This is a genomic window from Kocuria sediminis (genome assembly GCF_009735315.1).
Classification (GTDB): Bacteria; Actinomycetota; Actinomycetes; order Actinomycetales; family Micrococcaceae; genus Kocuria; species Kocuria turfanensis.
The window spans coordinates 91,776-146,966 of sequence record NZ_WOGU01000012.1; the positions used below are offsets into that span (position 1 = coordinate 91,776).

Annotated in this window: 52 protein-coding genes (2 of these 52 running past the window's edge); 33 read left to right on the top strand and 19 right to left on the bottom strand. The window is 75.1% G+C overall.

Annotation, left to right across the window (positions count from 1 at the left end):
- Positions 1–677 carry the 5' portion of a FecCD family ABC transporter permease gene (locus GMA12_RS14235; protein ID WP_162459889.1) on the bottom strand. The gene continues 406 nt to the left of window position 1, outside the view, so only the first 677 of its 1,083 coding nucleotides appear in the window; the start codon lies at positions 675–677; its stop codon lies beyond the left edge, outside the window.
- A 13-nt stretch (positions 678–690) separates the two neighbouring features.
- On the bottom strand, positions 691–1,782 hold the full coding sequence (locus tag GMA12_RS14240) for an iron-siderophore ABC transporter substrate-binding protein (protein ID WP_370831644.1): 1,092 nt from the start codon (positions 1,780–1,782) through the stop codon (positions 691–693).
- Positions 1,783–1,993: 211 nt separating this feature from the next.
- Here GMA12_RS14240 and GMA12_RS14245 point away from each other — a divergent pair, with 211 nt between their 5' ends.
- The 3 genes from GMA12_RS14245 to GMA12_RS14255 are packed head-to-tail and all read left to right on the top strand — an operon-like array spanning position 1,994 to position 7,148.
- The gene (locus tag GMA12_RS14245; protein ID WP_156270132.1) at positions 1,994–3,454 is read left to right on the top strand and encodes a pyridoxal phosphate-dependent decarboxylase family protein; all 1,461 of its coding nucleotides are present in this window, start codon (positions 1,994–1,996) and stop codon (positions 3,452–3,454) included.
- Positions 3,454–4,758: a lysine N(6)-hydroxylase/L-ornithine N(5)-oxygenase family protein gene (locus tag GMA12_RS14250; protein WP_156270133.1), complete on the top strand. Its 1,305-nt coding sequence runs from the start codon at positions 3,454–3,456 to the stop codon at positions 4,756–4,758. Before GMA12_RS14245 ends, GMA12_RS14250 begins: the two co-directional genes overlap by 1 nt.
- Positions 4,755–7,148, top strand: a complete 2,394-nt coding sequence (locus tag GMA12_RS14255) for a GNAT family N-acetyltransferase (RefSeq protein WP_156270134.1) — start codon at positions 4,755–4,757, stop codon at positions 7,146–7,148. Before GMA12_RS14250 ends, GMA12_RS14255 begins: the two co-directional genes overlap by 4 nt.
- A 52-nt stretch (positions 7,149–7,200) precedes the next feature.
- Here GMA12_RS14255 and GMA12_RS14260 read toward each other — a convergent pair whose 3' ends face one another.
- On the bottom strand, positions 7,201–7,464 hold the full coding sequence (locus GMA12_RS14260; RefSeq protein WP_156270135.1) for a hypothetical protein: 264 nt from the start codon (positions 7,462–7,464) through the stop codon (positions 7,201–7,203).
- Positions 7,465–8,558: 1,094 nt separating this feature from the next.
- On the opposite strand from GMA12_RS14260, the gene GMA12_RS14265 reads away from it, so the two are divergent.
- Entirely contained in the window at positions 8,559–8,909 is a 351-nt protein-coding gene (locus GMA12_RS14265; protein WP_156270136.1) for a hypothetical protein, read from the top strand.
- A gap of 157 nt (positions 8,910–9,066) precedes the next feature.
- Positions 9,067–10,170 carry a hypothetical protein gene (locus tag GMA12_RS14270; RefSeq protein ID WP_162459890.1) on the top strand — a complete coding sequence of 368 codons (1,104 nt, stop codon included), beginning with the start codon at positions 9,067–9,069 and terminating at the stop codon, positions 10,168–10,170.
- A gap of 12 nt (positions 10,171–10,182) precedes the next feature.
- Here the strand turns inward: GMA12_RS14270 and GMA12_RS14275 are convergent, their stop codons facing one another.
- Positions 10,183–10,719 carry a flavodoxin domain-containing protein gene (locus GMA12_RS14275; protein ID WP_156270137.1) on the bottom strand — a complete coding sequence of 179 codons (537 nt, stop codon included), beginning with the start codon at positions 10,717–10,719 and terminating at the stop codon, positions 10,183–10,185.
- A gap of 157 nt (positions 10,720–10,876) precedes the next feature.
- Here GMA12_RS14275 and GMA12_RS14280 point away from each other — a divergent pair, with 157 nt between their 5' ends.
- Positions 10,877–11,893: a DNA topoisomerase IB gene (locus tag GMA12_RS14280; protein ID WP_156270138.1), complete on the top strand. Its 1,017-nt coding sequence runs from the start codon at positions 10,877–10,879 to the stop codon at positions 11,891–11,893.
- 217 nt (positions 11,894–12,110) lie between these two features.
- On the opposite strand, the gene GMA12_RS14285 is transcribed toward GMA12_RS14280, so the two are convergent.
- Positions 12,111–12,473, bottom strand: a complete 363-nt coding sequence (locus tag GMA12_RS14285; RefSeq protein WP_156270139.1) for a hypothetical protein — start codon at positions 12,471–12,473, stop codon at positions 12,111–12,113.
- A gap of 324 nt (positions 12,474–12,797) precedes the next feature.
- On the opposite strand from GMA12_RS14285, the gene GMA12_RS14290 reads away from it, so the two are divergent.
- Positions 12,798–13,559: a DUF6544 family protein gene (locus GMA12_RS14290; RefSeq protein ID WP_156270140.1), complete on the top strand. Its 762-nt coding sequence runs from the start codon at positions 12,798–12,800 to the stop codon at positions 13,557–13,559.
- A 106-nt stretch (positions 13,560–13,665) separates the two neighbouring features.
- Here the strand turns inward: GMA12_RS14290 and GMA12_RS14295 are convergent, their stop codons facing one another.
- Together GMA12_RS14295 and GMA12_RS14300 are read right to left on the bottom strand one after the other, a co-directional pair.
- Positions 13,666–15,228: a DUF4389 domain-containing protein gene (locus tag GMA12_RS14295; protein ID WP_162459891.1), complete on the bottom strand. Its 1,563-nt coding sequence runs from the start codon at positions 15,226–15,228 to the stop codon at positions 13,666–13,668.
- 193 nt (positions 15,229–15,421) lie between these two features.
- Positions 15,422–16,420 (bottom strand): zinc-dependent alcohol dehydrogenase family protein, encoded by a 999-nt coding sequence (locus GMA12_RS14300; protein WP_156270141.1) that lies wholly within the window; start codon positions 16,418–16,420, stop codon positions 15,422–15,424.
- 255 nt (positions 16,421–16,675) lie between these two features.
- On the opposite strand from GMA12_RS14300, the gene GMA12_RS14305 reads away from it, so the two are divergent.
- A complete protein-coding gene (locus tag GMA12_RS14305; protein WP_156270142.1) occupies positions 16,676–17,512 on the top strand; it encodes a VOC family protein in 837 nt (278 codons plus the stop codon).
- 136 nt (positions 17,513–17,648) lie between these two features.
- On the opposite strand, the gene GMA12_RS14310 is transcribed toward GMA12_RS14305, so the two are convergent.
- Positions 17,649–17,906, bottom strand: a complete 258-nt coding sequence (locus tag GMA12_RS14310) for a DUF6480 family protein (RefSeq protein WP_162459892.1) — start codon at positions 17,904–17,906, stop codon at positions 17,649–17,651.
- Between the two features lie 273 nt (positions 17,907–18,179).
- Here GMA12_RS14310 and GMA12_RS14315 point away from each other — a divergent pair, with 273 nt between their 5' ends.
- The 4 genes from GMA12_RS14315 to GMA12_RS14330 all read left to right on the top strand — a co-directional run bounded on the left by GMA12_RS14315 (position 18,180) and on the right by GMA12_RS14330 (position 23,713).
- A complete protein-coding gene (locus GMA12_RS14315; protein ID WP_156270143.1) occupies positions 18,180–19,868 on the top strand; it encodes an ABC transporter substrate-binding protein in 1,689 nt (562 codons plus the stop codon).
- A gap of 92 nt (positions 19,869–19,960) precedes the next feature.
- Positions 19,961–20,965, top strand: coding sequence for an ABC transporter permease (locus tag GMA12_RS14320; protein ID WP_156270144.1), 1,005 nt, complete (start codon positions 19,961–19,963; stop codon positions 20,963–20,965).
- The gene (locus GMA12_RS14325) at positions 20,962–21,924 is read left to right on the top strand and encodes an ABC transporter permease (RefSeq protein WP_156270145.1); all 963 of its coding nucleotides are present in this window, start codon (positions 20,962–20,964) and stop codon (positions 21,922–21,924) included. Before GMA12_RS14320 ends, GMA12_RS14325 begins: the two co-directional genes overlap by 4 nt.
- 13 nt (positions 21,925–21,937) lie before the next feature.
- Positions 21,938–23,713, top strand: a complete 1,776-nt coding sequence (locus GMA12_RS14330) for a dipeptide ABC transporter ATP-binding protein (RefSeq protein ID WP_156270146.1) — start codon at positions 21,938–21,940, stop codon at positions 23,711–23,713.
- Positions 23,714–23,833: 120 nt separating this feature from the next.
- Here the strand turns inward: GMA12_RS14330 and GMA12_RS14335 are convergent, their stop codons facing one another.
- On the bottom strand, positions 23,834–24,205 hold the full coding sequence (locus GMA12_RS14335) for a fluoride efflux transporter FluC (RefSeq protein WP_162459893.1): 372 nt from the start codon (positions 24,203–24,205) through the stop codon (positions 23,834–23,836).
- A complete protein-coding gene (locus tag GMA12_RS14340; RefSeq protein ID WP_156270147.1) occupies positions 24,202–24,612 on the bottom strand; it encodes a fluoride efflux transporter FluC in 411 nt (136 codons plus the stop codon). Before GMA12_RS14340 ends, GMA12_RS14335 begins: the two co-directional genes overlap by 4 nt.
- Before the next feature lie 95 nt (positions 24,613–24,707).
- Between GMA12_RS14340 and GMA12_RS14345 the strand changes: the two genes are divergently transcribed.
- Together GMA12_RS14345 and GMA12_RS14350 are read left to right on the top strand one after the other, a co-directional pair.
- The gene (locus GMA12_RS14345) at positions 24,708–25,775 is read left to right on the top strand and encodes an FUSC family protein (protein WP_162459894.1); all 1,068 of its coding nucleotides are present in this window, start codon (positions 24,708–24,710) and stop codon (positions 25,773–25,775) included.
- Positions 25,776–25,849: 74 nt separating this feature from the next.
- Positions 25,850–26,263 carry a cupin domain-containing protein gene (locus GMA12_RS14350; RefSeq protein ID WP_156270149.1) on the top strand — a complete coding sequence of 138 codons (414 nt, stop codon included), beginning with the start codon at positions 25,850–25,852 and terminating at the stop codon, positions 26,261–26,263.
- Positions 26,264–26,342: 79 nt separating this feature from the next.
- Here the strand turns inward: GMA12_RS14350 and GMA12_RS14355 are convergent, their stop codons facing one another.
- The 4 genes from GMA12_RS14355 to GMA12_RS14370 form a co-directional block, all read right to left on the bottom strand.
- Positions 26,343–27,149 carry a hypothetical protein gene (locus GMA12_RS14355; RefSeq protein ID WP_156270150.1) on the bottom strand — a complete coding sequence of 269 codons (807 nt, stop codon included), beginning with the start codon at positions 27,147–27,149 and terminating at the stop codon, positions 26,343–26,345.
- Positions 27,150–27,444: 295 nt separating this feature from the next.
- Positions 27,445–28,647: a glycosyltransferase family 4 protein gene (locus tag GMA12_RS14360; protein ID WP_156270151.1), complete on the bottom strand. Its 1,203-nt coding sequence runs from the start codon at positions 28,645–28,647 to the stop codon at positions 27,445–27,447.
- A gap of 8 nt (positions 28,648–28,655) precedes the next feature.
- Positions 28,656–29,870, bottom strand: coding sequence for an NAD-dependent epimerase/dehydratase family protein (locus GMA12_RS14365; protein ID WP_162459895.1), 1,215 nt, complete (start codon positions 29,868–29,870; stop codon positions 28,656–28,658).
- Positions 29,871–29,919: 49 nt separating this feature from the next.
- Positions 29,920–30,687, bottom strand: coding sequence for a methyltransferase domain-containing protein (locus GMA12_RS14370; protein ID WP_156270152.1), 768 nt, complete (start codon positions 30,685–30,687; stop codon positions 29,920–29,922).
- A gap of 126 nt (positions 30,688–30,813) precedes the next feature.
- On the opposite strand from GMA12_RS14370, the gene GMA12_RS14375 reads away from it, so the two are divergent.
- From GMA12_RS14375 to GMA12_RS14405, 7 genes are all read left to right on the top strand, one after another.
- Positions 30,814–31,200 carry a hypothetical protein gene (locus tag GMA12_RS14375; protein WP_370831655.1) on the top strand — a complete coding sequence of 129 codons (387 nt, stop codon included), beginning with the start codon at positions 30,814–30,816 and terminating at the stop codon, positions 31,198–31,200.
- Positions 31,201–31,225: 25 nt separating this feature from the next.
- The gene (locus GMA12_RS14380; protein ID WP_156270153.1) at positions 31,226–32,017 is read left to right on the top strand and encodes a nitroreductase family protein; all 792 of its coding nucleotides are present in this window, start codon (positions 31,226–31,228) and stop codon (positions 32,015–32,017) included.
- Between the two features lie 82 nt (positions 32,018–32,099).
- The gene (locus GMA12_RS19600) at positions 32,100–33,071 is read left to right on the top strand and encodes a GNAT family N-acetyltransferase (RefSeq protein ID WP_156270154.1); all 972 of its coding nucleotides are present in this window, start codon (positions 32,100–32,102) and stop codon (positions 33,069–33,071) included.
- 67 nt (positions 33,072–33,138) lie between these two features.
- The gene (locus tag GMA12_RS14390) at positions 33,139–33,504 is read left to right on the top strand and encodes a PadR family transcriptional regulator (protein ID WP_156270155.1); all 366 of its coding nucleotides are present in this window, start codon (positions 33,139–33,141) and stop codon (positions 33,502–33,504) included.
- Positions 33,501–34,529, top strand: a complete 1,029-nt coding sequence (locus GMA12_RS14395; RefSeq protein ID WP_156270156.1) for a permease prefix domain 1-containing protein — start codon at positions 33,501–33,503, stop codon at positions 34,527–34,529. The genes GMA12_RS14390 and GMA12_RS14395 overlap by 4 nt, the downstream gene beginning before the upstream one ends.
- 262 nt (positions 34,530–34,791) lie before the next feature.
- Positions 34,792–35,277 (top strand): Lrp/AsnC family transcriptional regulator, encoded by a 486-nt coding sequence (locus tag GMA12_RS14400; RefSeq protein WP_156270157.1) that lies wholly within the window; start codon positions 34,792–34,794, stop codon positions 35,275–35,277.
- A 99-nt stretch (positions 35,278–35,376) separates the two neighbouring features.
- A complete protein-coding gene (locus GMA12_RS14405; protein ID WP_156270158.1) occupies positions 35,377–36,210 on the top strand; it encodes an SRPBCC family protein in 834 nt (277 codons plus the stop codon).
- 88 nt (positions 36,211–36,298) lie between these two features.
- Here GMA12_RS14405 and ilvD read toward each other — a convergent pair whose 3' ends face one another.
- Complete coding sequence (gene ilvD, locus GMA12_RS14410; protein ID WP_156270159.1) at positions 36,299–37,990, bottom strand: dihydroxy-acid dehydratase; 1,692 nt, start codon at positions 37,988–37,990, stop codon at positions 36,299–36,301.
- Between the two features lie 201 nt (positions 37,991–38,191).
- Here ilvD and GMA12_RS14415 point away from each other — a divergent pair, with 201 nt between their 5' ends.
- Positions 38,192–39,094, top strand: coding sequence for an SDR family oxidoreductase (locus GMA12_RS14415; RefSeq protein WP_156270160.1), 903 nt, complete (start codon positions 38,192–38,194; stop codon positions 39,092–39,094).
- 37 nt (positions 39,095–39,131) lie between these two features.
- Positions 39,132–39,554 (top strand): ChaB family protein, encoded by a 423-nt coding sequence (locus GMA12_RS14420; protein WP_162459896.1) that lies wholly within the window; start codon positions 39,132–39,134, stop codon positions 39,552–39,554.
- Between the two features lie 16 nt (positions 39,555–39,570).
- Here GMA12_RS14420 and GMA12_RS14425 read toward each other — a convergent pair whose 3' ends face one another.
- Positions 39,571–40,323 (bottom strand): TSUP family transporter, encoded by a 753-nt coding sequence (locus tag GMA12_RS14425; protein ID WP_156270161.1) that lies wholly within the window; start codon positions 40,321–40,323, stop codon positions 39,571–39,573.
- Between the two features lie 125 nt (positions 40,324–40,448).
- On the opposite strand from GMA12_RS14425, the gene GMA12_RS14430 reads away from it, so the two are divergent.
- Genes GMA12_RS14430 through GMA12_RS14445 form a run of 4 tightly spaced genes read left to right on the top strand, consistent with a single transcriptional unit; the run spans position 40,449 to position 45,499 of the window.
- A complete protein-coding gene (locus GMA12_RS14430; protein WP_156270162.1) occupies positions 40,449–41,912 on the top strand; it encodes an aldehyde dehydrogenase family protein in 1,464 nt (487 codons plus the stop codon).
- A 38-nt stretch (positions 41,913–41,950) separates the two neighbouring features.
- Positions 41,951–43,603, top strand: coding sequence for a RecQ family ATP-dependent DNA helicase (locus tag GMA12_RS14435; protein ID WP_156270163.1), 1,653 nt, complete (start codon positions 41,951–41,953; stop codon positions 43,601–43,603).
- Positions 43,604–43,613: 10 nt separating this feature from the next.
- Entirely contained in the window at positions 43,614–44,870 is a 1,257-nt protein-coding gene (locus GMA12_RS14440; RefSeq protein ID WP_156270164.1) for an FAD-dependent oxidoreductase, read from the top strand.
- A gap of 41 nt (positions 44,871–44,911) precedes the next feature.
- Positions 44,912–45,499, top strand: coding sequence for a uracil-DNA glycosylase (locus tag GMA12_RS14445; RefSeq protein WP_162459897.1), 588 nt, complete (start codon positions 44,912–44,914; stop codon positions 45,497–45,499).
- Here GMA12_RS14445 and GMA12_RS14450 read toward each other — a convergent pair.
- Positions 45,483–46,028 carry a TetR/AcrR family transcriptional regulator gene (locus tag GMA12_RS14450; RefSeq protein ID WP_156270166.1) on the bottom strand — a complete coding sequence of 182 codons (546 nt, stop codon included), beginning with the start codon at positions 46,026–46,028 and terminating at the stop codon, positions 45,483–45,485. The two genes, GMA12_RS14445 and GMA12_RS14450, sit on opposite strands and share 17 nt — an antisense overlap.
- Positions 46,029–46,148: 120 nt before the next feature.
- Between GMA12_RS14450 and GMA12_RS14455 the strand changes: the two genes are divergently transcribed.
- A complete protein-coding gene (locus tag GMA12_RS14455) occupies positions 46,149–47,666 on the top strand; it encodes an MFS transporter (protein ID WP_156270167.1) in 1,518 nt (505 codons plus the stop codon).
- Here the strand turns inward: GMA12_RS14455 and GMA12_RS14460 are convergent.
- Positions 47,629–49,203 carry an FAD-dependent monooxygenase gene (locus tag GMA12_RS14460; protein ID WP_156270168.1) on the bottom strand — a complete coding sequence of 525 codons (1,575 nt, stop codon included), beginning with the start codon at positions 49,201–49,203 and terminating at the stop codon, positions 47,629–47,631. The two genes, GMA12_RS14455 and GMA12_RS14460, sit on opposite strands and share 38 nt — an antisense overlap.
- Positions 49,200–49,796 carry a hypothetical protein gene (locus tag GMA12_RS14465; RefSeq protein ID WP_156270169.1) on the bottom strand — a complete coding sequence of 199 codons (597 nt, stop codon included), beginning with the start codon at positions 49,794–49,796 and terminating at the stop codon, positions 49,200–49,202. Before GMA12_RS14465 ends, GMA12_RS14460 begins: the two co-directional genes overlap by 4 nt.
- 193 nt (positions 49,797–49,989) lie before the next feature.
- Here GMA12_RS14465 and GMA12_RS14470 point away from each other — a divergent pair, with 193 nt between their 5' ends.
- The 5 genes from GMA12_RS14470 to fmdA all read left to right on the top strand — a co-directional run.
- Positions 49,990–50,514: a mycothiol transferase gene (locus tag GMA12_RS14470; protein ID WP_156270170.1), complete on the top strand. Its 525-nt coding sequence runs from the start codon at positions 49,990–49,992 to the stop codon at positions 50,512–50,514.
- A gap of 213 nt (positions 50,515–50,727) precedes the next feature.
- Complete coding sequence (locus GMA12_RS14475) at positions 50,728–52,533, top strand: M23 family metallopeptidase (RefSeq protein ID WP_156270171.1); 1,806 nt, start codon at positions 50,728–50,730, stop codon at positions 52,531–52,533.
- Positions 52,534–52,668: 135 nt separating this feature from the next.
- Positions 52,669–54,096, top strand: coding sequence for an FAD-binding oxidoreductase (locus GMA12_RS14480; protein ID WP_156270172.1), 1,428 nt, complete (start codon positions 52,669–52,671; stop codon positions 54,094–54,096).
- Positions 54,097–54,220: 124 nt separating this feature from the next.
- Positions 54,221–54,505: an FmdB family zinc ribbon protein gene (locus GMA12_RS14485; RefSeq protein WP_156270173.1), complete on the top strand. Its 285-nt coding sequence runs from the start codon at positions 54,221–54,223 to the stop codon at positions 54,503–54,505.
- A 42-nt stretch (positions 54,506–54,547) separates the two neighbouring features.
- A protein-coding gene (gene fmdA, locus GMA12_RS14490; RefSeq protein WP_156270174.1) for a formamidase crosses the window boundary here: on the top strand, positions 54,548–55,191 show its 5' portion. It continues 610 nt past the right edge of the window; 644 of the gene's 1,254 nt are visible here — the first part of the coding sequence; its start codon is at positions 54,548–54,550; the stop codon falls past the right edge of the window.

Sequence of the window (55,191 nt, forward strand, 5' to 3'; positions counted from 1 at the left end):
GGGGCCACGGCGGTGAGGTCGGTGCTCTCGGCGCGGGCGACCGAGCCGATGCTCCAGAACCGGAAGCGGTCCAGGACGGCCGGCTGGCTGAGCACCACGGAGCTGGTCAGCGCGGTGAAGCCGGCGCTGACCGCGGCGCCGGAGAGGACCAGGCCCGCCGGGGTGGGGGCGCCGCCGCCCAGCCGGGAGGAGCCGAAGACGAGCACGGCGGCCACGGCCGAGCCGGTGAGGGCGAGCGCGGTCAGCTGCCACGTGGCCACCAGGCCGAGCCAGCCGAGCCCGAGCACCACGGCGCAGGAGGCGCCGGCGGTCAGGCCCAGCAGCCCCGGGTCGCCCAGGGGGTTGCGGCTGACGCCCTGCATGCCGGCGCCGGCCACGGCGAGCGCCGCCCCGACGAGCACGGCGGTGAGGGTCCGCGGGACCCGGCTCTGCACCACGGCCGCGTCGATGCCCAGCCCCGCGGCGAGCTGGGACCCGCCGTCCAGGAGGGCGGCGGGCAGCCCGGCGAGCACCTGGACCACCGTGGCGGGATCCACCGAGCGGGCGCCCCAGAACAGGGACGCCGCCGCGGAGACCGCCAGGAGCAGGAGGGCGGCGAGCAGGGCGAGGCCCCGGCGCCGCTGGGCGGCGCCGGGGACCCGGGGGGCGGCGGGGGAGACCGTGCTGGTGCTGCTCACCGGGACCGGGGGCTCACCGACCGCCGGCCGAGGCCGCGGCCTCGGCGATGTCCGGCAGCACGTTCTCGAGCGCCCACGGGATGCTCAGCGGGGACGCGGCCGAGACCGAGAGCACCTCCTGCTGGTCGCTCTGGAGCACCAGGGCGCCGTCGGCCACCGCGGGGACGCGGCTGAGCAGGGGGTCGTTCTCGATGGACTCGCGCACGCCCTCGTCCTCGGCCCAGCTCACGAAGACGTCGGAGGTCAGCTCGTCGGCCCGCTCCGGGGACCAGGTGATGTAGAACTCGTCCTCCTTGCCCCGGGCGGCCTCCGTGACCGCCTCGGACTGGACCATGCCGAGGGACTCGAGGAACTTGGGGCGGTTGTCCACCGCGGTGTAGGCGAAGATCTGGTCGGCCGCGGAGGGGTCGAGCGTGCCGTAGACGAAGGAGGTGCCCTCCAGCTCCGGGTACTCGGCGGCCGCGTCCGCGATCTGCTGCTCGACGTCCGCCACGACCTCGGCGGCCTTCTCCTCCCGGCCCAGGGCCTGGCCGATGAGCTCCGTGGAGTCCTGCCAGGACGTCCCGTAGGCCACGGCGTCCTCGGGGTAGGCGACGACGGGGGCGATCTCCGAGAGCTTGTCGTAGTCCTCCTGCGTCAGCCCGGAGTAGGCGCCGAGGATGACGTCCGGCTCCAGGGCGGCGATCGCCTCGAAGTTGATGCCGTCCGTCTCGGAGTACGTCTCCGGGGCCTCGGCGCCGGACTCCTCGAGCGCGGCGTCGAACCAGTCCGTGGACCCGTTCTCGTTGGCGCCGAAGTCCAGGGAGGGCACCCCGACCGGGACCACGCCGAGGGCGGTCGCCACGTCGTGGTTGACCCAGGACACCGTGGCCACGCGCTCGGGGGCCTCCTCGATCGTGGTCTCGCCGAACTCGTGCTGCACGGTCCGGGGGAACTCGCCGGTGGCGCCGGCCGCGGCGGTGGACCCGCCCTCGGACTCCCCGCCCGCCGTTCCGGTCGAGCACCCGGTGAGCAGCAGGGCCCCGGTGGCCAGCAGGGCGACCGGCGCGAGAGCGCGGCGGGCGGAGGACAGCGGGCGCGGAGCGCGGGGAAGGAGAGGGGCCACGGCCACCCTTTCGACGGACGACGGCGGCGCCGTCGGTGCAGATGCGGTTAGGGAAGGATTGCCTAACCGCCGGACAGGGATCACCCTAGGGTGGAGGGCGGCGAATACGCAACACGGGCATGATGTAATCGCTCCGCCGATGTGGTTAGGTAAGCCTTGCCTCAGTCCGAGGCGAGCCCCCGGCCCCATCGATCCCCCTTGCGAGGAGCCCATGAACGACTTCCTGTTCACCCGCCGGACCCCGGCCCAGTACGCCAGTGCCCTGCACGGCACCGTCGACGCGGTGGCCGTCCACCTGGCCGGCACGGAGCGCCCCCGCTCCGCCGCCACGCCCGCCGAGCTCGAGGACCTCGTCGCGCAGGTCGACCTCGACCGCCCCCTCGGGGACGTCGCCGCCGTGCTCGAGGAGACGCGCCGGCTCTACCTCGACCACGCGGTGCACTTCCACGACCCCGGCTACATGGCCCACCTCAACTGCCCGGTGGCCATTCCCGCCGTGGCCGCCGAGGCCCTCACCGCGGCCGTGAACACCGCGGTCGAGACCTGGGACCAGTCCACCACCGCGACCCTGGTGGAGCAGCGGCTCGTGGACTGGACCACGGCCCGGATCGGCTTCCCGGCGGCGGGGGAGCCGGACGGGGTGTTCACCACCGGGGGCACCCAGTCCAACCTGCAGGCCCTCTTCACCGCCCGCGAGCACCGGCTGTCCCGCCCGAACCCGGCCCCGCGGCAGGAGCGCCTCGGGCGGCTGCGGATCGTGGCGGGCGAGCACGCGCACTTCAGCGTGGACCGGGCCGCCCACCTGCTCGGGCTGCCCGCGGACGCGGTCGTCCCCGTGCCTGCCGGCCGGGACGGGGCGCTGGACCCGGTGGCCCTCGAACGGGTCCTGCACGAGGTCGCGGCGTCCGGTGACGAGGTCGCCGCGGTCGTGGCCACCGCCGGGAGCACCGACCTCGGCGTGATCGACCCGCTGCCGGCGGTCGCGGAGCTGTGCCGGGCGCACGATGTGTGGCTGCACGTGGATGCCGCCTACGGCGGGGGCCTGCTCGTCTCGCCCACCCGGCGGCACCTGCTGGACGGGATCGAGCGGGCCGACTCCGTGACCGTGGACTTCCACAAGTCCTGGTTCCAGCCGGTGGCCGCCTCCGCGCTGCTGCTGGCCCGGGGACGGGACCTGCGCTTCTCGACCTGGAGCGCCGAGTACCTCAACCCCCGCCACGCGGTGCGGCCCAACCTGGTGGACAAGTCCCTGCAGACCACCCGGCGGTTCGACGCGCTCAAGCTGTGGATGACCCTGCGCACCGTCGGGGCCCCGGAGCTCGGCCGGGCCCTGGACCGGGTCCTGGACCTCGCGCAGGAGGCCGGCCGGATCGTGGCGGACGCCCCCGACATGGAGCTCGTGGCCCGGCCGGTGCTCTCCACCGTCCTGTTCCGGCACCGGCCCCCGGGCACCGACGACGACGCGGCCGACCGTCTCGTCGAGTCGGTCCGGGCCGCGCTGTTCGACTCGGGCCGCGCGGTCGTGGCCTCGACCGTCGTCGGCGGGCGCCGATGCCTGAAGTTCACGTTCCTCAACCCGGTGACCACCGCCGCGGACGTCGAGCGGGTGCTCGACCTGGTCCGCTCCGCCGCGCGGGACGCCGCACCGCTGGCCGCCGCGGGGGCGCGCTGATGGCCGCCGCGACCGAGCACGTGCACGACCTGCTGGGCATCGGGATCGGCCCCTTCAACCTCGGCCTGGCCTGCCTCGCCGCACCGCTGGAGGACCTCGACGCGGTGTTCCTCGACGCCCGCGAGGGCTTCGACTGGCACCCCGGGCTGATGCTCGAGGACGCCACCATCCAGGTCCCGTTCCTCGCCGACCTGGTCACGCTGGCCGACCCGACCTCCCCCTGGTCCTTCCTGCACTACCTCAAGCGGACCGGACGGCTCTACCCCTTCTACATCCGCGAGGACTTCAACCCGCTGCGCGCCGAGTACAGCGCCTACTGCCGGTGGGCGAGCGAGCAGCTGGAGAGCCTCCACTGGGGCCGCGAGGTCGTCGCCGTCGAGCGCGACGCCGCCGCGGACGCGTACACGGTCACCGCCCGCACCCGGGCCGGGACGGAGCAGTGGCGGGCCCGGCGCCTGGTCCTCGGCGTGGGCACCGTGCCGTGGGTGCCCGCCGGCGTGGAGCCCGGGACCGGTCCCGTCCTGCACACCAGCGACTACCTGCCCCGGCGCGAGGAGCTGCTGGGGCGGGAGAGCGTGACCGTGCTCGGCAGCGGCCAGTCCGCCGCGGAGGTCTACCGGGACCTGCTCGAGCGCGCCGGGGCGGACGGGCCCCGGGTCGACTGGATCACCCGCTCCCCGCGGTTCTTCCCCATGGAGTACACCAAGCTCACCCTCGAGATGACCTCCCCCGAGTACGTCGACCACTTCCACGGCCTCGACCGGCACCGGCGGGACCGGCTCAACCGCGAGCACACGACGCTCTACAAGGGCATCAGCGCGGAGCTGGTGAACGAGATCCACGACCTGCTCTACCGCCGCTCGGTGCACGGGCACCCGGCGGGGCTGCTCACCACCAACACGTCCCTGACCGGCGCCCGGTGGGACGCCGCGGCCGGCACGGTGGAGCTGGCGCTGCGCGACGACGAGCTCGAGCGCTGCTGGCGGCACACCACCGGCGCCCTGGTGCTCGCCACCGGCTACCGCGCCGAGGTCCCGGCCTTCCTGGACCCGGTGCGCGAGGAGATCGCCTGGGACGCCGCCGGGCGCTACGACGTCTCCCGCGACTACGCGATCGACCGGGAGCGCCGCCGGATCTGGGTGCAGAACGCCGAGGTGCACACCCACGGCCTGACCGCCCCCGACCTCGGCATGGGCGCCTACCGCAACAGCGTGATCCTCCGGGCCGTGACGGGCCGGGAGGTCTACCCGGTCGAGCCCGCCATCGCCTTCCAGACCTTCGGCATTCCCCAGGAGACCGCATGAGTACCCCGCACCCCGCCCCCGCCGAGCGCTTCGCCACCCCCGGCGGCGTCCTCACCCTCGAGCCGCTGCCGCTGGACGGGCCCACCGTGGAGCTGCTCCACGCGTGGCTGACCCACCCCCGGTCCCGCTTCTGGGGCTTGCTCGACGCCGACCCCGCCACCGTCCGCCGCGCCTTCGAGGCCGTCGCGGCCCACCCCCGCTGCGAGGCCTGGCTGGCCCGGCTGGACGGGGTCCCGCTGGGCCTCGTGGAGACCTACGACCCCGCCGAGGTGCTGCTCGCCCGCCGCTACGCCCACCGCGCCGGCGACGTGGGGATGCACCTGCTCCTCGCCCCGGCCCGCACCCCGGTGCCCGGCACGAGCGCCGCCCTGATGGCCGCCACGCTGCGCGGGCTGTTCGACCGGCCCGCCACCCGGCGCGTCGTGGTCGAGCCCGACGTCCGCAACGAGGCCGTGCACCGGCTCAACGCCCGGGCGGGCTTCGAGGTCCACGGACCCCTGCCGCTGCCGGGAAAGACCGCGCTGCTCAGCACCTGCACCCGGGAGCAGTTCGCGGCCTCGGAGCTGGCGGGGGCCGCCCGCCCGGTCCCGGCCGCCGCGGTCCACGCCGTTCCCGCCGGGCCGGCCGCGGCCGGCCACCTGGGCCTGCACCCGATGCGCGTCGCCCACCGCCACCTGTGCTGCAAGGCCCTGGCCGAGTTCGCCCACGAGCGGCTGGTGCACCCCGAACCGGTGGGCGAGGACCTCTTCGAGGTGCAGGCCGGGACCGCCCGCTACCGGTTCCGGGCCCGGCGCACCGCGCTGGAGCACTGGGTGCTCGACGAGGGCTCGCTGCGCCGCACGGTGGCCGGCGCCGACGCCGAGCCCGACGCCCAGGCCCTGGTCACCGAGCTCGCCCCGCAGCTGGGCATCCCCGCGCACCTGCTGGCCACCTACCTGGAGGAGATCGCGAGCACCCTCGCCTCCGCGGCCTACAAGCTGGTGCACCGCACCCGCCCGGCATCGGCGCTGGCGGACGCCGGCTTCCAGGAGGTCGAGGCCGCCATGACCGAGGGGCACCCCGGCTTCGTGGCCAACAACGGTCGGATCGGCCTGGGCGTCACCGAGCACGACCGGTACGCCCCCGAGGCGGCCCGGCCCGTGCGCCTCGTGTGGGTGGCCGCACGCCGCTCGCTCAGCCGCGTCGACACCGGGCGCGGCCTCGACGAGGACGCCCTGTACGCCGCGGAGCTGGACCCCGGGACCCGCGCGCGCTTCCGGGCCCGGCTCACCGGGCTGGGCCTGGACCCGCAGGACTACCGCTTCCTGCCGGTGCACCCCCACCAGTGGGAGCACCGCGTCACCGTGACCTTCGCCCCGGACCTCGCCCGCCGGGACCTCGTGCTGCTGGGGGAGAGCGGGGACGAGCACCGCGCCCAGCAGTCCGTGCGCACCTTCTTCAACACGACCCGCCCGGAGCGGCACTACGTGAAGACGGCCCTGGCCGTGCAGAACATGGGCTTCCTGCGCGGGCTCTCCCCCCGGTACATGCGCGACACCCCCGCGATCAACGACTGGGTGGCCGACCTCGTGGCCGCCGACCCGGTGCTGGCCGGGGCCGGGTTCTCGGTCCTGCGGGAGGTCGCGGCGATCGGCTACACCGGGGACGCCTACCACCGAGCGGCCGCCTCGGGCCACGGCGAGGAGGGCCCGCACACCAAGATGCTCGCGGCGCTGTGGCGGGAGAGTCCGGTGGGGCGCACCGGGCCGGGGGAGCGGCTGGCGACCCTCGCGTCCCTGCTGCACGTGGACGCCCTGGGCACCCCGCTGGTCTCCGTGCACGTGCGGGCCTCCGGGCTGACCGCCGAGGAGTGGGTGCGGCGGCTGCTGGACGTCTACCTCGCCCCGGTCGCCCGGTGCCTGCTCGCCCACGACCTCGTGTTCATGCCCCACGGCGAGAACGTGGTCCTCGTGCTGCACGAGCACGTCCCGCGGCGGACGATCATGAAGGACATCGGCGAGGAGGTCGCCGTCGTCACCGACCGTCCCCTGCCGGAGGGCCTGGACCGGATCCGGCACGTCGTGGACCCCGCGACGGCGGCGCTGTCCGTGCACACCGACGTGTTCGACGGCGTGCTGCGCCACCTGGCGGGCCTGCTCGAGACCGACGGGCTGCTGGCGGCCGGCACGTTCTGGGAGCTCGCGGCGCAGTGCCTCCAGGAGGTGGCCCAGGCGGACCCTGCCGGTGCGGCGCGGGTGCCGCTCTTCGCGCCCCGCTTCGAGCACTCCTGCCTCAACCGGCTGCAGCTGCTCAACACCCTGCAGATGGTCGACCTCACGGACCAGGCCGCGTCCCTGCAGTACGCCGGGACGCTGGAGAACCCGGTGGCGGCCCGGGTGCCCGCCCGCTGACCCGGCGGTCCGGCTCCGTCCCCCCTGGGGGGGGCGGAGCCGGACGGGGGTCTCAGGCCGCGTCGCGGGCGTCGAGCTCGTGCACGACCTCCTGGAGCCGGTCGGTGGTGCAGGGGTGGGGGCCGTCTGGTGCGGTGAGGTACTCCCGGTCGAGCTGGCGGCAGATCCGGGAGTGCAGCACCTGCAGCTCGTCCATGCTGAGGGCGGCCAGGGCGGCCGGGAAGGCCTCGTCCGGCCCGAGGCAGGAGCAGGGCCGGTCGTGGCCGGCCGGGGTCGGTGCGGGGCTGCGGTGGGTCACGGTGGTGGGTGCGCTCATGGTGGTGTCCTTCGCGGAAAGTGCGGGGCAGGTGTGCGGAGAGGGGCCGCACCCGATGCGCGGGTGGCGGCCCGAGAGGACGCGGTGATGGTCACGGTGCTGGTCGCGGCGCGGGGAGAGCGGCGGTGGCCGGTCCGCCCACCCGTGCGTTCGGGGACGGGGCGGGACATCCGGAGGGGCCACCGGCCGGGGCGCGCCGGACGAGGGCGCAGGGACGGCGGTCCGGGATCTCCTGGTGTGCAGCCGCCACGGGAAGAGGCCGTGTGCTCGACCTGATCCCACCGTAGGCGAGACTCCCGGTATTGGCCATCCCGGCGCCGGCCGCCCGTGGGCGCCGGGCGGGAGACCGGGGGCCGGACCGCGGATCCCTCCCGCGTTCCGGCCGAAGCGTGTATGCTTCATCGGTTGTCGAAATTGTCGTACTGGCCGGTCCGGCTGTCCGCCCCGTCCGGGCGCAGCAGGTCTTCCGGTCCACGGCACGCAGCGCAGCGCCGGAGTGCCCCGAACGCGGGGGACGGGCCGTAGGCGCCGGACGACAGTCCGCACCCGACGAGCGGCACGACGCGCCGGGTCGATGCCGCCGAGGGCGTCGACCGCAGCACCCTCGTGCACGGCTCGACGGACGTGCTCGGGCACGTCCCGGCGACCGACTCCGGCGGTGCCGTTCGCTCGAGCGGCACCGGGGCACGGAGTCCGACCCCCAGTACGGCAGCCAGGCCACGGACGTCGCGGTCTGCACCCGGGGCCGCACCGATCGCCTGATCTCTCCGGCGCCCGGCCCCGCGGCCTGACGTCCGACGCGTCGTCCCACACACCGTGCGCCTGCGGGTGCGGTCCCGCACCCCGGGCCATCCGCCCGTGGCGCCGCACCCGGTGCTGCGGTGCCCGCGCCCCCGCACTGCCACGGCACTCCGCGGTGCCGTGCTCCCGGCAGTCACCGGCATCCCGCAGCGCCCTGCCCCGGCATCGCCCTGCACCCGGCAGGCCGCACGGCCCGTCCGGTCGGCTCCTCGGACCGACCGGCGCCGCCGGCCCGCCCGTTCCGCACCGGCGACCACCACGGTCGCCGCCCCCGATCCTCGAAAGCTTTCACCATGAAACACACCATGTCCGTCCTGGTCCAGGTGGACCTCGACGCCACCCACGTCCGCATCCTCGTCACGGGGTGCCTCACGGAGGCCAACCAACACGTGCTCCACCCCGTGATCGGCCGTGCCCGCACGCTCGGCGCCGGCGTGCCCGTGCGGGTCGATCTGGACTCCGTCCGGCACCTGCAACCCGCCGCGGTGACGCTGCTGCGCGCGGCCGTCGACCACGAGGGGGCCTCGCCGGACCTCGGCGCCGTGAGCATCAGCGTTCCCGCCGGGCCCCGCGCCCATCCGCTGGCGGAGCTGCCGGTCCGACCGCTCCGGGACCCCGCGCCCCGCCCCGCCCTGGCCGCCTGAGCCGCCCCGGCGGTCACCGGCTCCCGTCCCGCACTCCGCCGCCGGACCCGGCGGTGCCCTCCCGTCGACGCCGGGGCACGTCCTGCGCCGGGCGGGCGTGCCCACCGCGGGGCCGCGGCGAGTGGCGTTTCCCCGGGTCCTGCCCCAGGATTGAGCGGTGCCCGACGACCGTTCCGCCACCGCCGCCGACCCCGCTGCCGCCCACGAGCCCGTGCCGGAGCTGCTGGTCGGCCTCCTCCTCTCGCCCCAGATCGCCGGCGTCCTGCCCCGGGACCTCGCCGGCTCCCTGCTCGCCCCGCTGCACGAGCGCTATCCCGGGGTGCGCTGGCGCGTGTCCGCGGCCGAGGACCGGCTGGTGGTCCCGCCGGCCGACGGGCTCGACCTGCTCGAGGCCGCCCGCGACCGGATGCTCGACGAGGACTGGGACCTCGTCGTCGTCCTCACGGACGTCCCCCTCAAGGACGGCCGCAGCCCGGTGCTCACGCAGCTGAGTCCCGTGCACGGCGTGGGCCTCGTCGCCGTCCCGGCCCTCGGGCCGGTGCACGTGGGGCAGAAGGTCCGGCAGACCGTGGTCCGGGTGGTCGGTCACCTGCTGGGCCACGACACCGAGGCCGCGGACGACGCCGAGGCGCAGGAGGAGCTCGTCCGGCGCGCCCGGCAGCGCGCGGAGGACCTCGAGGACCACCCGGAGGACAACGCCGTGCAGTTCACCGCCCGGGTGCTGGGCGGCAACGTGCGCCTGCTACTGGGGATGATCCGGGCCAACCGGCCCTGGACCCTGGTGGTGCGCCTGTCCCGGCTGCTCGCTCTCGCCGCGGCCACCGGCGTGCTGACCCTGGTGGCCTCGGACCTGTGGCTGCTCGCCGCCGCCTACGGGCCCTGGCGCCTGGGGCTGCTGGGCCTGCTCTCGGTGGGTGCGGTGACCGGTGCGCTGATCGTGGGCGCCCGGCTCTGGGAGCGTCCGCGGCGGCGCGCCGAGCGCGAGCAGGTGGCGCTGTTCAACCTGGCCACCGCCGCGACCGTGGCCATCGGCGTGGTCGTGTTCTACGCCGCGGTCTTCGCCCTGTCCTGGCTCGGCGCCCTGCTGCTCGTGGACGGCGACGTCTTCGCGGCGGTGATCGGCGCCCCGGCCGGGGCGGCCGAGTACGGCAAGCTGGCGTGGCTGACGGCCACGCTCGCCACCGTGGGCGGGGCCCTCGGCGCCGGGCTCGAGGACGACGACGCCGTGCGAGCCGCCGCGTACACCCGCTCGGAGCCCTGAGCGCCGCGGCGCTCAGCCGCCGGACCGCAGCTCCGCGGCGATCCCCTCGGCCCAGGCGTCGATCGCCGGCCAGTCGCGGAAGTCGCCCGCCGGGGTGGCCTCCTGCGCCGCGGGCAGGTGCCGGGTCAGCCGTTCGGCGAGGCCGATCGGCGGGGCGTCGGGGTCGTACGCCCCGCGGAAGACCTGCTCCCCGCGGGGGTGCAGCAGCGCGGTGAGCTCGTCGAACTCCTTCGGCCGGGCGGCCTCCAGGACGTCCTCGCCCTCCGCGTCCACGCGGTCGGTGCCCAGCGGGCCGCTGCTGAAGAGCCAGACCGGCCGGTCGGCCAGCTCCTCGCGGTGGCGGCGGGCGAAGACGGTGGCGTCCTTGAGCCAGTGGAACATGTAGGCGGCGCCGCCGAGCACGACCGCGTCGTAGGGGGCGAGGTCGCGGACGTCGTCCACGGGGCGCGCCTCGGCGGGAAGGCCCGCCCCGCGCAGGGCCCCGGCGATGCGCTCGGCGATCCCGGCGGTGGCGCCGTGCCGGGTGGCGTAGGCGACGAGGACGTTCATGGTGGATCCTTCCGCTCGGCGGGCGTGCCTCCAGTCTCCGTCGCGCCGCGGCCGCGCTCCAGGACACGGCGCAGGGTGACGCAGTGCGTCGCAGCCGCGGTGATCAGTAGACTTGGCGTCCCCGGCGTGGTCCGGGAACTCATCCCGAGAGGACACGATGACCGCCACGCAGCAGACCCCGCCCACGCCCCGCACCCCGCGCCGGCCGCGGCTCCGGCGCAGCAACTGCCACCGCCCCGGCATCACGCGCCGCGGCCACGGCAAGGGCTTCGTGTACCGGCACGCGGACGGGACCAAGGTCGAGGTCCCCGAGGACCTCGAGCGGATCCGGGGTCTGGCGATCCCCCCGGCCTGGAAGGACGTGTGGATCAGCCCGCAGCCCAACGGCCACATCCAGGCCACGGGGGTGGACGACGCCGGGCGGCGCCAGTACATCTACCACCCCCGGTGGCGGGAGCTGAAGGACCGGGAGAAGTTCGACCGGGTCCTGGACTTCGGCGACACCCTGCCCCGGGCCCGGCCGGCGGTGACGCGGCTGCTGCGCGCGGAGGGCCTCACGGAGGAGAAGGCGTGCGCCGCGGCCTTCCGCCTCATGGACGAGGCGGCCCTGCGGATCGGCAACGAGGAGTACGCCCAGTCCAACGGCTCCTACGGGGTGACCACCCTGCTGGTGCGGCACGTGCGGGTGGACGGGGACGACGTGCACCTGGACTTCCCCGGCAAGAGCGGGCACCAGTGGTCGCTGACCCTCCGGGACGCCGACCTCGCCGCCGCGCTGGCCCCCATGCTGGAGCGGGATCCGGACGAACCGGCCCTGGCCTACCGGGACGAGGACGGGCAGTGGGCCACCACCACCAGCGCCCGGCTCAACGACTTCGTCCGGGACCGGTGCGGGCCGGACTTCACCGCCAAGGACTTCCGCACGTGGCAGGGCACGGTGAGCGCCGCCCTCGCGCTGGCCGCCCGCGCGGACACCCGCCCCAGCCAGAGTGCCCGCAAGAAGGCGGTCTCCGCGGCCATGCGGGAGGTCGCCGAGCACCTGGGGAACACCCCCACCGTGGCCCGCAGCTCCTACGTGGACCCGCGGGTGGTCGACCGCTTCCACCACGGGGAGACCATCGACGCCGACACCTACCGGGCGGCCGAGCGGAACCTGCGGTCGTTCCTGACCTGAGGCGGTGCCGCCCGCACGGCCGGGCCGGTGGCACGGCAGGACGTGGCGGGGTTCCGCGGCCCCGCCCCGGGCCGCGCCGCGCGGCCCCGTGCTCAGCAGAGCTCGACGTCGGTGGCCGAGTGCCCCGAGCCGGCGACGTCGTCGCGGCCGTCGCCGTTCACGTCCCCGAGCCGGCGCGGGCACCGTGCCGGGACGACCGTCCCGGGCCCGGAGCGCCTCAGCGCCGGATGCCGTACCGGAAGTACAGGACGGGGCCGACGAAGTTGATCGCGATGATCGCCGCCCACGCGCCCTTGCCGCCGTTGACCTCCTCCGCGGGGCGCAGGGCGAGGTCCGCCCAGGCGGTGGCGGCCAGCGAGACCTGCACGGTGGCCAGCGTCAGCAGCGCCGTCCGCTGCCGGGGCGTGAGGTCCTCCCACCGGGTCCTCCTCCCACGGGCGCCCTTGCGGGTGGTGCTCCTGCTCGTCGCGGTGGTGCCCCTGCTCGTCGCGGTGCGGGTCATGGTCGTCCTCCCGGTGCTCGGGGACGCGGTGTCCCCCTCGGCCAGCCGCACGACGTTGCGCAGCATCTCCTGGGTCATTCGGTCCTCATCGTGGAGCCGGCGTTGCCGGCAGTCAACGCCCACGCCCCGCCGCGGCCCGCCACCGCGTCACACACCGGTGCCGGGCCACGGGATGCGCCGGCCCGCCGCGCGACCCGGGACGCGGCCGGCAGCGCCGCCCCGGTCATGGCCGCCACGCCACCACGCCACCACGACGCCGCGGCGTCGTGACCGAGTGTGACCGACGATCGCGGGCGTGCGCCGGGACCGCCCCGGCGCACCGCTCTAGCCTGGGGGCATGATCCCGCGCCCGGCCCCGTCGCAGCCGCCTCCCGGTCCTGTCCCCAGGCCCCGGAGCCGGCCGTGACCCGGCGGCTGCCGCGGGCCGCCCGGAGGCACTGGGCCGCGCTGGAGCGGACGGGCTCCCCGGTGCCGCCCGTCGTGGACCCCGCGGCGCTCGCCGGCCTGCCCGGGCCCGCGCGCCGCTGGCTGGCCCGCGCCGTGCCGCCCGGCACCCCGGCGTGGTCGAGGGCGGAGCTGCGGATGCGCGGTGAGATCCGGCTGGGCGGCAGGTGGCGGGCCTTCTCCGCACACCAGCTCCTGGCGCCGGGGGTCGGCTTCGTGTGGGCGGCCCGCACCCGGGTCCTCGGACTGCCGGTGACCGGTTTCGACCGCTACGGTGCCGGCGAGGGCGAGCTGCGGTGGCGGCTGCTGGGCGTCGTGCCCGTGCTGTCCGCGGCGGGCCCGGACATCACCCGCAGCGCGGCCGGGCGGCTCGCCGGCGAGGGCGTCACGGTGCCGCCGGCCTGCGTGCGGGCCGCGTGGTCCGAGGGGCCCGCCCCGGACACCGCCGTCATGTCCTGGGTCCTGGACGGAACGCCCGAGGAGTGCCTGGTCCGGGTCGACCCGGAGGGCCGGCTCGTGGAGCTGAGCATGCAGCGCTGGGGTGATCCTGACGGCACCGGGTTCGGCCGCCACCCGTTCGGGGTCGCGCTGTCCGCGGAGGAGTCCTTCGCCGGGGTGCGGGTGCCCACCGTGCTGCGGGCCGGATGGGGGTGGGGGACCGACCGGCAGGCCGAGGGCGAGTTCTTCCGCGCCCGGATCGAGGAGGTCCGGTTCCGCTAAGGGGGCCTGCTGTATCGGCCTGCTGTGTCGGCCTGCTGCGCCGGGCTCCTGGGGCGGCCCCTGATCGGGCGTCCTCCCGGAGGGCCGGTCCGGGAGGACGCCCCGCTCAGCGCGGCGGGCCCTGACCGCCCGGGCGGTCGCCCGATCGCTCCGGCAGCGCAGGCCCCGGAGGCGTCGCCGCGTCCCGCTGCGGAGGGTCCACGGGGCCCTGGTCGAGCCGGAACGGTGGGTACTCGTCCCGCATCAGCAGGACGTAGGCCAGCACCCGGTTGACCCAGCGGTTGATGCCGACCACCAGGGCGAACAGCTCGGGGCGGTACCGGCCCGTGAAGAGCAGGGCCACGGCGGCGACGAGCACGAGCAGACCGAGCAGGGACGGTCCCCAGCTGGTCGTCGTCGTGCTGCCGTCGCTCTCCGAGACGCTGGTCCACGTGCTCCCGCCGCCCGTGAGCACGCCCAGGACGAGCAGGTGCGGGATCGCCAGCAGCCACCACTTCACGAGCACCAGGCCGCGGGAGAGCCGCTCCGGATAGGCGACCTCCAGCTCCGCGGGGTAGTCCGCCCGGGCCGGCGTGAACGGCGGGTAGCGGTCGGTGCCCAGCGCCGCGTACGAGTAGAACCCCACGCGCCAGCTCCACCGCAGGACCCCCACGCAGAACGAGAACCACGAGGGCGGGTACCGGCCCGTGAACAGGATGACGATCCCCGCCGCCACCGTGGTGACCACGAGGGCGAACCACAGCACGGCCAGCACGATCAGGTGCGGGACGACCAGCAGCCACTTCACCAGCCACAGCCACCGGGACAGCCCCGTGTCCAGGAGGCCGGTCAGGCGCACCGGGTACAGCGGTGCGGGTGTCCCGTCCCGGGGCGGGGCCCCGGCGAGGGCCGCACCGGGGCCCGTGCCGCGCGGCGGCGTGCCCGGGCCGATGTCCCGGCCCAGCCCGGCGGCGCCGAGCAGCAGCAGCGGGACGCCCACGACCAGGCCCACCAGCCCGCCGATCAGCTGGCCGCCGGCCACCGGGCCCAGCAGGTCCGAGCGCGCCCCCACCTGGACGTCGGCCCACACGGGACGGGTGGCGTCGGCGTTCATGACCACCAGGGTCCAGCTGCCCGGGCGCAGGTCCAGGGTGAGCTCCCGGGTGCCCGGACCCTGGTCCGAGTCGGCCCAGAGGGTCCGGTTTCCGGGCCGGTCGGGCGCCCGCTCACCGGCGACCCGGTCCCGGGCGTCGTCCCCGGCCTCCGTGGCGCTGCCCATCCGGGCGTGGGCCACGCCGTCCAGGTACCGGTCGACGTCCTCCGACGCGGCCACGCCCACGAAGAGCTCCTGCTCCGGGTCCACGGGCGTGACCCGGACCTGCACGCTGCCCAGCTCGTCCAGGAAGGGCACGGCGGACACCTCGGCCTCGCCGAGGTCGAGCACGGCCGGCGGTCCGACCAGGGCGTAGGTGATGGTCTGGTGGCGGTCCGGGGGCGTGCTGAGGTAGCGGCCTCCCTGCTGGGCCGAGGCGGCGGCGGCGAGGACCAGCCCGCTGACCAGCACCGCCAGGCCCAGGGCGGTCAGGAGGACGCCGACCACCAGCAGCGCCCACTGCCCGGGCCGGGTGGGGCGCGGGCCGGGACGCCGATCGGCGGGAGCGGGCGGAGGAGAGACGGGCTGCGCGGTCACGGGTACCCCCTGAGGTCGGCTGGTGGTCGGACCGGGGACTCCCGGCCCGGTGGGATCAGGGCTCGGCGGGGCCCGGCGCGATCGCCGCGGCGGCCCGGCGGGGACTGCCGTGCTCCGGCTCGGAGACGATCGCGAGGGTCATGGCGGTGCTCCTCTCGGTGGTCCTCCCGGCCGGGCGGCGCGGGAACGGTGCTCAGACGTGCAGGACGGCGGCTCCGGTGACCCGGTCCGCGGCCAGGTCCGCCAGCGCCCGGTCCGCGCCGCTCAACGGGTAGGGGACGGTGGTGGGCCGCAGCCCCATCCGGGCGGCCAGCCGCAGGAACTCCTCGCCGTCCTGCCGGGTGCTGGCGGTGACGCTGCGCAGCTGCCGCTCCTGGAAGAGCTCGGCGGCGTAGTCGAGGGCCGGGATCTCGCTGAGGTGGATCCCGGCGACGGCGAGGGTGCCGCCGCGGTCCAGGGCGCGCAGGGCCGGGGGCACGAGGGTGCCCACGGGGGCGAAGAGGATCGCCGCGTCCAGGGGCGCCGGGGGAGGCTCGTCGGCCGCTCCGACGAAGTGGGCGCCCAGCGCGCGGGCCAGCTCGCGGGCCTGCTCCGAGCGGGTCATCACGTGCACCTCGGCGCCCTGGTGCAGGGCCACCTGGGCGGCGAGGTGCGCGGAGGCCCCGAACCCGTAGACGCCCAGCCGGCCCCCGGGCGGCAGCTGCGCCAGGCGCAGGGCCCGGTAGCCGATGATCCCCGCGCACAGCAGCGGGGCCGCGTGCTCGTCGTCGAACAGCTCGGGCAGCCGGTAGGCGAAGGCCTCGGGGACGAGGGTCAGCTCCGCGTAGCCGCCGTCGTGGTCCCACCCGGTGAAGCGCGGGTCCGTGCAGAGGTTCTCCTGGCCGCGGCGGCAGAACCGGCACCGCCCGCAGGTGCTGCGCAGCCACGCGACGCCCACGCGCTCGCCCGTCCGGAACCGGGAGCACCCGGGGCCCCGGGCGACGACCTCGCCGACGACCTCGTGGCCCGGGATCGTCCCGGCCCGGTGCAGGGGCAGGTCGCCCTCGGCCAGGTGCAGGTCGGTGCGGCACACGCCGCAGGTCCGGACTCGGACGAGCAGCTCTCCGGCCCCGGGCACGGGGTCGGGGCACCGCCCGAACCGCATCGGCCCGCCGGCCACGGGGCCGGGTTCCTCGATCCACCAAGCGCGCATGGTTGCCCGTCCGTCCCCCGGCAGCCGGCCCGGCCGCGAGCCGGGCTCCCCTCCTGGTCCGAGTGTAGGAACGGATCCGCGGCCCCGGCGGGAAAGGAGGAATGTTAACGCCCGGGGCCGGCACGCGGATGTCGCCACCGGGGTGTTCCCTTCCGGGCCGCGGGGGACGACCATGGGGGCGGAGGATCCCGGGCGTGGTCCGCGCCACGCGCACCCGGCGGACCCTGTCCCGGCGCGGTACGAGAGGACGCAGAGATGGCCGAGCGCATCGACCGGTGGCCCACCGGGGCGCCGTGCTGGGCGGACATCATGGTCTCCGACCTGGACCGCTCCATGGACTTCTACGCCTCCGTGCTCGGCTGGCGGTTCACGCCCTCGGACCCCGCGTACGGCGGCTACTGCAACGCCCTGGTGGACGGCGAGCCCGTGGCGGGCCTGTCCCCGGCGCTGCCGGAGACGGAGGACGACCCCCACGCGTGGGCGGTGTACCTCGCCTCCGACGACATCGTGGCGACCGGCCGCGCCGCCGTGGCCGCCGGGGCGCGCCAGCTGTTCGAGCCGATGGAGGTGGGCCGCTTCGGCACCATGGGCGTGTGGATCGATCCCACGGGCGCCGCCTTCGGGGTGTGGCAGCCCCGGGAGCACACGGGCTTCAGCATCATCGGCAAGCACGGCACCGTGGCGTGGTGCGACCTCCTGACCTCGGACCGGGAGGCCGCCGAACGGTTCTACGCGGAGGTCTTCGGCTACACCTACCAGGACATCGGGACGCGGCACGAGGCCTACGCGGTGTTCACGGTCCCGGGGATGGACCGCAGCGCGGGCGGGATCGGCGTGCCGGCCGAGGACATCGACCACCTGCAGGAGGCGCCGCCCCTGTGGTGGGTGTGCTTCGAGGTCGACGACGCCGACACCGCCGCCGAGCGGGTCATCGGGGCCGGGGGCACCCTGCTCCGGGAGCCGGAGGAGTTCGGCTACGGAGAGCTGGTGTTCGCCGCCGGCCCGGACGGCGAGCGCTTCGCCCTGATGGGGCCCTCCTCGCAGGACTGGACCGAGCTGGACGACGAGGACGGCGAGGACGACGAGCAGTGAGCGGATCCCGGGCCCGCGGCGCGCCGCCGGCCCGGGACGCGGCCGAGGGCCGGGAGCTCAGGCGCTGCCGCTCAGGCGCGTCGGCCCAGGGGCCCGCGGCTGAGCGGCTGCGGCGCGGGGCCCGGGTGCCGCCGGCTCAGAACAGGCCGACGATGGCGCCCACGAACCACAGCACGGCGAACAGCAGCACCAGGCCCAGGATGGCGGCGATCGCGATCTTGCCCTTCGCGGAGTCCCCGGGGTGGTCCACGTCCAGGTGCGGATTGTCGGGCCCGACGCCCAGGCCGGCGCCGGGAGGAGTGTCGCCGGAGATGCTGCGGCCGGACTCCTCGTTCAAGGCCTCCCGGGCCTTCTCCGGATCGTTGCGCGCCTGCTCAGGATTGATGTCGGCCACGGGGCCCTGCTTTCTCCGGTCGGTCCTGCTCGGGATGTCTTCCCCAGCAGACTAGCAAGCCTGCTGGCGGTATGGGTGGGGGAAAGGCGACGGATCGGGGGTGTGAGGCGCCGGAAACATGCGCGCCATGTGCGTGTGGAAAGAATTGGCTGCTACTCGTGGTATCACTTGTACCGTGTGGTGCCCGTCACACCTGTCGGCAGCCCGGGGACCACGTCCTTGCTCCGCGACCCGGAGCGGGGCCTGCCGCCTGCCCTTCCGAGGAGTCCGTTCATGTCCACGCCATTCCGCCCGGGGCGCGCCCGCCGCGCCCTCGCCGTCACGTCCCTGGCCGCCGCGGCCTCCCTGGTGCTCACCGGCTGTCTCGCCTCGGACCGGGAGGAGGAGGGCGGCTCCGGGGAGGCCGCCGCCGGCGAGGTCGACGGCACGTTCGTCTTCGCGGCGTCGTCCGACCCCAAGTCCCTGGACCCCGCGTTCGCCCAGGACGGCGAGTCCTTCCGCGTCTCGCGCCAGATCTTCGAGGGGCTCGTGGGCGTGCAGGAGGGCTCCGCGGAGCCGGAGCCGCTGCTGGCGGAGTCGTGGGAGCAGTCCGAAGACGGCAGGACCTACACGTTCCAGCTCAAGGACGGCGTCACCTTCCACGACGGCACGACCTTCGACGCGGAGGCGGTCTGCGCGAACTTCGACCGCTGGTACAACTTCGAGGGCCTGCTCCAGTCCGAGAACATGGCCTACTACTACGGCTCGCTGTTCAAGGGCTTCGCGGACTCCCCGGAGCAGGCCATCTACGCCGGCTGCGAGGCCACCGGTGAGCAGGAGGCCGAGGTCTCCCTGAACAAGCCGTTCGCCGGCTTCATCGCCGCCCTGTCCCTGCCGGCCTTCGCCATGCAGTCCCCCACGGCGCTCGAGGAGTACGGCGCGGACACCGCCGGCGGCACCGCGGAGTCCCCGGAGCTCTCCGAGTACGCGCAGGGCCACCCCGTGGGCACCGGCCCGTTCCGGTTCGAGTCCTGGGACGTGGGCAACCAGGTGGTCCTGTCCGCCTACGAGGACTACTGGGGCGAGCAGGGCCAGGTCACCGACGTGATCTTCCGCATCATCGACGACCCGCAGGCGCGCCGCCAGGCGCTCGAGTCCGGCAGCGTGGACGGCTACGACCTCGTGGCGCCGGCCGACACCCAGGCGCTGAAGGACGGCGGCTACAACGTGGTCACCCGCGACCCGTTCACCATCCTGTACCTCGGCTTCAACCAGGCCCAGGAGGAGCTCGCGGATCCCGACGTCCGCCGGGCCATCGCTCACGCGATCGACAAGGACGCCCTGGTCTCCCAGACGCTGCCCGAGGGCACCACCGTGGCCACGCAGTTCATCCCGGAGTCGGTCAACGGCTACAACGAGGACGTCACCCAGTACGAGTACGACCCCGAGAGGGCCCGCCAGCTGCTCGAGGAGGCCGGCTACGCGGACGGCCTGGAGCTGGACTTCAGCTACCCCACGGGCGTCTCGCGGCCCTACATGCCCAACCCGGAGCAGACCTTCACCACCCTCACCGCGCAGCTCGAGGAGGTGGGCATCACCGTCAACCCGCAGCCGGACAAGTGGTCCCCGGACTACCTGGACCGGGTCAACGGCACCTCGGACCACGATCTGCACCTGCTGGGCTGGACCGGTGACTACAACGACACCGACAACTTCGTGGGCGTGTTCTTCGGCCAGGAGAAGCCGGAGTTCGGCTTCGACGACCCCGAGCTGTTCCAGGCGCTGGCCGACGCCCGCGAGCTGACCAGCATCGAGGAGCAGACCCCGGTCTACGAGGAGATCAACGACCAGATCATGCAGAAGCTGCCGGCCGTGCCCCTGGCCAACCCGGCGCCGTCGCTCGCCTTCGACGCCCGCGTGGAGTCCTACCCGGTGAGCCCGGTCAACGACGAGGTCTTCAACCGGATCCAGCTCAGCGAGTGAGCCCCGGGCCCGGGGGCGGCGCACGCGCCGCCCCCGGGCCGCCCCGTCTCCCGACGGTCTTCCCCTGCCCCTCTCCGTCCGGAAGGACCGGAATGCTCCGAGTCATCGGCAAGCGGCTCGCCCTGCTGATCCCCACCCTCCTCGGCCTGTCGATCCTGCTCTTCGCCTGGGTCCGGGCCCTCCCCGGGGGCCCCGCCACGGCCCTGCTGGGGGACAAGGCCACCCCCGAGGCCGTGGCCCGCATCAACGAGGTCTACGGCTTCGACCGACCCCTGATCGAGCAGTACTTCGTCTACATGGGCCAGCTCCTCCGAGGGGACTTCGGCGCATCGATCGTGACCGGCCGGCCCGTGGTCGAGGAGTTCCTCACCCGCTTCCCCGCCACCCTGGAGCTCGCGCTCGTGGCGCTGGTCTTCGCGGTGGGCGTGGGAGTCCCGCTCGGCTACGTGGCCGCCCGCCACCGCGGCCGGCCCCTCGACCACTCCTCCGTGGTGCTGTCCCTGCTGGGCATCACGGTGCCCGTCTTCTTCCTGGCGTTCATCCTCAAGTGGCTGCTCGCCATCAAGGTGCCGCTCTTCCCCGCGGACGGGCGGCAGGACGCGCGCATCGACGCGACGCACTACACCAACTTCTTCGTCCTCGACGGCCTGCTCACCGGGGAGTGGGACGCCGCGTGGGACGCGTTCCTGCACCTGATCCTGCCCGGGGTGGCCCTGGGCACGATCCCGCTGGCGATCATCGTGCGCATCACCCGCGCCTCGGTGCTGGAGGTGCAGAGCGCCGACTACGTGCGCACCGCCCGCGCCAAGGGGCTGACGCGCAACCTGATCCGCGGCCGCTACATCCTGCGCAACGCCATGCTGCCCGTGATCACGACCATCGGCCTGCAGACCGGCCTGCTGATCTCCGGGGCGGTGCTGACCGAGACGGTCTTCGCGTTCAACGGCATCGGCCGGTTCCTGCGGGACGCGATCTTCAACCTGGACTACCCCGTCCTGCAGGGCTTCATCATCTTCATCGCCCTGGCCTACTCCCTGATCAACCTGCTGGTGGACATCTCCTACAGCCTCATCGACCCCCGGGTGCGTGTTCAATGAGTGCCACACTTCCCCCCGCCCCCTCCGGGCCCGCGCACACCGAGGGCCCCGACGCCGTCGCGGTCGTCCCGGGCACCGTCGAGCAGACCGGCACGAGCCTGTGGAAGGACGCCTTCCGGCGGCTGCGCCGCAACCCCGCGGCCATCGCCGGGGCCGTGATCGTGGGCGTGTTCCTGCTCGTCGCCCTCCTCGCCCCGTGGCTCGCCCCGTTCGGCGGCGAGGAGCTGCCCGGGCGCACCGAGATCACCCCCACCGGGATCCCCGGCCCCGGCGACGTCGAGGGCTACCCGCTGGGCCTGGACCGCTTCGGCGGGGACCTGCTGTCCAAGCTGATCTGGGGCGCCCGCGCCTCCCTGGTCATCGGCGTGGTCTCCACCGCGCTGGGACTGGCCGGCGGCATGCTGCTCGGGCTGCTGGCGGGCGGCTTCGGCGGCTGGGTGGACAGCGTCATCATGCGCTTCGTCGACATCCTGCTCTCCGTGCCCAACCTGCTCCTCGCGGTGTCCATCGCCGCGATCATGGGCCAGAGCCAGTGGGCCGTGATGATCGCGATCGGCGCCTCGCAGGTGCCCATCTTCGCCCGGCTGCTGCGCTCCTCGATGCTCTCCCAGAAGGGGGCGGACTACGTCCTGGCGGCCCAGACCCTGGGGCTGTCCCGGAGCACCATCACCATGAGCCACCTGCTCCCCAACAGCACCGGGCCGGTCATCGTGCAGGGCACCCTGACCCTGGCCACGGCGGTGATCGACGCGGCCGCCCTCTCCTTCCTCGGGCTGGGCGGCGGCGTGCCGCAGACGGCCGAGTGGGGCCGGATGCTCACCTACGCCCAGGCCGAGCTGGCGATCGCCCCGCAGCTGGCGTTCCTGCCCGGGCTGTGCATCGCCGTCACCGCCCTGGGCTTCACCCTGCTGGGGGAGTCCCTGCGGGAGTCCCTCGACCCCAAGTCCCGAACCGCGTGAGGTGCAGCCAGCCATGACCGCAGCAGACACCGTCCCCGGGGCGGCCGACGCCCCCCTGCTCGAGGTCGAGGACCTCGCCGTGGCCTTCACGACGATGAACGGGCCGGTCCAGGCCGTCCACGAGGCGTCCCTGACGCTGCGCCAGGGCCGCACCCTCGCCATCGTGGGGGAGTCCGGCTCGGGCAAGTCCACCACGGCGATGTCGGTGATCGGCCTGCTGCCCGGCAACGGCCGGGTCACCGGCGGGTCCGTGCGGTTCGCCGGGCAGGAGCTCGTGGGCCTCGACGAGTCCCGGATGCGGGCCGTCCGGGGCCGCCAGATCGGCCTGGTGCCGCAGGACCCCATGTCCAACCTCAACCCCGTGACCACGGTGGGGCAGCAGGTCGCCGAGACGCTGCTCGTGCACGGCCTGGCCACCCGCAAGAACGTGCACGAGCACGTCGTCGCGGCCCTGGCGGCCGCCGGCCTGCCCGAGCCCGAGCGCCGCGCCGCCCAGTACCCGCACGAGTTCTCCGGGGGCATGCGCCAGCGCGCCCTCATCGCGATCGGGCTCGCCTGCCGGCCGCGGCTGCTCATCGCCGACGAGCCGACCTCGGCCCTGGACGTCACCGTGCAGCGGACCATCCTGGACCAGATCGAGCGGATGACCGAGGAGATCGGCACGTCCGTGCTGCTCATCACCCACGACCTCGGTCTGGCCGCCGAGCGCGCCCAGGACATCGTGGTGATGCACCGGGGCCGGATCGTGGAGGCCGGTCCGTCCGCGCAGGTGCTGGAGGACCCGCAGCACGAGTACACGCGCCGGCTCGTGCAGGCGGCGCCCTCGGTGGCGGCGGCCCGCGTCGGGGTGCCCTCCGCGCCGGGGCCGGCGGCGGACCCGCTCCGGAGCCCGGCGGCCGTCCCGGCGCAGGGCTCGACGGCCGTCTCCGCCGCGGTCTCCACGGGCCCCGCCGCCGGGACCGTCCCCGGACCCGTCCCTGCATCCGGTCCCGGCTCCGCCCGGGAGCCGCTCGTGGTGATCGAGGACCTCACGAAGGTCTTCAAGGGGCGGCTGGGGCAGCCCGACTTCACGGCCGTCCGCGACGTCTCGCTCACCGTGCCGCGGGGCAGGACGGTGGCGATCGTGGGGGAGTCCGGGTCGGGCAAGACGACGACGGCGCGGATGCTGCTGAAGCTCTACGAGCCCACCTCCGGGTCGATCCGGTTCGACGGCCAGGACGTGACGGGTCTGCGCGGCAAGGAGCTGGCGGCGTTCCGGCAGCGCGTGCAGCCGATCTTCCAGGACCCCTACTCGTCCCTGAACCCCATGTTCACCATCGGGCGGATCGTCGAGGAGCCGCTGTCCACCTACGGCCGCGGGGACCGGGGCGAGCGGCGGGACCGGGTGAAGTGGCTGCTCGAGGAGGTGGCCCTGCCGCCCTCGACGGTCAACCGCTACCCCAACGAGCTCTCGGGCGGCCAGCGCCAGCGCGTGGCGATCGCACGGGCCCTGGCCCTGCAGCCGGAACTCATCGTGTGCGACGAACCGGTGTCCGCGCTCGACGTGCTGGTGCAGAAGCAGATCCTGGACCTGCTCGGCCGGCTGCAGGAGGAGTTCGGGCTGTCCTACCTGTTCATCTCCCACGACCTCGCGGTGGTCCGGCTCATCTCCGACGAGGTGTGCGTGATGAAGGACGGCGAGCTCGTGGAGGCGGCCGCGAGCGAGGAGATCTTCACGAACCCGCGCCACCCCTACACCCGGAGGCTGCTGGCCTCGATCCCGGGCAACGAGCTGCGCGTCGAGGCCTGAGCCCCGGGCCGGCACCGCCGACCGGTGCGGGCGCGGTGGCCGCGCTGCCCCGCGCTGCTCCCCGGCACGAACCGCGGCACCGGCGGCGGGTGCTCCCGTGCCGGCGCACGGCCCGGCGGATCAGAACAGCGGCGTCGCCGCGGCCAGTCCGGCGAGCACGGCGAGCACGGTGAGCGCCGCGGTCCCCAAGGCGTTGAGCACCGCGCCCCGCACCTGACCGTCCCGGACCAGGCGCACGGTGTCGGCCATCGCGGTGGAGAAGGTGGTGTACCCGCCGCAGAAGCCGGTGACGGCCGCGGTGACGGCGGGCCCGCCCAGTGCCCCGGCCAGCGCCGCGCCGGTGAGCACCCCGGCGAGGAAGGACCCCGTCACGTTGACGGTCACCGTGCCGGCCGGGAAGGACGTCGCCGCCCGCTGCCGCACCACCCCGTCGACGACGAACCGGGCCATCGCCCCGGCCCCGCCGAGGAGGCAGATCAGCAGGGCGGTCACGCGGCCCGTCCCCGGGCGGCGAGGAGGGCGCCGGCCAGGCAGGCGGTGAAGCCGCCGGCCAGGGAGAGCCCCACGTAGCCCAGCGCCTGGCCGGCCGCCCCGGCCGAGAGCATCCGCTGCACCTCGAGCGCGAGGGAGGAGAACGTCGTGAACCCGCCCAGGAACCCCGTCCCGGCGCCCAGGCGCAGCAGCAGCGTGCGGGGGGTCTCCTCGCCGCGCAGCAGGAGGGCCTCCAGGAGCACCCCCAGCAGGAAGGCCCCGAGCAGGTTCACCGCCAGGGTGGCCACCGGCCAGCCGGACACCGCCGGCAGCGCCACCGCGGCCCCGTGGCGGGCACCGGTCCCGAGGGCGCCGCCCAGGCCCACGGCGAGGACCAGCAGCAGGCGCCGGTGCGGGGGTCGGCTCATGGTGGCGCCTCCTCAGGGTCGGGCTCCTCGCGGGGCTCTTAGGGGGGCTCCGGAGGGGGGATCGATCTTCATGGCCGGTCCGTAGGATGTCCGGGATGCACACGATACGCGGCGCCAGGATCCTGCTCGCTCTCAAGACGTCCCTGGCGGTGGCCCTGTCCTGGGTCGTGGCCCAGCGGATGCCGGGGGTGATCGACCAGTACCCCTACTACGCTCCCCTCGGGGCGATCTCGGCGATGTACCCCACCGTGCTGGGCTCGGTGCGCGCGGGCCTGCAGACGGTGGCCGGCATCGCCCTCGGGATCGCCCTCGCGGCCGGGGTGCTGCTCGTCGGCGACCCGAACCTGGTGACGGTCGCCGTGGCGGTGGGCATCGGCGTGCTGCTGGCCGGGATCCGCCGGCTCGGGGCCGGGGCGGAGTACGTGCCCGTGGGGGCGCTGTTCGTGCTCATCGTCGGCGGCCAGGACGCCGAGGGCTTCTCCGCCGGCTTCCTGGTGCAGATGTCCGTGGGGGTCGCGATCGGGCTGCTCGTCAACGCGCTGGTGTTCCCGCCGCTGGACTTCCGCACCGCCCGCCTGCAGCTGGACCGGCTGCAGGGCGTCGTCGTGGACTACCTCGCGGACGCCGCCGGGGAGCTGGCCGAACCCGGGACCACCGCCGGGCGGGACTGGCAGGAGCGCAACCACTCGCTGGTGCGGATCACGGCCGAGGTCCGCGAGGCGGTCGACGAGTCCGCGCAGAGCGCCCGGGGCAACCCCCGCGTGGTCCTGCGCCGCGGGCGGCAGGCGGACCCGGGATACACCTCGATGCTCCAGCTCGAGAGCGTGGTCTTCCACCTCCGGGGGTTCACGGACGCGCTGCGCGAGCTCTACGACCACAAGGGGCACGACTGGGTGATCCCCGCGGCCCTGAGCGGCCGGCTCGCCGAGGCGGCGCAGTCCTCCGCCGACGGCGTGCGGGCGTGGGCCGCGGGGGAGGACCCGGCGGAGGCCGCCGAGCGGGTCCGCTCCCTCGTGGGGCGGCTCGGCTCCGAGCTCACGGACCCCTCGGCGCACGAGGGACGGCTGGTCATCACCGCGGCCCACGACCTCGCCCGGCTCGTGGCCGTGCTGGATCCCCCCACCGCGCCCACCCAGGGCAGCAGCGCGGTGACCCGCAGCTGATCCCCTCCGGACGCCCGCGCACCGCTCCGGCCCGGGTCCTGGCACGACCGGGCCCGGCGGGCTTTGCTGGGGCCATGACGGACGACGACGACACGGCGAGCGACCGGACGGCCGAGGGCTCCTTCGTGCTGCGCGAGGCCGACCTTCCGGCCGACGGGTGGGACGACGCGCGGGGACGGCTCCGCTGGCGGACGCTGTTCTCCGCCGGGTCGACCCCCACACGGGGTATGGTCACGGGGGTCGCGGAGCTGCCCGAGGGCGGTTTCCTGGCCCTGCACCGCCACGACCAGGCGGAGACCTACTACGTCCTGTCCGGGCGCGGGGTCGTGGTGCTGGAGGGCGTCGAGCACGAGGTCGCCCCCGGCTGGACGGTCTTCGTGCCGGGCCGGGCCGAGCACGGCGCGCGCAACACCGGGGACGAGCCGCTGCGGGTCCACTACGTGCTGGACGCGGACGACTTCGCCGAGGTCGAGTACGAGTTCTCCTGACCGGCTGACCGGACCGGGTGACCCGGTCCGGTCGGCCGCCCCGAGCTCCCGCGCGGGCCCTCGGGGGCGGCCGCGCCGCTCAGGCCCGGCCGCGCCGGCGCAGCCGCAGCACGACCGCCGCCGACAGCGCCGCCCCGGCGGCGAACAGACCGGCCAGCAGGCCCGTGCCCGGTCCCTCGGCCGGCTCCGCGGCCGCGGTCTGCATGTTGAGCCCCGGGTTGACGGCCACCGGAGCGGCCTCGGCAGGAGCCTCCACCACGGGCGCCTCCACCACGGGGGCGGCCTCCACCGGGGCCACGGGTGCCGGTGCCACGGGTGCCGGGGTCACGGGGGTGCCGACGGGGAGCTGGCCGAGCTCTCCCTCGCAGGCCACGACGGCTTGCTCGAGCAGTGCGAGGAGCTGGTTGACGGTCGCCTCGTCGAGGACCAGCTCCGCCAGGAGCGCGTCGAACGCCGCGCCGGTCTCGGTGACCGCCGCCTCGAGGGCGGCGGGGTCCGCGGTGCCGAGGGCGGCGGCCAGCGCAGCGTCCAGCTCGGCGACCGTGGCCTCGGCCTGGGCCAGGGCCACCGGGTCGCCGGACTCCTGGGCCGCTGCCAGCGCCGTCGCGGCGGCCTGGAGCTCGGCCAGGCTCGGACCGCCCGCGGCCACCACCAGCGCGGTGTACTGCGCCTCGGCGGCGGCCACGGCGTCCGCCGTCCCGTCGAGGGACATGATGGCGTCGGGGGTGATGCCGGCGCCGGCCAGCGCGGCGTCGAACTGGCTCGTGGCCTGCAGGCAGGCCGCGTCGCCGGGTGCGGCGACGGCGGCCGGGGCGCCCAGGACGAGGCCCCCCACCAGCATCGTGGCCGCGGACCCCGCGGCGGCCCAGGTCTTGGCAGCGGTCATGTCGTGTGTCTCCTGAATCCGGTTGTGGCCCCGGGCCGGTCCCGCGGCCTGCAGCGCGCGGCAGGGCCTCTCCGGCGTCACCCGTCCGCGCGCGGTGGCGGAGGCGACAGGAGACGTCGTGCTGCTGGTCGCGCGGCGGCTCGGAGGGGCCCCCGTGGAGCGGTGGGGCGCCTGGGCGGCGGCCGAAGGACTGCTGTGCCGTCAAACTACGTGCCGGTAGCAGCCATTGGCAACAGTGAACGAGGCGGTCGTCCCGGCCACGGGCGAGGCCGCGGTGCAGGCCCCGCCCGGGTCGTCAGGAGCGCGTCCGGGACCGGGGCCGTGTCCGGGCTCCCCGGGACACGTCCCCGGCGACGTCGCGGCCGGGCCGCCCCCGGCGGGTCCGGTGCCGCCCGACCGCCTGGTCGTAGAAGCCCACGAGCGCCTCGGTCGCGGCCCGCCAGCCGTGCCCCTCGGCGTCGGCCCGGCCGGCCGCGCCCATGCGGGCGCGCAGTGCGTCGTCGCCGAGCAGCCGGACGAGGTGCGCGGTGAGCTCGTCGGCGCTGCCGGGCGCGGCGAGCAGCCCCGTGCGCCCGTCGGCGACCGCGAACGGGATCCCGCCGGCCCGGGCGCCGACCACCGGCACCCCGCTGGCCAGGGACTCCAGGGCCACCAGGCCGAGGGTCTCGGTGGTGGAGGGGAACGCGAACACGTCCGCGGAGGCGTAGGCGGCGGCGAGCTCCTCCCCGGCCAGCGGCCCGACGAAGGTCGTCGGCGTGCCGGCGAAGCGCCGCTCGAGCTCCGCCCGGTGCGGGCCCGCGCCCACCACGGCGAGCCGGGTGCCCGGCAGCCGCCGGATCGGCTCGAGCAGCGCCTCGAGGTTCTTCTCCTTGGACAGCCGCCCCACGGAGAGCACCAGCCGCTCCTCCGGGTGCCCGCCAGTGAGGCGCCGGCGCACGGCGGGGGAGGCCTTCGCGGGCGAGAAGAGCCGGGTGTCCACGCCCTTGGGCCACAGCGCCAGGTCCCGCACGCCCATCCCGGCGGCCCGCTCGAGCATCGGCCCGGAGGTGCACAGGTTGACCTGGGCCAGGTTGTGCGTGGCGCGGATCCACCGCTCCACGCCCCCGCGCAGGGGCCCGAGGCCGAGGGCGCTCATGTACTGCGGCACGTCCGTGTGGAAGGAGGCCAGCAGCGGCAGGTCCCGCCACCGGGCCGAGAGGGTGCCCCAGGCGCCGAACCACACCGGGTTCACCGCGTGCACCACGTCCGGGCGGAACGCCGTCACGGCGCGCTCGGCCGCCGGGGTGGGCAGCCCGCCCCGGATGTCCGGGTACCAGGGGAAGGCGACGGACCGGGCCCGGGCCACCCGGTGCGGCCCGTACGCCTCGGGCGGCCGCCCCGGGGTGAGCACCAGGACCTCGTGGCCGAGGTCGCCGAGCTCGTCGAGGGTGCGCAGCAGCCGGGTCACCACCCCGTCGACGTTCGGCAGGAAGACGTCGGTGAACAGCGCGATCCGCATCCGCCGGCTCAGGCGCCCACCGCTGCCGGGCGGGACGCCGGGGCGGGGACCCCCGGCCGGCGCCGCCCGTTCCACACGGAGGTCGCCGGGATCCGGGAGAGGTCCACGCGGTGCGCCCAGCGCTCGGCCGTCTGCTCGACCTCCAGGAGCAGGCCCTCCGAGAGCGTGGTGGGCTGCAGGCCCAGGCTCAGGAAGGCCTCGTTGACCACGTGCAGGTCGTTCTCCGCGGACTCCTGGCGGGGGTTGGGCACCGTCTCGACCCGCGCGCCGGTGAGCGCGGAGACCAGCCGGGCGAGGTCGCGGACCCGGTGGGTCTCGGTCATCTGGTTGAAGATCTTCACCCGGTCCCCGGCCTCCGGAGGGTGGCTCAGGGCCAGCTCGACGCACCGGACCATGTCCTGGATGTGGATGAACGCCCGGGTCTGCCCCCCGGTGCCGTGCACGGTCAGCGGGTGACCGACCGCCGCCTGGACGAGGAACCGGTTGAGCACGGTGCCGTAGTCGCCGTCGTAGTCGAAGCGGTTGACCAGCCGCTCGTCGAGCGCCGTCTCCACGGTGCTGGTGCCCCAGATGATGCCCTGGTGCAGGTCGGTGATCCGCAGCCCGTCGTTCTTGGCGTAGAACGCGAACATGGTCTGATCCAGCACCTTGGTCATGTGGTACAGGGAGCCGGGGTTCGAGGGGTAGAGGATCTCCTGGGGGACGCCGCCGCGCGGGCCGGGGACCTCCACGTCCAGGTAGCCCTCGGGGATCCGCATCCCGGCGGTGCCGTACCCGTAGACGCCCATGGTGCCCAGGTGCACCAGGTGGACGTCCAGGCCGGACTCCACGATCGCGCACAGCACGTTGTGCGTGGCGTTGACGTTGTTGTCCACCGTGTACCGCTTCGTCCGGGGGGTCTTCATGGAGAAGGGCGCGGCCCGCTGCTCCGCGAAGTGCACCACGGCGTCCGGGCGCTCCGCGCGCAGCAGCCCGAGGAACTCCTCGTAGTCCTGGGCCAGATCGAGCTCCACGGCGTCGATCCTCCGGCCGGTGACCTCCGCCCACGCCGTGCGGCGCTCGTCGAGGTCGCGGATCGGGGTCAGCGACTCGGTGCCGAGGTCGGCGTCGATGGCCCGCCGGGAGAAGTTGTCGACGACGAGCACGTCGTGGCCCCGGGCCGACAGGTGCAGAGCGGCGGGCCAGCCGCAGAAGCCGTCGCCTCCGAGGATCGCGATCTTCACGTGGTCTCCGTTCCCGGGCCCGTCCGGCCCGCTCAACTGGTCGTAGCTGTCAGCGTGGGCCACTCGGCTGAACCGGAAGTGAACGGACGCGCACCAGCTGCTGGTACGCGAAGGTGCCCGGGAGGACCTCCCAGCCCGGCCCGGCCAGCGCGCGCAGCTCGTCGGGGACGTAGGCCCGGCGCAGCGAGCGCAGCCCGTCGGTGCGCAGGAAGGAGCCCGGGGCCAGGGGCAGGACGCCCACCGAGTACAGCCGGTAGGCCGCCGGGCTGCGCACCAGGTCGTTGTGCACCACGAGGCGGCGGGCCAGCCGCTCCGAGTCCGCCACGAGCGCCCGCACCTGCGCGGGGTCGAGGTGGTGGAGCAGGTGGTTGGAGACCACGACGTCGAAGGTCTCGCCCGCCGCGACGAGCTCCCGGCTGGTGGTGCGCCGGAAGGCCGGGGGCGCGAGGTGCGGGCGTCGGGCCGACCAGCGGGCCGTGCGCCCCACCGCCCACTCGTGGGCGCGGGCGTCCGGGTCCACGCCCGTGACCCGCAGGTCGACGCCGTCGCGGTGCGCCCAGCGGGCCAGGGCCCGGGCGACGTCCCCGCCGCCGGAGCCCACGTCCAGGACGGTCAGGGGCCGGCCGGGGACCGCCAGCGGGCGGATCCGCCGCCGGTAGGTGGCCGACCACCCGGCGAGCAGGGAGTTGATCGCCTCGAAGCGCGCGTAGGTGCGCTGCAGGGCGCCGAGGTCGCAGCCGGGGTCGTCCATGAGCTCCCGCAGGCCCGGGTCCCGCCGCGAGAGGTCGGGGCGGGGGCGCGGGTCGGAGCGGGGCATCTGCCCATTCTCGTGCGGCCCGGCACGTTTCGCCAAGGAGCGGCGCCGCCGCCGAGCCCTCGCCCCCGGCGTCACTAGACTGGGCCTCCCGTCCGGTGCCGGACGGGAGACCGGAAGGGGAGTCCCGTGGGAGACACCGTGCGCGCCCCGGGCCCGCCGCCCGGGCCGTGGATCGGCCTCGCGAGCGCGTGCTGGGCGGCCAACGCCGCGCTGGGGGCGTCCGTGGGGGCAGGGCTCGTGCACACGGGACGGTTCCGCTGGATCCACCACGCCCTCTACATCGCCACGACGACGACGACGGCCCTGGCCACGCTCCTCGGCGCCGGCTCGTCCTCCGCCGCGGGGCGGGCGGCCGCCCGTGCGCTGGCGCCGGCGCTGCTGCCGCTGGCCGCTCTGCCGCACGTGGGCACGCCCGCCCAGGGCCACCCGCGCCGGCACGCCGTGGCCGCGCTGTCCGCGGCGCCGTTCTACGCCACCGCCCTGATCCGAGCCCGCGCCGACCGCGCGCGCTGACCGCACCGACCGAACCGGAGAGCACATGGAGTTCCTCGACGTCGTCTTCAACCGACGCACCACCAACGGGCCGTTCCTGCCGGACCCGGTGTCCCCGGAGCACCAGCGGCTGCTGCTGCGCACCGCCGCGGCGGCGCCCTCCCAGTTCAACAGCCAGCCGTGGCGCTTCGTGCTGATCGAGGACCGGGGGACCATCGACCGGATCGCCCGGATCAGCGCCGAGTCCATGACCCAGGTGATGGCGGAGGGGACGTTCTTCGACCGGTACAAGCGCTACTTCCGCTTCAGCAAGCAGGAGATGGAGGAGCAGCGCTTCGGGATGCTCTTCGACAAGCTGCCCGCCGTGCTGCGCCCGTTCACCAAGAAGGCGTTCACCCCGGGCGGGCAGGCCATGATGAACCGGCTGCGGGTGCCGCAGACGCTGGGCTCGGAGAACCACAAGCTCGTCGCCGGGGCGCCGCTGCTGCTGGGCGTGATGCTGGACCGCCGCGAGTACCGGCCCGGGGAGCTCTCCGGGTTCTACTCGCTGTTCTCGATGGGTGCGGCGATGGAGAACCTCTGGCTGACCACGGTGGAGCTGGGCATGGGCATCCAGTTCATCTCCTTCCCCATGGAGGCCCCGGCCCGGTGGGCCGAGATCGTGGAGCTGCTGGAGGTGCCCGAGGACCTCGAGCTCATGGCCGTCTACCGCCTCGGCTACGTGCCGGAGGCGCATCGCCGGCCCGCGATCGACTGGTCCTCCCGCGAGCGGCGGCGGATCTCCCAGTACGTCTACCGGGAGTCCTGCGCCACCCCGCAGGAGGGCTGGGACGACTGAGCGCCGCGTGCGGCGCGGCCCGGTCCCGCCGCACGCACCGGAGGCGCCCCGCACGGGCGGCGGATCGGCTAGCGTCCGTGCTGTGACCCGCCACACGGACCTGACCTTCCACCCGCTGACCCTCCAGGACACGCCTGCGTGGTCCGCGCTGATCCACGCGCTGGCCGCGGCGGACGGCACCGGGGAGACCTACGAGCCCGACGACCTGGCCGAGGAGCTCGTCTCGGCCGGCGTGGACGCCTCCGCGGACACCTGGGGCGTCCGGGACGGCCGCACCCTGGTGGCCTACGGCCAGGTGCACGTGAGCACGGCCCTGACCGCCGAGGGCCTGGCCCGCGCGCACCTGGGCGGCGGGGTGCACCCGCGGTGGCGCGGCCGGGGCATCGCCACCGCGCTGTTCGAGCGCATGGAGGCCCGCGCCCTGGAGATCGCCGGCCGGCGCCACCCGGGTGCGGCCGTGCAGCTGTCCGCCTCGGGCGGGGTCGACGGCGCGGACGCCCGGACCTTCCTCGCCGGGCGCGGCTACGCTCCGGCGCGGTGGTTCACCGACATGACCCGCCCGCTGCCCGGTCCACCCCTCCGCCCGGCCGTTGGCCCGGCCGGCGGGCGCGCGGAGCCGTACGAGGACACCATGGCCGAGGAGCTGCGGCTCGCGCACAACGACGCCTTCTCGACCCACTGGGGCTCGACGGCGCGCTCGCCGGAGGCCTGGGCGGACATGGTGGGCGCCCGCAGCGCCCGCACGGACCTGTGGCGGGTGGTCCGGGAGCCCGGCGGCCGGATCCTGGCCTACTGCTCCGTGAGCCAGTGGCGCGAGGGCGCCCTCTACGTCGACCGCGTGGGCACGCGGCAGGAGGCCCGGGGCCGCGGACTGGCGCGGGCGGTGCTGCTCGGCACGGTGGCCGCCGCCGCGGCGGACGGCGCGTGGACCACGATGGAGCTGACCGTGGACGCGGCGAACCCCACGCGCGCCGACGCGCTCTACCGCTCCGTGGGCTTCGTCCCCGTCCGGACCCAGGCCGCGTTCGCCCGCACCGTTCCGCCCGGGGCCTGAGCACGTCCGGAGGGGCGGGTCCCCGCCGCCCCTTCCGATAGTGTGCGTCACACAGTATTGTGTGGTCATGACGGCCGATCCGGGGGACCAGCTCGTCGCGGCGCACCAGCAGGAGCTGCGCCGCGGCACCGTGGTCCTGGCCTGTCTGCTCGTCCTGGACGAGCCCCGCTACGGCTACGCCCTGCTCCGGACGCTGGCCGACGCCGGGCTCGACGTCGAGGCCAACACCCTCTATCCGCTCCTGCGCCGCCTCGAGGCCCAGGGTCTGCTCGAGAGCGACTGGAACACCGAGGAGTCCCGTCCCCGCAAGTTCTACCGGATCACCGGGTCCGGAGCGCGGGTCCGGGACGCCCTGGACGCCGAGCGGCTCCGGCTGCACGGCGCGCTCGCGGCCCTGTCCCGCCCGTCCCGTCCCGAGGACCGATCGCCATGACCTCCACCGCTGCCCCTGCTGCCACCCCGGCCACCGAGAGCTACCTCCACGAGGTCTCCCGCCGTCTGCCGCCCCGGGCCCGGGAGGACGTGGCCCGCGAGCTGCGCGGCACCGTCGCCGACATGGTCGACGACGGCGTGGCACGCGGGCTCGCCCCGGAGGACGCCGAGCGGCGGGCCCTCGAGGAGCTCGGCGACCCGGCCCGGCTGGCCGAGGACTACGCGCCCGGCCCGCAGCATCTGATCGGTCCCGCGCACTACCAGGACTTCCTGCAGTTGCTGCGGATCCTCGTGCCCGTCCTGGCCGGGGTGTTCGGCGGGCTCACTTTGCTGGGTCGGCTCTTCGGGGAGGCGGGCCGGGAGGACCTGGTCGTCTACCTCGTGCTCTCGATCGCGCCCGCACTCGGGGCGGCGCTGCAGGGGGCGCTGATGGGGGCGGGCATCGCCGTCGTCGTCTACGCGGTCGTGGAGCGCGCGGAGCGCACGGAGCGGGCCGGGGCGGACGATGCCGGCGGGCCGGCGCCCGTGGCGGAGCCGGCCCGGCGCTGGACGATCGAGCGGCTGCCGCCGCCGCGCCCGGCGCGGGACACGACGGTCGGGGAGCTGGTCTGGTCCACCGTCGCCCTGGGGCTGGCCTTCGCCGCGCCCTTCCTGCTCTCGCGCCCGCTGCTGCGGGAGGGCCCGCTCGCCGGCGAGCCCCTGCTCGACCCGGCCGTGTGGACGCCGTGGGTGCCGCTCTACCTCGCGCTCGTGGTGCTGGCCTGGGGCTGGGAGCTGCTGCGCTTCCTCCGCCGGCGCTGGTCCTGGCCGCTGTTCGCGACTAACGCGGTGCTCGACCTCGCCATGGCCGCACTTCTCGTCACCGTGCTGCGCACCGAGTCGGTGGTGAACCCCGTCCTCCGGGAGCGCGGCTGGGTGGGCGACGAGTTCGCACGGATCGGCGTCGCGGTCGTGGTGCTCATCACCGTCTGGGACCTCGTGGCGACGTTCCTCGCCTGCCGCCGGTCGCTGGCCGGGCGCCGCTGAGCGGTCCTGGGAGGTGCTCGGCCCGCGGGAGCTCCGGGGAGCTCCCGCGGGCCGGGAGGACCTGCCGCTGCGGGGTGGTGAGCGGTCCGGGCGCGAGGCGCTTCGTGGGCGGCCCGCGCCGGTCGGGTGCGCCGTCGCCGATCAGCTGGTGCACCGTGTGATCACCAGTTCACAACGACTCCGACACCCTGCGCAAACGCCTAGTCTGGGGTTGATCAGATCGACCAAGCACAGGCGGAACAGAGGGGTGGCGGTGGTCAGCATGACGAATCCCGGGGGCGGGGGCGCCGGACTGGACGCGACGGACCGGAAGATCCTGGCGGCCCTGGACGAGGACCCGCGCATGACCGTGCTCGCCCTGGCGCAGCGCACCGGGCTGGCGCGCGGCACCATCCACGCCCGGCTCGAGCGGTACCGGGCCGGGGCCGCGCTGCGCCCGCACAGCACCCGGGTGGCGCCCGCCGCGCTGGGCTACGGCCTGGCCGCCAGCGTGGCGGTGGAGCTGGACCAGCACCAGCTGGACCAGGCGATCGCCGGGCTGCAGGCGATTCCGCAGGTCATCGAGGTGTTCGCCCCGGCCGGGCAGACGGACCTGCTGTGCCGGGTGGTGGCGAAGGACCCCGAGGACCTCTACCGGGTCTCCGAGGAGATCCGGCTGTGCCCCGGGATCCTGCGGACCTCCACGAGCATGTTCCTGCGCACCGTCATCCCGTACCGGGTGGCGCCGCTGCTGGCGGAGGACGGCTGACCGCTGGCCATCGGCCGGACCGGGGGGTACCGTAAGCACACTGGCGAATTCGCAGGAGTCCGCCACATCTGACCGACGAGACAGATCGAAGGAGATGCCATGAGCACCAAGGTCGAGAAAACCGTTGTGGTCGACGTGCCCCTGAGCACGGTGTACAACCAGTGGACGCAGTTCGAGGACTTCCCCCAGTTCATGAACGGCGTCAAGAGCGTCCGCCAGCTGAGCGACTCCCGGCTCGAGTGGGTCGCCGAGATCGCCGGCGTCCGCCGCCAGTGGGAGGCGCGGATCGTGGACCAGGTCCCGGACAGCCGGGTCTCCTGGGCCGCCACCGAGGGAGCCACCAACGCCGGCACCGTGATGTTCCACGACGCCGGCAACGGCCGGACCGAGGTGCACCTCGTTCTGGAGTACGAGCCCGAGGGCCTCGTGGAGAAGGTCGGGGACAAGCTGAACGTGGTGGAGAACCAGGCCGAGGGCGACCTGGAGCGGTTCAAGAAGTTCATCGAGGACGAGGGCTACGCCACCGGGGCGTGGCGCGGCTCGGTCAACGAGGGCGCGCCCGTCGGGACCCCCGGCGTCGAGGCCGCCGCCGCCTCCCGCGGTGACGACGGCAAGGCCGGGATCTCCGGCAAGGTGGTCGCCGCAGGCGTGGCCGCCGCCGGGGTGGCCGCCGCCGGCGCCGCCGCGGCCGCCAAGAAGAAGGACTCCGACGAAGGCGCGGAGCCGGTCACCTTCGAGGCCGAGGCACCCACGACCCCCACGGTCACGCCGGTGGCCCCCGAGACGGCCGTGCCGGGCGAGGTCCCCCCGGTCACGCCCACCGGGCCCGCGCTGACCGACCCCGCACTGACCGATCCGGCCGTGGACGCGGACGTGGACGTCGACCCCGCCTCCGGGCGCATCGACGGCCGTCCCGGCGGCGGCGCGGTCTAGGACCTGTCGCCGGCACGCACCGGGCCCCCGACCGCACCGCGGTCGGGGGCCCGGTGCGTGCCGGCCGCGGCCGGCCCGCTCGGCGCGCTCAGCCGGTGACCGCTCCGACCGAGGCCGAGCGCACCAGCTTGGCGTACTTGCCCAGCACCCCGCCCTCGAACTGCGGGGGCAGCGGGGCCCATCCGCTGCGGCGCCGGGCCAGCTCCTGCTCGTCCACCTGCAGGTCGAGGCGGCGGGTGGTGAGGTCCACCCGGATCCGGTCGCCGTCGCGCACGAGGGCGATCGGTCCGCCGTCGACCGCCTCCGGCGCGATGTGGCCGATGCACAGGCCGGTGGTCCCGCCGGAGAAGCGGCCGTCCGTGAGCAGCAGGACGTCCTTGCCCAGGCCCGCCCCCTTGATCGCGCCGGTGATGGCCAGCATCTCGCGCATCCCCGGCCCGCCCTTGGGCCCCTCGTAGCGGATGATCAGCACGTCCCCGGCGGTGATCCGCCCCGCCTCCAGGGCGTCCATCGCCGCCTGTTCGCGCTCGAACACGCGGGCGGGGCCCTCGAAGGCCTCGGCGTCGAACCCGGCCGACTTCACCACGGCCCCCTCCGGGGCCAGGGACCCGTGCAGGATCGTGATCCCGCCGGTGCGGTGGATCGGGTTGTCGAGCGTGCGGATGACCTTCCCGTCCACCGGGTCGGGGTCGATCACGGCGAGGTTCTCGGCGAGCGTCCGCCCGGTGACGGTGAGGACGCCGCCGTGCAGCAGCCCGGCGTCGAGCAGAGCCTTCATGACCACCGGGATGCCGCCGTGGCGGTCGACGTCGTTCATCACGTAGCGGCCGAACGGCTTGACGTCGGCCAGGTGCGGGACGCGGTCGCCGATCCGGTCGAAGTCCTCCAGGGAGAGCTCGACCCCCGCCTCGTGCGCGATGGCGAGCAGGTGCAGGACGGCGTTGGTGGACCCGCCGAGGGCCATGAGCACCGTGATCGCGTTCTCGAAGGCCTCCCGGGTGAGGATGTCCCGGGCCGTGATGCCCTGGCGGAGCATCTCGACGACGGCCTCCCCGGAGCGGTGGGCGAACTGGTCGCGCCGCCGGTCCGCCGAGGGCGGGGCGGCGGAGCCGGGCAGGCTCATCCCGAGGGCCTCGGCCACGGACGCCATCGTGTTGGCCGTGTACATCCCGCCGCAGGCGCCCTCGCCGGGGCAGATGGCCCGCTCGATGCGGTCCAGGTCCTGCCGGCCCATCAGCCCGGCCTTGCACGCGCCGACGGCCTCGAAGGCGTCGATCAGGGTGACGTCCTTCTCGGTCCCGTCCGTCAGCTTCACCCAGCCCGGGGCGATGGTCCCGGCGTAGAGGAACACGGAGGCCAGGTCCAGACGGGCGGCGGCCATCAGCATGCCGGGCAGGGACTTGTCGCAGCCGGCCAGCAGCACGGAGCCGTCGAGGCGCTCCGCCTGCATCACGGTCTCCACGGAGTCGGCGATGACCTCGCGGGAGACCAGCGAGAAGTGCATCCCCTGGTGGCCCATGGAGATCCCGTCCGAGACGGAGATCGTGCCGAACTGCAGCGGGTAGCCCCCGCCGGCGTGGACGCCCTCCTTGGCGCCCTGGGCCAGCCGGTCCAGAGACAGGTTGCAGGGGGTGATCTCGTTCCAGGAGCTGGCGATGCCGACCTGGGGCTTCTCCCAGTCGTCGTCTCCCATGCCCACGGCGCGGAGCATGCCGCGGCTGGCGGTGGCGTCGATGCCGTCGGTCACCTGGCGGCTGCGGGGCTTGATGTCGGGGCTCATGCGGTCTCTCCCGGGTCGGCGGCGCACCGGGCGGTGCGCGGGGCAGGGCGTGTCGCGAACCTATCAACGGAACTCGCGGAGCGTCGAGGGCAGTCCGCGCCCGGCACGGAAGTTTGTGGGCCCCGGGGGCAGACAACACCGCCCGCGGCTCCTAGGGTGGGAGCAGAAGAACCGTAAGCAACCTGATCGAAGGAGCCCGACATGCCCGAAGGACCCGTCTCGCAGCACGCCCGGTCGATGGCCGACGACGAGGGCGGGATGCCCGAGCAGCAGCAGACCCCGCCGGGTCTGACCGCGGCCATGGACCCCGTGCCCGACCACGGGGAGTCGTCCTGGCAGGGCCGCGGCCGCCTCGAGGGGCTCAAGGCCCTGGTCACCGGCGGGGACTCCGGGATCGGCCGGGCCGTGGCCATCGCCTTCGCCCGGGAGGGCGCCGACGTCGCGATCAACTACCTGCCCGAGGAGCAGGAGGACGCCCAGGACGTCGTCGGGTGGATCGAGAAGGCCGGCCGCACGGCCGTCCTGGTGCCGGGGGACCTGCGCGAGGAGCAGAGCTGCCAGGAGATCGTGGACCGCGCGGTCGAGGGTCTCGGCGGGCTCAACGTCGTGGTGAACAACGCCGGGTACCACTGGGCCCGCGGCGAGTCCGGGCTGCAGGGGCTGCGCACGGAGGACCTGGAGCGTGCGGTGCGCACCAACCTCTACGGCACCCTGTGGATCAGCCGGGCGGCGCTGCCGCACCTGGGGCGCGGCGACAGCATCATCAACACCACTTCCGTGCAGGCCTACGACCCGTCCGCGAGCATGATCGACTACGCCGCCACGAAGGCGGCCCTCAACAACGTCACCGCCAACCTGGCCGCCGACCTCGGCCCGGCGGGCATCCGGGTCAACGCCGTGGCCCCCGGGCCCGTCTGGACCCCGCTGCAGCCGGCCACCAAGGAGCCCGCAGCGGTGGCGCACATGGGCCGTGACACCCCCCTGGGGCGCATCGCCCAGCCGGCCGAGCTGGCCGGGGCCTACGTCTTCCTGGCCTGCCCGGCCGAGGCGAGCTACGTCAGCGGCACCGTCCTCGGCGTCACCGGGGGCCTGCCCGTCTTCTGAGCCGCGGCCCGACCATCCTCGACGGAAGGAGCATCCCGTGCCGAAGACCGGCAAGGACGACCACGCCAAGAAGTCCGAGCTGCCCTCCACGCTGCAGCGCTCGGGGCGGAAGGCCCAGGACACGTTCGCCAAGACCTACGACTCGGCGCTGGAGGAGTACGGCGACGAGGAGCGCGCGGCCCGCACCGCCTACAGCGCGCTCAAGCACACCCACGAGAAGGTCGGCGACCACTGGGAGGCCAAGGAGGAGTACGGTCCCTCCGACGAGCACGCCGCGGGCGGGCGGGACTCCGGCGCGCGGACCGCCGGGGGCGTGGACGCCAACGCCTCGAAGCACCACCTCTACGAGGTGGCGAAGCGGCTCGGCGTGGAGGGCCGCTCCTACATGACCAAGAAGGAGCTGGTCGAGGCCATCCGGAAGGCCAACGACGCCGCGACGCGCCGGGCGCGCGGGGACTGAGCCGCCCGGCCCGGGGTCAGAGGACGCCGATCAGCCCGCGCACCAGGGTCACCGCGCCGCCGAGGCCGGCGAGCACGAGGGCGGTGGTGCGTGCCGCGCTCAGCGGCACGCGGCGGGCGACGACCGCGCCGATCCGCACGCCCAGCACCACGGTGAGCACCACTCCCGGCGCCACCCACCACGGGGGCATCCCGCCCGTCCCGGCGGCCCCGAGCAGCGTCTTGGTGAGCACGGACAGGCCGCCCATCGTCATGAAGACCGGCTGCAGGGTCGCGGCGAAGGAGCGCTGCTCCCAGCGGGCCAGCCGGGAGTGGATGACCATGACCGGCCCGGCGACCCCGGCCGTGGTGTTGAAGAACCCGCCGATGGTCCCGGCCAGCACCGTCGGCAGCCGTCCCGGCCAGTCGGGCAGGCGGGGCAGGCCGAACATGGTGGTGAGGGCCAGCAGCACCACGCCGCCCACCACGACCTGCAGCCAGGCCGCCGGCAGCTCGCGGACCACGAGCGCGGCCGGCACGGCGCCCACGGCCGCGGCCGGGGCGATCAGCGCGAAGCGCCGCCAGTCGACGTGCTGCCACACCGAGAGCATGATGAGGAACCCGGAGACCGTCGTGGTGGCGTTGGTGACGAGCACCCCGGTGGCGGGTCCCAGCAGCAGCGCGAGGGTGGGCGCGACGACGAGCCCGACCCCGGTGCCCGAGACGCGCTGGAGCACCGAGCCCACGAGGATGGCCAGGGCGGCGACGACGACGAGTTCCACAGGCCCCATTCTGCGCCCCGGCCGCGGCCGCTCCGTCCGCCCCGCCGGTGGCGTTGGCGTTCCGCGGGGTGGTAAGTATGCTTGCGGTCATGCGAGGTCCCTCCCAGGGGACGACGTCCAGCGAAAGGTGCGCCATGAGCATCACCCGAGACCTGATCATCGACGGCGAGCACGTGCCCGCCCTCAGCGGCCGGACCGCCGAGGACATCAATCCCTACACGGGCGAGGTCTTCGCCACCGTCGCCGCCGGCGGTCCCGAGGACGTGACCCGCGCCGTCGACGCCGCGGCCTCGGCCGCGGAGGAGTGGGCCGGCACCACCCCCAGCGCCCGGCGGCGCATCTTCCTGCGCGCGGCCGACCTGCTGGAGGAGCGCATCGAGCAGGGCGCCGAGATCATGGCCAAGGAGGTCGGCGGCGTCCGCGGCTGGGCCGAGTTCAACACCCACCTGGCCGCCAACATCCTGCGCGAGGCCGCCGGGGCCACCACCCTGCCCCAGGGCGAGGTGCTCGCCACCGACATGCCGGGCGTGCGCTCGATGTCCGTGCGCCGGCCCTACGGGGTGGTCGCGGCGATCTCGCCCTGGAACGCCCCGTTCATCCTCGGCATGCGCTCCCTCGCCGTGCCCCTGGCCGTGGGCAACACCGTGGTGCTGAAGCCCAGCGAGGACGCCCCCCTGGCGTGCGGGCTATTCCTGGCCGACGCCCTGGTCGACGCCGGGCTGCCCGCCGGCGTGCTCAACGTGGTCACCAACGACCGCGCGGACGCCGCGGGGGTGGTCTCCACGCTGATCTCCGACCCGCGGGTGCGGATCGTGAACTTCACCGGCTCCACCGCCGTGGGCCGCACCATCGGCACCCTCGCCGCGCAGCACCTGAAGCCGGCGGTGCTCGAGCTCGGCGGGAAGAACAGCCTGGTGGTGCTCCGGGACGCGGACCTCGACTACGCCGTGGACGCCGCGGCCTTCGGCGCCTACATGAACGCCGGGCAGATCTGCATGTCGGTGGACCGGGTGCTCGTGGACCGCAGCATCGCCGAGGAGTTCACCGAGCGCTTCGCGCGCAAGGTGCAGGACCTGCCCACCGGCGACCCGACCGACCCGGGCACCGTGATCGGCCCGGCCGTCAACGCCCGGTCGGCCGAGCGCCAGTACGCGCTCATCGACGACGCCGTGGCCAAGGGTGCCGTGCTCCGGGCCGGCGGGCACCGGCTGGAGAACTCCCTGGTCCCCGCGACCGTCCTCACGGACGTGACCCCCGAGATGGACATATTCCACGACGAGATCTTCGGCGCCGTCACCACCGTCTTCGAGGTGGACGGCCCGGACGAGGCCGTGGAGTTCGCCAACAACACCAACTACGGGCTCACGGCCGGCGTCATCACCGAGAACCTGGGCGAGGGCATCGCGGTGGCGCAGCGGCTGAAGACCGGCATCGTGCACGTCAACGACCAGTCCGTGGCCGACGAGCCGCAGGCGCCCTTCGGCGGGATCCAGGAGTCCGGGTACGGGAAGTTCGGCGGTCAGGCCGGCGTGGAGTCGTTCAGCGAGCGGCGGTGGATCACCGTCCAGGAGCAGGGCCACGCCCGGTTCCCGTTCTAGGCCCCGGCCCAGCACCAGTGACACAGCAGGAGGACAGCATGGACCGCACGGCCGGGCGGCTGCGGGAGGTCGCCGCGTCCCGCTTCGGCATCGAGGAGTTCCGCGAGGGGCAGCTCGAGGCCATGGAGGCGGCGGCCGGGGGCCGGGACGTGCTGGCGGTGATGCCCACCGGCCACGGCAAGTCCGCGATCTACCAGGTGGTGGCCGCCGCCCTGCCCGGCACCGCCGTGGTGGTCTCCCCGCTGATCGCCCTGCAGCACGACCAGGTGGAGGCGATCAACGAGGACCTCGGCGCGGAGGCCGCCTTCGCGGTGAACTCCCGGGTCGGCGCCCGCCGCGAGCGCGCGGCGTGGGCGGCGGTGGAGGACGGGCGGGCGAAGTTCCTGTTCCTCGCCCCCGAGCAGCTGGCCCGCGAGGAGACCGTCGAGCGCCTCGCCGCCCACCGGCCGTCCCTGTTCGTGGTGGACGAGGCCCACTGCATCTCCTCGTGGGGCCACGACTTCCGCCCCGACTACCTCGTGCTCAGCGAGACCGTCGAGCGCCTGGGCCACCCGCCCGTGGTCGCGCTGACCGCCACCGCCTCCCCGCACACCCGCGCCGAGATCGTGGAGCGGCTGGGCATGCGGGACCCGCTGGTGATCGTGCAGAGCTTCGACCGGCCCAACATCGAGCTGCGGGTGGTGCGCCACCACGAGGCCGCGGACAAGCGGCGGGCCCTGCTCCGGCAGGTGGTGGGCCTGGTCGGGCCGGGCCTGGTCTACGTGGCCACCCGCCGGGAGACGGAGCAGTACGCAGCCGAGCTGCGCGAGCGCGGGGTGCGCGCCGAGGCCTACCACGCCGGGCGCCGGCAGACGGAGCGGGAGGACGTGCACGCCCGCTTCCTCGACAACGCGCTCGACGTCGTGGTGGCCACCACCGCGTTCGGGATGGGCATCGACAAGCCGGACGTGCGCTTCGTGGTGCACGCGGACATCCCCGACTCCCTGGACAGCTACTACCAGCAGATCGGGCGCGCCGGCCGGGACGGCGCGCCCGCCCTGGCCGTGCTGCACTACCGCTCCGAGGACCTGGGCCTCCAGCAGTACTTCGCCGGTGCCGCCCCCGACCCGGAGGACCTGGAGAAGGTCTTCCGGGCCGTCCGGCGCGAGGGCCCGGTCCGTGCGCGGGAGCTGCGCGAGCACACCGGCCTGGGCCCGCGCGCCCAGGCACGGGCCCTGCACCTGCTCGAGCACAGCGGCAGCGTCCGGGCCCAGCGCCGGGGCTACCGGGCCGCCTCCGGCGCCGAGGTCGGCCCCGCCGTGGCCGCCGCCCTCGAGGAGGCCGAGTCCCAGCACCGGATCGACCGGTCCCGGATCGAGATGATGCGCGGCTACGCCGAGACCGACGGGTGCCGGCGGGACTGGCTGCTGAACTACTTCGGCGAGGAGACCGACGGGTGGTGCGGCAACTGCGACCAGTGCGAGGAGGAGGGCTCCGCGGCCGAGGCCGAGGAGCGGGCCGCCGCCACGCCGCACGGCTGGGAGATCCAGACCCCGGTCGCCCACCGTGAGTGGGGCCACGGGATCGTGATGGGCGCGGAGCCCGACCGGATCACGGTCCTGTTCGACTCGGTGGGCTACAAGGAGCTCTCCCTGCGGCTGATCGAGGAGCAGGACGGGCTGCTGGTGCACGAGCGGGCCGGAAGCGCGTAGCGTTTCCCGCATGGACGACGCCGTTCCCGAGATCCTCACCACCACCTGCTGCGTGGTGGGCGGCGGGCCGGCCGGGCTGATGGCCGGGGTGCTGCTCGCGCGCCAGGGCGTGGACGTGGTGGTGCTCGAGAAGCACGCCGACTTCCTCCGCGACTTCCGCGGGGACACGATCCACCCCTCCACCACGGAGCTCATGGCCGAGCTCGGCTGGCTGGAGGGCTTCCTGCGCCTGCCGCACACGCGGGTGGACCGGGCGACCGTCGGGCTCGGCGGGGAGAGCGTCGTCGTCGGCCGCTTCGACCGCCTGCCCGTCCGGTGCCCCTTCATCGCGTTCATGCCGCAGTGGGACTTCCTCGACTTCCTCGCCGACCGGGGCGCGGAGCTGCCCGCTTTCCGGCTCATGCGCTCGACGCCCGCCGACGGCCTGCTCGTCGAGGACGGGCGCTGCGTCGGCGTCACCGCCCGGAACCGCGCCGGCGCGCCCGTGCACGTGCGCGCCGAGCTGGTCCTGGCCACGGACGGCCGGGACTCCGTGCTGCGCGAGGCCGCCGGGCTGCGGCCGGTCGCCTCGCCCTCGCGGATGGACGTCCTGTGGTTCCGGGTGCCCCGGGTCCCGGGCGCCGAGGCGCCGCTGTTCAACGCCGGCGACGGCGCCGTGGTCGCCCTGAACCGGGGGGAGTACTGGCAGGCGGCCCTGATCATCCCGGCCGGCCAGCACGACGCGATGCGGCGGCAGGGGATCGAGGCCCTGCGCGAGCGCGTGCGCGGGATCGCCCCGGTGCTGGCGGAGGGTCTCGCCTCGCTCGAGAGCTGGGACCAGGTGCGGCTGCTGCGGGTCCGGGTGGACCGGCTGCGCCGCTGGTGGCGCCCCGGGATCCTGTTCCTCGGCGACGCCGCCCACGCGATGTCCCCGGCCGGCGGGGTCGGCGTGAACCTCGCGATCCAGGACGCGGTCGCCGCGGCCAACCTCCTCGGGCCGCGGCTGCGGGGTGGGGGAGTGCGGGCCCGGGACCTGGCGCGCGTGCAGCGACGGCGCGCGTGGCCGGCCCGGGTGACCCAGCTGTTCCAGCTCGTGCTGGCCCGCCGGCTCGTGCCCGGGCCCGGGGGCGGCCCCCCGAAGCCGCCCCTGCCGGTGGGCCTGGTGCGGGCGCTGCCCGTCCTGCCGCACCTGGCCGGGCGGTTCATCGGCCTGGGCCTGCGCCCGGAGCACGTCCGCCCCCGGGCGCGCGCACGGGGCCGGGGACCGGGCCGGGCGCGGGGCGGATGAGCGCGGGGCGGACGAGCGCGGGGGAGGACCGGCGCGCCCGCGTGGACGAGTCCCACGTGGCCCCGCTCAACGCGCTGGTGCGGGGCTGGCGGGCAGGCGGCCGGTTCGTGCCGTGGGTCGACCCCGACGGCGGCGGCACGGGCGCCCGCGTGCTCGTGCTCATGGAGGCGCCCGGCCCGGCCACCGTGGCGGCCGGGGACCTGGGCTTCAGCTCCGAGGACAACCCCGGCCCCACCGCCCGGCTGTTCAAGGCCCTGCGCGAGGAGTCCGGGCTGGCGCGCGGTGACTACCTGCGCTGGAACGTGGTGCCCTGGGCGCTGTACGACCCGGCGGGCCGGCACCGGCCGCCGCGGGCCGACGACCTCGCGGAGGCGGAACCCGCCCTCCGGGAGCTGCTCGGGGCCCTGCCCGAGCTGCGCGTCGTCGTGACGTTCGGCGCCCCGGCGCTGACCGGGATGATGCGGCTGCTCACCGTGGCGGAGCCGCAGCGGCTGCTGCCGGTGCTCGGCGTCCCGCACCCGTCGCCGCGCAACGGGCACCGCCGGGCCGAGACGCGGCAGCGGATCCTGGTGGCGCTGCGCACGGCCGCCGCCGCCGCCCGCGCCGCGGGAGTCACGAGCGCGGGCTGAGCCGGTCCACCACGGCCAGGAGGTTCTCGAGGATGGTGTGCCGCTGCGCGCTGCCGTCCGGGAGCAGCCCGATCGACGCGTTGTGGTAGAGCCCGTCGCCCATCTGCTGCACGGCGGTGGCGACCACGGGATCCCCCACGTCGGCGAGGATCAGCGCGTACCACGCCTCCCCGAGCCGCTGCAGGCTCGCCCGGGCGTTCTCGTCCCCGGACTGGGCCAGCCGGGAGGCCACGACGAGGGCCCGGTCGAGCTGGCTGTCCTCGAACAGCGACGTGACGAGGAAGTACCGCGCGGCCCCCTCCGGGGCCGCGGCCATCGCCTCGAGGTCCAGCTGCAGGAGCTCCTCCAGCCGCTGCAGCGTGGCGTCCACGAGGGCCCGGCGGTGCGGGAAGTGGTAGAGCAGACCGCCCTTGGACACGCCCGCGGCGCCGGCGACGGCGTCGAGGGTCGCGGCGCGCTCGCCCTCGGCGAGGACGAGCTGCTCGAAGGCGGCCAGGAGCTTGTCCCGGGCCGCAGGTGGGCGCGGCATGTGAGGAAGACCTCCCTGGATCGGATGTGCCGCCCATTGTGCCAGCCCGCCGGTAACTGTACCGTCTAGACGGTACAGTTACGACGCTGTGCGACCCGATCCGATTCCCGGAGGTGAACCATGACCACACTGCTGACGCCCCGCCCCACGGCCGGCGCGCGCGAATGGGCCGCGCTCGCGGTCCTGATGATGCCTGTCCTGCTCGTGTCGGTGGACAACACCGCGCTGAGCTTCGCCCTGCCCACCATCTCCCAGGCGCTGCGTCCCACCGGCGAGCAGCTGCTGTGGATCGTGGACGTCTATCCCCTCGTCCTCGCGGGTCTGCTCGTGCCCATGGGCACGCTGGGGGACCGGATCGGACGGCGCCGGCTGCTGCTGATCGGCGGGACCGGGTTCGCCGCCGTCTCCGCGGCCGCCGCCTTCGCGCCCACCGCCGAGGCGCTCGTCGCGGGGCGGGCCGCCATGGGCTTCTTCGGCGCCATGCTGATGCCCGCCACCCTGTCGCTGCTCCGCAACATCTTCCTGGACCCCGCCCAGCGGCGGATCGCCATCGCGGTGTGGGCCGGCGGGTTCAGCGGGGGCGCCGCGCTGGGCCCGATCGTCGGAGGCTTCCTGCTCAACCACTTCTGGTGGGGCTCGGTGTTCCTGATGTCCGTGCCGGTGCTGGTCCCGCTGCTGGTGCTGGGGCCGCTGCTGGTCCCGGAGTCCCGTGACCCGCGCCCGGGACCGGTGGACGTGCCGTCCGTGCTGCTCGCCATGCTGGCGCTGACCCCGGTGGTCTACGGCATCAAGGCGGCCACCGCCTCCGGCGAGCTCTTCCACGGCCTGCTCAGCGCGGCCTTCGGCGTGCTCGCGGGCCTGCTCTTCGTCCGCCGCCAGGCGACCTTGGAGCACCCGGTGCTGGACCTCGGGCTGTTCCGGTCCCCGGAGTTCACGGGCGGGGTGACCGTCAACGTCCTGGGCAACGTGGGCCTCTACGGGTTCCTGTTCATGCTCACCCAGTACCTGCAGCTCGTGGTCGGCCTGGACCCGATGGCCGCGGGCCTGACCATGGTGCCCGGCCTGGCCCTGACCGTCCTCGCCGGCTTCCTGGCCGTGCGGGCGGTGCGCCGCTTCTCGGCGCGCACCGTGATCACCGCGGGCATGCTGGTGTCCGCGGCCGGCTTCCTCGTGGTCGCCCTGGCGGACCTGTCCGCCCCGGCGGGGGCCCTGGTGGTCCTGGCCGCCTTCTGCCTGGTCGGCACCGGGATCGGCTTCGCCGAGACGCTGTCCAACGACCTCGTGCTCACGGCCGCCCCGCCGCACAAGGCCGGCGCGGCCTCGGCGATCTCCGAGACCGGCTACGAGGTCGGCGCGGTGCTGGGCACGGCGGTGCTCGGCGGCCTGCTGACCGCCTTCTACCAGAGCCACCTCGAGCTGCCGGCGGCCCTGGGTGCCGGCCCGTCCGCCGCCGCGCACGAGACCCTCGGCGGCGCCGTCGAGATCGCCGAGGGCGCCGGGGCGCTGGGCCCGGCCGTGCGGGACGCCGCCTTCGGCGCGTTCACCGCGGGCATGCACTGGACGGCCGTCGTCATGACCGTGCTGGTCGCCCTGGCGGGGGTCACGGTCGCCCGCGTGCTCCGGCCAGCCACGCGCTGAGCAGCTCCGCGTCGATCCGGGCGGCCCGCAGCCCCACGTGCCCGTCGGGGCGCACCACCGTCCCGCCCTCGCCCGGGCGGTCCTCGAGCCGGTGGACGTGCACCTGCGGCCCCGGTGCGCCGGGTTCCGCGCCGAGGGCCGCGGCGTCCGGCGCCGGCGCCGAGCGCTCCAGCAGGACGTGGAAGCCCGGCACCGCGGTGAGCCCGTGCAGCCGCACGGCCCGGCCGCCGCAGCGCACCAGCGCGTCCGGGAGGCGGTCGCCGGGCCGCGGCGTGCCGTGCACCCGCCCCGACGTCACGGAGAGCGGGCTGCCCCGGTACCGGACGTGGAACTGGGCGAGCACGCCCATCCCCGCCGCCGTCAGCCGGGACCACCCCAGCAGCGCCGGCGCGGCCGGGGCGGCCAGCGGGGCGACACGGCCGCGCAGGGCGCGGGGCAGGGGGCCGGTGCCCGCCTCGCCCCAGAACAGGGCGTGCGTCAGGGCCAGCACCAGCCGGTCCGCGGGGCGGCGCTCCTGCTCGTAGGTGTCCAGCAGCACCTCCTGCGCCGGGCCCCCCGGGACCGGGGTCGTGGCGCAGGCCAGCTTCCAGCCCAGGTTCAGCGCGTCGAGGATGCCGGTGTTCATGCCCTGCCCGCCGGCGGGGGAGTGGGCGTGGGCGGCGTCCCCCACCAGGAACACGTCGCCCTGCCGGAAGTGCCCGGCGAGGCGGTGCTGGAGCCGGACCCGGGAGGACCACGCCGTCCGGAGCATGCGGACGGGCAGTCCCGAGGCGTCGAGCACGGCCTGCAGCTCCTCCTCCGGAACGGGCGGGCCCGGCTGCCCGAACGGCGCCCCGGAGGACGAGGAGCGGACGGTGGCCAGCAGCCGCCACGGCGCCCGCTCGCCGATCGCGAAGAGGAACACCAGTCCTCCCGCCGCGGCCACCACGTGGGCCCGCCCCGGGAGCAGGCCCTCCAGCTCGAGGTCGGCCAGCAGGATCTCCTGCCGGTACGGCCGGCCGCGCCAGGTCACCCCCGCGGCGGTGCGCACGGTGCTGCCCGGCCCGTCGCACCCGGCCAGCCAGCGGAAGGACGCCTCCTCGAGCGCCCCGTCGCGGTGCAGCACGGCCCGCTCCCCGCTGCGCCCCACGAACTCGGTGCCCCGCTCCACGGTCACGCCCCGCCGGGCCAGGGCCTCCCGCAGCACGGCCTCCACCTCGGCCTGGCGGGCGAGCACGGGGTGCGGGAACGCGGTGCCCGGCAGGGTGACGTCCTCGAGCCGGGCCGTGACCACCCGCGGACCCAGGTGCAGATCCACCACCGGGGCGGTGTCGGCGCGGGTGAGCAGCTCGTCGACGACCCCGAGCGGGCGCAGCCCCTCGAGGGTCCGCGGGTGCAGGATCAGGGCCCGGGACGGGCGGAACTCCTCGGTCCGGCGCTCGACCACCCGCACCCGTGCCCCGCAGTCGTGCGCCTGCAGGGCCAGGGCCAGGCCGCTCGTGCCCGCCCCGACCACGAGCACGTCGGTGGGGTCCTCCGCCCCGGCCCCGCGGGTCATGGCGCCGGGGGCGGGTCCACCGCGGTGAGCACGCTCCACGCGGGGGCGCCGTGGTCCGCCAGCAGGTCCGGCTCCTGGAGCACCTCGTCGCGGTGCAGCCCCGGGAAGACCACCGCCTGCACCGACGCCGGCTCGCTGACCAGGGAGAGCACCCACCCCAGGGCCCGCACGTAGTCGCGGGCCCGCTCCGGGCCGTCCCACTCGTAGACGCCGCGGTAGCGGTCCCGGTCGTCGTGGGCCAGCCAGAGCTTGGAGACGAACCCCGGGAAGCCCGCGAACAAGGAGGTGTTGAGCTCGCTCTCCCAGCGGAACAGGGCGTGCCCCCGGCCCCGCACCGCGCGCAGCCGGAAGACGACGACGAGCACGGCGGGCTCCCGCGGGTCCTCGACGTCCACCGCGGTCTCGCGGTAGACCCGGGAGCCCGTCCCGTCTGCGAAGCCCAGGCGCAGTCCCCGGCGACCGGTCGGCTGGTGCAGGCGCCGCTCCGCGAGGAGAGCGGCCGTGGAGGACACGGACCCCGCCACGGCCCGGACCGCCGGTCCGGTCCCCAGGAACGGGCGGGCGATCGTCTGCGCTGTGCGTGGTGCTGTCATCGGATGATCCGCCTCCGGCTCGGGGACGTCCGGCCTCCAGGGTAGGGCCGTGGACTCCGGCCCGTGCCCCGACCTGGGAAGTCACCGCTTTGTTGCGCCGGCCACGGTGGTCCCCGGGCGTGCCGGGGCCGCCGCGGACGTAGGCTCGGCCTGCCAGGGCCCGTCCTGGCCCGTGCCGGAAGGAGCGATCGCGATGACGCCGCAGGAGCTGTTCGAGGACGCCGCCCGCCGCCCGTCCCAGGCGGCGCGGCAGGTGCTCGAGGGCATCCCGCTCGGGGCGCTGCACACCATGCCCGGCGGGACCTCCAACTCCGTGGCGTGGCTGGTGTGGCACGCGGCCCGGCAGCAGGACGCGCAGGTGGCCCGTCTGGCCGGCGCCGAGGAGGTGTGGTCGGGCCAGGGCTGGAACGAGCGGTTCGGTCTCGACCTGCCCGACTCCTCGATGGGCTTCGGCCACCGGCCGGAGGACGTGGCGCGGGTCCGGGTGGCGTCCGCGGAGCTGCTCCAGGACTATCTCGACGCGGTCGTCGAGCGCACCGTGGACTACGTGCGCGGACTCACGGACGCGCAGCTCGACGAGGTCGTGGACCGGTCCTGGGACCCGCCCGTCACCCGGGGGGTGCGCCTGGTCAGCACGGTCGACGACGCCGCCCAGCACCTCGGCCAGGCCGCCTACGTCCGGGGGCTGGTCGACGGCGGGTGGTCGGGGCCGTACTGACGGTCCCGGGAGCCCGTCCGGCTCCGGCGCCGCCGGTCCCAAACGGTTGTCTTTGCATCGAGACGTCGTGTGACAAGGCGCTGATGTGGGGACGGCACTTTCCTCGGTGGTCACCGTCCGTTCGCTTAAGCTGAGCACGCTGGGTCCCAGCACCTCGTCCCGCCGCTCCGTTCCTGCCGTCGCCGTCGGCGACTCCCTGGGGGAAACACCGCCATGCCCCGCGACACCTCTCGCCGTCCGTCCACCGCCGGCCTGCGCCGGCGCGCCTCCTCACCGGTCACCGCCCTCACCGCGTTCTCGGCGCTGGTCGCCGTCAGCGTGGCGGTCAGCTCCGGCATCGCCCCCGACGCCGGGACCGGGCGCGGCTCGGCCTTCGGCACGCCCTCGGACGTGGCGGAGCAGGCGGAGCGGACGGAGAACCGGTGGAGCCTGATGGCCGCCGGGCCGGAACAGCCGGGCCCGGCGCGGCCGCTGCGGGAGGCCCGCTCGGTCTCCCCGGTGCGGGACGGCGGTGCCGGCGAGGGGTCGTGGCGGGAAGGAGCGGGCCGCGGCGAGGGCGGCCGGCACGGGGTCTCCACCGTGCGCCCGGGACGGCAGCCGCCGCGGCTCTACCAGGGGGAACTGCCCGTCAACACGCTCATCGCCCCCACGAGCCCTGGGGTCGTGCTGCCCGGCGGGCAGTTCGGCTGGCGGATCGCCCCCGACCGCGGCGGGCGGGAGTTCCACAACGGCACCGACGTCTCCGCCCCGGCGGGCCTGCCGGTCGTGGCGGCCCTGGACGGGGAGGTGACGGCCGTGTTCTGGGACGTGTGGGGCGGCAACCGCGTGGAGGTCACCCACGCGGACGGGCTGAAGACCACCTACAACCACCTCGAGGACGTCCGGGTGCGGGTCGGGGACCGGCTGGCCGCCTCCGAGCAGCTGGGCGCGGTGGGGGCCACGGGCGTGCGCGTCACCGGCCCGCACCTGCACTTCGAGACCTGGGTGGACGGGCAGGCCGTGGACCCGCAGTCCTTCGACTGGGTCGACGGCATGCGCGTGATCCCCGCCTCCCGCAGCAAGTACTCCCTGGAGGTCCCCGTCCCGGATGCCGCCGCCGACGAGCGGGCCGCCGCGGACCGGACGGCGGCCGCCGAGAAGGTCGCCGCCGAGCAGAAGGCTGCCACCGACAGGAGGGCCGCGGAGCAGAAGGCCGCCGCGAAGAAGGCAGCCGAGAAGAAGGCCGCCGAGCAGAAGACCGCGCAGCAGAAGGCAGCCGCCGAGAAGCGTGCCGCGGCGCGGAAGGCCGCCGCCGACAAGGCCGCCGCTGACAAGGCCGCCGCTGACAAGGCCGCCGCTGACAAGGCCGCCGCTGACAAGGCCGCCGAGCCGACGAAGGCCCCGGCGCAGCCACCGAGGCCTCCCGCGCCGGAGCAGACCGACGAGGGCCCGGCGACAGCGCTCCCCGCCCCGCCGACGCCGCCGACGGGCACGGAGCAGCCGCCGACCACTTCGGCGCCGTCCACTCCTCCGGTCAGCCCGCCGGTACCGGGAACCGAGCAGAAGCCGGCGCCGACCACGCCGGCTCCGACACCGACCACACCCGAGGCCGGCTCTCCGACCACTGAACCCGGGGTCGCTCCCGTCGTGGTGGACACGGTGCGGGACACCGACAAGGACGGGACCCTCGACGTCGACGAGGACGACATCGACGGGGACAAGATCTCGAACGAGGCCGACGACGACATCGACGGCGACAAGGTCCCCAACGCCGTCGACCCCGACCTGGACGGCGACGGGCTGCGCAACGAGGCCGATCCGGACATGGACGGCGACGGACTCGTCAATAAGGAGGACACCGAGCCGCGACGTCCCGCCGCCCGGACGGCCCAGGCACCGGCCGTGGAAGCCGACGAGCCCCCTGCGAGGGGCGGGAACGGCGGGCCGGGCGATGCGACCGACCTGGCGGCTCCGGTCGAGGACCCCGCTGCCGGGGACCCCGCTGCCGAGGTCCCCGTGGCCGAGGTCCCCGCCCCCTGATCCGGAGTCGGGGCAGCCGCGTGCTCCCGGGGAGGCGGAGTTATCCAGGAGTGACGCGGCCACCGGCCCGCACGGCACGGGGGCGCACTAGAATTCTGCCGCCGGCGTTCGGATTTTCGCGCGGGGGTGATGGCGATGAGCACCACGCACCGGAGGGTCCCGGAGGACACGACGGCCGGGGCGCTCCAGGAGCTGGCGGAACGGCTGACGGGGCGGATGGTCGCACCGGGCGACCCCGAGTACCACCGCGCCCGGCGGTTCTGGAACAGCCTGCTGGACGTCCGCCCCCGAGCGGTCGTGCGGGCCGGCTCGGTGCAGGACATCGATCTCGCGGTGGCCGCCGCGCAGCGTGTGCGCCTGCCGCTGGCGGTGCGCGGCGGGGGGCACGGGGTGGCCGGCTCCGGCGCCCTCGGGGACTGCCTGCTGCTGGACCTCGGGCGGCTGCGGCAGGTCGTCGTCGACCCGGCGAACCAGCTCGTCAGCGTGGAACCGGGCACCACCATCGGCGGACTGGACCGGGCGACCACGGCCCACGGACTCGCGGTCCCGCTGGGGACGGTCAGCACGGCGGGGATCGCGGGTCTCGCTCTCGGCGGGGGCATGGGCTGGCTGACCCGCAGCAACGGGCTGACCCTCGACAACCTCGACTCCGCGGACGTCGTGACCGCCACGGGGGACCACCTGCACGCCAGCGAGGAGGAGAACCCCGAGCTGTTCTGGGGGCTGCGCGGGGGAGGGGGCAACTTCGGGGTGGTGTCCTCCTTCACCTTCAGCGCCCGCCGGATGCCGGCGCTCGTGCTCGCGGGCAGCCTCCGCTACCGCCGGCCGCGCTGGACGGACGCGCTGCGGGCCTTCGCCCGGTGGGCGCAGGACCTGCCCGACGAGCTGAACCCGATCGTCACCTTCGGGTTCGGGCCGCCGGGGGCCGCGGCCGGCGACGAGCCGTCGATGACGGTGCAGTTCTGCTGGGTCGCGGAGGACCACGTCGCCGGCCGGGACCTGGTCGACGAACTGCGGGCGGACGCCCCGCCGGATGCGGAGGACGTGGCCGCGGTGCCGTGGCTCGCCTGGCAGGGCGCCCGGGACGGGGTCTTCCCCAGGGGCTCGCGCGGGCGCTGGCAGAACCTGCCCCTCGGCCGGCTGGACGACGAGGTCGTCGACGTCGTCGTGCGCCTGGCGTCCCGGATCACCGTCCGGGGCACCGGCCTCGATCTCCACCGCCTGGGGGGCGCCTTCGGACGGGTCGCCGAGGAGTCCACCGCCTTCCCCAACCGCTCCGCGCCGTACTGGCTGACGGCCCACGGCGTCCGGCAGGATTCTGCGGAGGACGAGCGTCTCACCGCGTTCACCCGGACGGTCCACGAGGAGCTGCAGCCGTTCGCCGAGCACGGCCAGTACCTCAACCTCCTCGGCCCCGACTCCGCGTCGGTGGGGAACGGGGCCCAGGCCGTGCGCCAGGTGTACGGGCGGGAGAAGCTCCAGCGGCTGGTCCGCCTCAAGGACCGCTACGACCCGGGCAACCTCTTCCGGCTGAACCTCAACGTCGCGCCGAGCCGCCGCTGAACCGGCGGCGGGCCCGGACGCGGCCGCGTCATCTTCCGCGGCAACTCGGTCCGCGCCCTTCCGCGGGACCGGGCCGAGCACTACGGTCGGGGGCATCCGGTCCCGGCGCCGAGAGGTGAAGCGCATGCCGCTCTACGAGTACCGCTGTCCCGCGTGCGGGGTGTTCGAGCTCCTGCTGGGCATGGGCACGGCCGGGCGCGAGGCGTCCTGTCCCGGGTGCGGGACCGCGGCGCGCCGGTTGCTGGGCGCGCCCGGGCTCTCACGGGCCGGGTCCGCCGAGGCGCGGCTGATCGAGCGCACCGAGGCCACCGCGAGCGAGCCGGACGTCGTCACCGCCCTGCCGTCCGGGCCCCGGCGGCCCGCCCGGCACAGCACGAACCCCCTCCACCGCAGCCTTCCCCGCCCCTGAGGGGGTACCGCACCGTCCGCCACGCACACCAGGAGGCACGTCATGCCGGAGCTCATCTTTCCCCTCGACTCCTCGCGGCCCTTCGAGGACCAGCAGCTCGTCGGGCACAACCGCTGGCACCCCGAGATCCCTCCGGTGGCGACCGTGCGGCCCGGGGACACCTTCCGGGTGCACTGCCGGGAGTGGTTCGACGGCGCGATCGTCAACGACGACTCCGCGGAGGACGTCCTCAACGCTCCGCTGCGGACCGTGCACAAGCTCTCCGGCCCGTTCGCGGTGGAGGGGACCCGGCCGGGCGACCTGCTCGTCGTCGACATCCTCGACGTCGGGCCGATCCCGCAGGAGGACTCCGGGCCGCTGGCCGGACAGGGCTGGGGCTACACCGGGATCTTCGCCCGCACCAACGGCGGCGGCTTCCTCACCGACCGGTTCCCGGACGCCTACAAGGCGATCTGGGACTTCCGCGGCCAGACGGCCACCTCCCGGCATGTCCCGGAGGTGTCCTTCACGGGCATCGTCCACCCGGGCCTGATGGGGACCGCGCCCTCCGCGCAGCTCCTGGCGCGGTGGAACGAGCGCGAGGGCGCGCTCATCGCGACGGATCCGGACCGGGTCCCGCCCCTCGCGCTGCCCCCGGAGCCGCAGGACGCGCTGCTGGGCGGGGTCCCGGACTCCGACGTGGACCG

Bases quoted from the DNA above. Each gene is read 5' to 3' on its own strand.
- GMA12_RS14285 (WP_156270139.1), bottom strand. From the start codon at position 12,473: ATGACCCAGGAGATGCTGCGCAACGTCGTGCGGCTGGCCGAGGGGGAC.
- GMA12_RS14275 (WP_156270137.1), bottom strand. From the start codon at position 10,719: ATGAACGTCCTCGTCGCCTACGCCACCCGGCACGGCGCCACCGCCGGG.
- GMA12_RS14440 (WP_156270164.1), top strand. From the start codon at position 43,614: ATGGACGACGCCGTTCCCGAGATCCTCACCACCACCTGCTGCGTGGTG.
- GMA12_RS14325 (WP_156270145.1), top strand. From the start codon at position 20,962: ATGAGTGCCACACTTCCCCCCGCCCCCTCCGGGCCCGCGCACACCGAG.
- GMA12_RS14395 (WP_156270156.1), top strand. From the start codon at position 33,501: ATGACCTCCACCGCTGCCCCTGCTGCCACCCCGGCCACCGAGAGCTAC.
- GMA12_RS14265 (WP_156270136.1), top strand. From the start codon at position 8,559: ATGAAACACACCATGTCCGTCCTGGTCCAGGTGGACCTCGACGCCACC.
- GMA12_RS14450 (WP_156270166.1), bottom strand. From the start codon at position 46,028: ATGCCGCGCCCACCTGCGGCCCGGGACAAGCTCCTGGCCGCCTTCGAG.
- GMA12_RS14415 (WP_156270160.1), top strand. From the start codon at position 38,192: ATGCCCGAAGGACCCGTCTCGCAGCACGCCCGGTCGATGGCCGACGAC.
- GMA12_RS14460 (WP_156270168.1), bottom strand. From the start codon at position 49,203: ATGACCCGCGGGGCCGGGGCGGAGGACCCCACCGACGTGCTCGTGGTC.
- GMA12_RS14380 (WP_156270153.1), top strand. From the start codon at position 31,226: ATGGAGTTCCTCGACGTCGTCTTCAACCGACGCACCACCAACGGGCCG.
- GMA12_RS14300 (WP_156270141.1), bottom strand. From the start codon at position 16,420: ATGCGCGCTTGGTGGATCGAGGAACCCGGCCCCGTGGCCGGCGGGCCG.
- GMA12_RS14345 (WP_162459894.1), top strand. From the start codon at position 24,708: ATGCACACGATACGCGGCGCCAGGATCCTGCTCGCTCTCAAGACGTCC.
- GMA12_RS14430 (WP_156270162.1), top strand. From the start codon at position 40,449: ATGAGCATCACCCGAGACCTGATCATCGACGGCGAGCACGTGCCCGCC.
- GMA12_RS14390 (WP_156270155.1), top strand. From the start codon at position 33,139: ATGACGGCCGATCCGGGGGACCAGCTCGTCGCGGCGCACCAGCAGGAG.
- GMA12_RS14405 (WP_156270158.1), top strand. From the start codon at position 35,377: ATGAGCACCAAGGTCGAGAAAACCGTTGTGGTCGACGTGCCCCTGAGC.
- GMA12_RS14315 (WP_156270143.1), top strand. From the start codon at position 18,180: ATGTCCACGCCATTCCGCCCGGGGCGCGCCCGCCGCGCCCTCGCCGTC.
- GMA12_RS14355 (WP_156270150.1), bottom strand. From the start codon at position 27,149: ATGACCGCTGCCAAGACCTGGGCCGCCGCGGGGTCCGCGGCCACGATG.
- GMA12_RS14255 (WP_156270134.1), top strand. From the start codon at position 4,755: ATGAGTACCCCGCACCCCGCCCCCGCCGAGCGCTTCGCCACCCCCGGC.
- GMA12_RS14425 (WP_156270161.1), bottom strand. From the start codon at position 40,323: ATGGGGCCTGTGGAACTCGTCGTCGTCGCCGCCCTGGCCATCCTCGTG.
- GMA12_RS14480 (WP_156270172.1), top strand. From the start codon at position 52,669: ATGAGCACCACGCACCGGAGGGTCCCGGAGGACACGACGGCCGGGGCG.
- GMA12_RS14485 (WP_156270173.1), top strand. From the start codon at position 54,221: ATGCCGCTCTACGAGTACCGCTGTCCCGCGTGCGGGGTGTTCGAGCTC.
- GMA12_RS14320 (WP_156270144.1), top strand. From the start codon at position 19,961: ATGCTCCGAGTCATCGGCAAGCGGCTCGCCCTGCTGATCCCCACCCTC.
- GMA12_RS14470 (WP_156270170.1), top strand. From the start codon at position 49,990: ATGACGCCGCAGGAGCTGTTCGAGGACGCCGCCCGCCGCCCGTCCCAG.
- GMA12_RS14245 (WP_156270132.1), top strand. From the start codon at position 1,994: ATGAACGACTTCCTGTTCACCCGCCGGACCCCGGCCCAGTACGCCAGT.
- GMA12_RS14350 (WP_156270149.1), top strand. From the start codon at position 25,850: ATGACGGACGACGACGACACGGCGAGCGACCGGACGGCCGAGGGCTCC.
- GMA12_RS14455 (WP_156270167.1), top strand. From the start codon at position 46,149: ATGACCACACTGCTGACGCCCCGCCCCACGGCCGGCGCGCGCGAATGG.
- GMA12_RS14330 (WP_156270146.1), top strand. From the start codon at position 21,938: ATGACCGCAGCAGACACCGTCCCCGGGGCGGCCGACGCCCCCCTGCTC.
- GMA12_RS14475 (WP_156270171.1), top strand. From the start codon at position 50,728: ATGCCCCGCGACACCTCTCGCCGTCCGTCCACCGCCGGCCTGCGCCGG.
- GMA12_RS14400 (WP_156270157.1), top strand. From the start codon at position 34,792: ATGACGAATCCCGGGGGCGGGGGCGCCGGACTGGACGCGACGGACCGG.
- GMA12_RS14370 (WP_156270152.1), bottom strand. From the start codon at position 30,687: ATGCCCCGCTCCGACCCGCGCCCCCGCCCCGACCTCTCGCGGCGGGAC.
- GMA12_RS14305 (WP_156270142.1), top strand. From the start codon at position 16,676: ATGGCCGAGCGCATCGACCGGTGGCCCACCGGGGCGCCGTGCTGGGCG.
- ilvD (WP_156270159.1), bottom strand. From the start codon at position 37,990: ATGAGCCCCGACATCAAGCCCCGCAGCCGCCAGGTGACCGACGGCATC.
- GMA12_RS14280 (WP_156270138.1), top strand. From the start codon at position 10,877: ATGACCGCCACGCAGCAGACCCCGCCCACGCCCCGCACCCCGCGCCGG.
- GMA12_RS14435 (WP_156270163.1), top strand. From the start codon at position 41,951: ATGGACCGCACGGCCGGGCGGCTGCGGGAGGTCGCCGCGTCCCGCTTC.
- GMA12_RS14340 (WP_156270147.1), bottom strand. From the start codon at position 24,612: ATGAGCCGACCCCCGCACCGGCGCCTGCTGCTGGTCCTCGCCGTGGGC.
- GMA12_RS14465 (WP_156270169.1), bottom strand. From the start codon at position 49,796: ATGACAGCACCACGCACAGCGCAGACGATCGCCCGCCCGTTCCTGGGG.
- GMA12_RS14360 (WP_156270151.1), bottom strand. From the start codon at position 28,647: ATGCGGATCGCGCTGTTCACCGACGTCTTCCTGCCGAACGTCGACGGG.
- GMA12_RS14250 (WP_156270133.1), top strand. From the start codon at position 3,454: ATGGCCGCCGCGACCGAGCACGTGCACGACCTGCTGGGCATCGGGATC.
- GMA12_RS14260 (WP_156270135.1), bottom strand. From the start codon at position 7,464: ATGAGCGCACCCACCACCGTGACCCACCGCAGCCCCGCACCGACCCCG.